The organism is Dyadobacter sediminis (assembly GCF_005860765.1).
GTDB lineage: Bacteria > Bacteroidota > Bacteroidia > Cytophagales > Spirosomataceae > Dyadobacter > Dyadobacter sediminis.
Window position 1 is genome coordinate 807,399 of record NZ_VCEI01000011.1, and the last position, 57,671, is coordinate 865,069.

Annotated in this window: 46 protein-coding genes and 3 tRNA genes (2 of these 49 cut by a window edge); 22 read left to right on the forward strand and 27 right to left on the reverse strand. The window is 44.5% G+C overall.

Annotated features, from left to right (window positions below; translation table 11 throughout):
- Positions 1-243: the 5' portion of a VOC family protein gene (locus FEM55_RS04125; protein ID WP_138280028.1), read on the reverse strand. The gene continues 201 nt to the left of window position 1, outside the view; the window shows 243 of its 444 coding nt (coding positions 1-243); the start codon lies at positions 241-243; the stop codon falls past the left edge of the window.
- A gap of 623 nt (positions 244-866) precedes the next feature.
- On the opposite strand from FEM55_RS04125, the gene FEM55_RS04130 reads away from it, so the two are divergent.
- The 4 genes from FEM55_RS04130 to FEM55_RS04145 all read left to right on the forward strand — a co-directional run bounded on the left by FEM55_RS04130 (position 867) and on the right by FEM55_RS04145 (position 5,381).
- On the forward strand, positions 867-1,202 hold the full coding sequence (locus FEM55_RS04130) for a hypothetical protein (protein WP_138280029.1): 336 nt from the start codon (positions 867-869) through the stop codon (positions 1,200-1,202).
- 163 nt (positions 1,203-1,365) lie between these two features.
- On the forward strand, positions 1,366-1,596 hold the full coding sequence (locus FEM55_RS04135; protein ID WP_138280030.1) for a hypothetical protein: 231 nt from the start codon (positions 1,366-1,368) through the stop codon (positions 1,594-1,596).
- Between the two features lie 250 nt (positions 1,597-1,846).
- Positions 1,847-2,452 (forward strand): hypothetical protein, encoded by a 606-nt coding sequence (locus FEM55_RS04140; protein ID WP_138280031.1) that lies wholly within the window; start codon positions 1,847-1,849, stop codon positions 2,450-2,452.
- A 430-nt stretch (positions 2,453-2,882) separates the two neighbouring features.
- Positions 2,883-5,381, forward strand: a complete 2,499-nt coding sequence (locus tag FEM55_RS04145) for a Kelch repeat-containing protein (protein WP_138280032.1) — start codon at positions 2,883-2,885, stop codon at positions 5,379-5,381.
- A gap of 196 nt (positions 5,382-5,577) precedes the next feature.
- Here FEM55_RS04145 and FEM55_RS04150 read toward each other — a convergent pair whose 3' ends face one another.
- Positions 5,578-11,460: an OmpL47-type beta-barrel domain-containing protein gene (locus FEM55_RS04150; protein ID WP_171036457.1), complete on the reverse strand. Its 5,883-nt coding sequence runs from the start codon at positions 11,458-11,460 to the stop codon at positions 5,578-5,580.
- A 1,779-nt stretch (positions 11,461-13,239) separates the two neighbouring features.
- Between FEM55_RS04150 and FEM55_RS04155 the strand changes: the two genes are divergently transcribed.
- Positions 13,240-13,764: a GNAT family N-acetyltransferase gene (locus FEM55_RS04155; protein ID WP_138280034.1), complete on the forward strand. Its 525-nt coding sequence runs from the start codon at positions 13,240-13,242 to the stop codon at positions 13,762-13,764.
- Positions 13,765-13,842: 78 nt separating this feature from the next.
- Here FEM55_RS04155 and FEM55_RS04160 read toward each other — a convergent pair.
- Together FEM55_RS04160 and FEM55_RS04165 are read right to left on the reverse strand one after the other, a co-directional pair.
- A tRNA-Lys gene (locus FEM55_RS04160) sits at positions 13,843-13,915 on the reverse strand.
- A gap of 104 nt (positions 13,916-14,019) precedes the next feature.
- Positions 14,020-14,092, reverse strand: a tRNA-Lys gene (locus FEM55_RS04165).
- Between the two features lie 441 nt (positions 14,093-14,533).
- Here FEM55_RS04165 and FEM55_RS04170 point away from each other — a divergent pair.
- Positions 14,534-15,121, forward strand: coding sequence for an SH3 domain-containing protein (locus tag FEM55_RS04170; RefSeq protein WP_229209082.1), 588 nt, complete (start codon positions 14,534-14,536; stop codon positions 15,119-15,121).
- Positions 15,122-15,212: 91 nt separating this feature from the next.
- On the forward strand, positions 15,213-15,668 hold the full coding sequence (locus FEM55_RS04175; RefSeq protein WP_171036458.1) for a CHRD domain-containing protein: 456 nt from the start codon (positions 15,213-15,215) through the stop codon (positions 15,666-15,668).
- Positions 15,669-15,732: 64 nt separating this feature from the next.
- On the opposite strand, the gene FEM55_RS04180 is transcribed toward FEM55_RS04175, so the two are convergent.
- The 4 genes from FEM55_RS04180 to FEM55_RS04195 all read right to left on the reverse strand — a co-directional run bounded on the left by FEM55_RS04180 (position 15,733) and on the right by FEM55_RS04195 (position 18,525).
- Positions 15,733-16,968, reverse strand: a complete 1,236-nt coding sequence (locus FEM55_RS04180; RefSeq protein WP_138280037.1) for a DEAD/DEAH box helicase — start codon at positions 16,966-16,968, stop codon at positions 15,733-15,735.
- Positions 16,969-17,055: 87 nt separating this feature from the next.
- Entirely contained in the window at positions 17,056-17,355 is a 300-nt protein-coding gene (locus FEM55_RS04185) for a chaperone modulator CbpM (RefSeq protein ID WP_138280038.1), read from the reverse strand.
- A gap of 11 nt (positions 17,356-17,366) precedes the next feature.
- Positions 17,367-18,251: a DnaJ C-terminal domain-containing protein gene (locus tag FEM55_RS04190; protein WP_138280039.1), complete on the reverse strand. Its 885-nt coding sequence runs from the start codon at positions 18,249-18,251 to the stop codon at positions 17,367-17,369.
- A gap of 52 nt (positions 18,252-18,303) precedes the next feature.
- On the reverse strand, positions 18,304-18,525 hold the full coding sequence (locus FEM55_RS04195; protein ID WP_138280040.1) for a VF530 family protein: 222 nt from the start codon (positions 18,523-18,525) through the stop codon (positions 18,304-18,306).
- Between the two features lie 94 nt (positions 18,526-18,619).
- Between FEM55_RS04195 and FEM55_RS04200 the strand changes: the two genes are divergently transcribed.
- Positions 18,620-19,600 (forward strand): Gfo/Idh/MocA family protein, encoded by a 981-nt coding sequence (locus tag FEM55_RS04200; protein ID WP_138280041.1) that lies wholly within the window; start codon positions 18,620-18,622, stop codon positions 19,598-19,600.
- Between the two features lie 569 nt (positions 19,601-20,169).
- Here the strand turns inward: FEM55_RS04200 and FEM55_RS04205 are convergent.
- Positions 20,170-20,469, reverse strand: coding sequence for a hypothetical protein (locus FEM55_RS04205; RefSeq protein WP_138280042.1), 300 nt, complete (start codon positions 20,467-20,469; stop codon positions 20,170-20,172).
- 144 nt (positions 20,470-20,613) lie between these two features.
- On the opposite strand from FEM55_RS04205, the gene FEM55_RS04210 reads away from it, so the two are divergent.
- The 6 genes from FEM55_RS04210 (at position 20,614) to FEM55_RS04235 (ending at position 26,330) form a co-directional block, all read left to right on the forward strand.
- The gene (locus FEM55_RS04210) at positions 20,614-21,480 is read left to right on the forward strand and encodes a methylated-DNA--[protein]-cysteine S-methyltransferase (protein WP_229209083.1); all 867 of its coding nucleotides are present in this window, start codon (positions 20,614-20,616) and stop codon (positions 21,478-21,480) included.
- 207 nt (positions 21,481-21,687) lie between these two features.
- Positions 21,688-22,293: an OmpW family outer membrane protein gene (locus tag FEM55_RS04215; RefSeq protein WP_138280043.1), complete on the forward strand. Its 606-nt coding sequence runs from the start codon at positions 21,688-21,690 to the stop codon at positions 22,291-22,293.
- A gap of 233 nt (positions 22,294-22,526) precedes the next feature.
- On the forward strand, positions 22,527-23,291 hold the full coding sequence (locus FEM55_RS04220) for a hypothetical protein (protein WP_171036459.1): 765 nt from the start codon (positions 22,527-22,529) through the stop codon (positions 23,289-23,291).
- Positions 23,292-23,296: 5 nt separating this feature from the next.
- A complete protein-coding gene (miaA, locus tag FEM55_RS04225; protein ID WP_138280641.1) occupies positions 23,297-24,241 on the forward strand; it encodes a tRNA (adenosine(37)-N6)-dimethylallyltransferase MiaA in 945 nt (314 codons plus the stop codon).
- A 36-nt stretch (positions 24,242-24,277) separates the two neighbouring features.
- A complete protein-coding gene (locus tag FEM55_RS04230) occupies positions 24,278-24,736 on the forward strand; it encodes a hypothetical protein (protein WP_138280045.1) in 459 nt (152 codons plus the stop codon).
- Positions 24,737-25,043: 307 nt separating this feature from the next.
- Positions 25,044-26,330: a citrate synthase gene (locus tag FEM55_RS04235; protein ID WP_138280046.1), complete on the forward strand. Its 1,287-nt coding sequence runs from the start codon at positions 25,044-25,046 to the stop codon at positions 26,328-26,330.
- Positions 26,331-26,400: 70 nt separating this feature from the next.
- On the opposite strand, the gene pdxH is transcribed toward FEM55_RS04235, so the two are convergent.
- Entirely contained in the window at positions 26,401-27,042 is a 642-nt protein-coding gene (gene pdxH / locus FEM55_RS04240; protein ID WP_138280047.1) for a pyridoxamine 5'-phosphate oxidase, read from the reverse strand.
- Positions 27,043-27,146: 104 nt separating this feature from the next.
- Here pdxH and FEM55_RS04245 point away from each other — a divergent pair, with 104 nt between their 5' ends.
- Together FEM55_RS04245 and FEM55_RS04250 are read left to right on the forward strand one after the other, a co-directional pair.
- Positions 27,147-29,051: a DUF349 domain-containing protein gene (locus FEM55_RS04245; RefSeq protein WP_138280048.1), complete on the forward strand. Its 1,905-nt coding sequence runs from the start codon at positions 27,147-27,149 to the stop codon at positions 29,049-29,051.
- A gap of 107 nt (positions 29,052-29,158) precedes the next feature.
- Positions 29,159-29,231 (forward strand) — tRNA-Thr (locus FEM55_RS04250).
- 214 nt (positions 29,232-29,445) lie between these two features.
- On the opposite strand, the gene FEM55_RS04255 is transcribed toward FEM55_RS04250, so the two are convergent.
- From FEM55_RS04255 to FEM55_RS04290, 8 genes are all read right to left on the reverse strand, one after another.
- The gene (locus tag FEM55_RS04255; RefSeq protein ID WP_138280049.1) at positions 29,446-30,594 is read right to left on the reverse strand and encodes a TlpA disulfide reductase family protein; all 1,149 of its coding nucleotides are present in this window, start codon (positions 30,592-30,594) and stop codon (positions 29,446-29,448) included.
- 348 nt (positions 30,595-30,942) lie between these two features.
- Positions 30,943-31,584 (reverse strand): hypothetical protein, encoded by a 642-nt coding sequence (locus tag FEM55_RS04260; RefSeq protein WP_138280050.1) that lies wholly within the window; start codon positions 31,582-31,584, stop codon positions 30,943-30,945.
- A gap of 694 nt (positions 31,585-32,278) precedes the next feature.
- Positions 32,279-33,358, reverse strand: coding sequence for an alpha/beta hydrolase (locus tag FEM55_RS04265; protein WP_138280051.1), 1,080 nt, complete (start codon positions 33,356-33,358; stop codon positions 32,279-32,281).
- A gap of 14 nt (positions 33,359-33,372) precedes the next feature.
- On the reverse strand, positions 33,373-34,533 hold the full coding sequence (locus tag FEM55_RS04270; protein WP_138280052.1) for an esterase: 1,161 nt from the start codon (positions 34,531-34,533) through the stop codon (positions 33,373-33,375).
- 107 nt (positions 34,534-34,640) lie between these two features.
- Positions 34,641-36,839 (reverse strand): alpha-galactosidase, encoded by a 2,199-nt coding sequence (locus FEM55_RS04275; protein ID WP_308420188.1) that lies wholly within the window; start codon positions 36,837-36,839, stop codon positions 34,641-34,643.
- A gap of 24 nt (positions 36,840-36,863) precedes the next feature.
- Entirely contained in the window at positions 36,864-37,244 is a 381-nt protein-coding gene (locus tag FEM55_RS04280; RefSeq protein ID WP_138280054.1) for a carbohydrate-binding protein, read from the reverse strand.
- Positions 37,241-39,505: a PQQ-dependent sugar dehydrogenase gene (locus FEM55_RS04285; RefSeq protein ID WP_171036460.1), complete on the reverse strand. Its 2,265-nt coding sequence runs from the start codon at positions 39,503-39,505 to the stop codon at positions 37,241-37,243. Before FEM55_RS04285 ends, FEM55_RS04280 begins: the two co-directional genes overlap by 4 nt.
- Before the next feature lie 150 nt (positions 39,506-39,655).
- Positions 39,656-40,960 (reverse strand): serine hydrolase domain-containing protein, encoded by a 1,305-nt coding sequence (locus FEM55_RS04290; RefSeq protein ID WP_138280056.1) that lies wholly within the window; start codon positions 40,958-40,960, stop codon positions 39,656-39,658.
- Positions 40,961-41,485: 525 nt separating this feature from the next.
- On the opposite strand from FEM55_RS04290, the gene FEM55_RS04295 reads away from it, so the two are divergent.
- The 5 genes from FEM55_RS04295 (at position 41,486) to FEM55_RS04315 (ending at position 44,877) form a co-directional block, all read left to right on the forward strand.
- Entirely contained in the window at positions 41,486-42,097 is a 612-nt protein-coding gene (locus FEM55_RS04295; protein WP_138280057.1) for a hypothetical protein, read from the forward strand.
- 280 nt (positions 42,098-42,377) lie between these two features.
- Positions 42,378-42,641: a type II toxin-antitoxin system HigB family toxin gene (locus FEM55_RS25370; protein WP_138280058.1), complete on the forward strand. Its 264-nt coding sequence runs from the start codon at positions 42,378-42,380 to the stop codon at positions 42,639-42,641.
- 450 nt (positions 42,642-43,091) lie between these two features.
- Entirely contained in the window at positions 43,092-43,292 is a 201-nt protein-coding gene (locus FEM55_RS04305; protein WP_138280059.1) for a hypothetical protein, read from the forward strand.
- 105 nt (positions 43,293-43,397) lie between these two features.
- Positions 43,398-43,823: a TetR/AcrR family transcriptional regulator gene (locus FEM55_RS04310; RefSeq protein WP_138280060.1), complete on the forward strand. Its 426-nt coding sequence runs from the start codon at positions 43,398-43,400 to the stop codon at positions 43,821-43,823.
- A 175-nt stretch (positions 43,824-43,998) separates the two neighbouring features.
- Complete coding sequence (locus FEM55_RS04315) at positions 43,999-44,877, forward strand: alpha/beta fold hydrolase (RefSeq protein WP_138280061.1); 879 nt, start codon at positions 43,999-44,001, stop codon at positions 44,875-44,877.
- Between the two features lie 48 nt (positions 44,878-44,925).
- Here FEM55_RS04315 and FEM55_RS04320 read toward each other — a convergent pair whose 3' ends face one another.
- The 5 genes from FEM55_RS04320 to FEM55_RS04335 form a co-directional block, all read right to left on the reverse strand.
- On the reverse strand, positions 44,926-45,918 hold the full coding sequence (locus FEM55_RS04320; protein ID WP_212748289.1) for a DNA/RNA non-specific endonuclease: 993 nt from the start codon (positions 45,916-45,918) through the stop codon (positions 44,926-44,928).
- 316 nt (positions 45,919-46,234) lie between these two features.
- Complete coding sequence (locus tag FEM55_RS25375) at positions 46,235-46,402, reverse strand: T9SS type A sorting domain-containing protein (protein ID WP_374756467.1); 168 nt, start codon at positions 46,400-46,402, stop codon at positions 46,235-46,237.
- Positions 46,403-46,557: 155 nt separating this feature from the next.
- Complete coding sequence (locus FEM55_RS04325) at positions 46,558-48,975, reverse strand: FtsX-like permease family protein (protein ID WP_138280062.1); 2,418 nt, start codon at positions 48,973-48,975, stop codon at positions 46,558-46,560.
- A 230-nt stretch (positions 48,976-49,205) separates the two neighbouring features.
- Positions 49,206-50,264 carry a response regulator gene (locus tag FEM55_RS04330; protein ID WP_138280063.1) on the reverse strand — a complete coding sequence of 353 codons (1,059 nt, stop codon included), beginning with the start codon at positions 50,262-50,264 and terminating at the stop codon, positions 49,206-49,208.
- A gap of 8 nt (positions 50,265-50,272) precedes the next feature.
- Positions 50,273-51,943: a sensor histidine kinase gene (locus tag FEM55_RS04335; protein ID WP_138280064.1), complete on the reverse strand. Its 1,671-nt coding sequence runs from the start codon at positions 51,941-51,943 to the stop codon at positions 50,273-50,275.
- 317 nt (positions 51,944-52,260) lie between these two features.
- On the opposite strand from FEM55_RS04335, the gene FEM55_RS04340 reads away from it, so the two are divergent.
- Positions 52,261-54,009 carry a hypothetical protein gene (locus tag FEM55_RS04340; protein WP_138280065.1) on the forward strand — a complete coding sequence of 583 codons (1,749 nt, stop codon included), beginning with the start codon at positions 52,261-52,263 and terminating at the stop codon, positions 54,007-54,009.
- Positions 54,010-54,130: 121 nt separating this feature from the next.
- Here the strand turns inward: FEM55_RS04340 and hemN are convergent, their stop codons facing one another.
- From hemN to ccoG, 4 genes are all read right to left on the reverse strand, one after another.
- A complete protein-coding gene (gene hemN, locus FEM55_RS04345; RefSeq protein WP_138280066.1) occupies positions 54,131-55,498 on the reverse strand; it encodes an oxygen-independent coproporphyrinogen III oxidase in 1,368 nt (455 codons plus the stop codon).
- A 90-nt stretch (positions 55,499-55,588) separates the two neighbouring features.
- Complete coding sequence (locus FEM55_RS04350; protein ID WP_229209084.1) at positions 55,589-56,296, reverse strand: sulfite exporter TauE/SafE family protein; 708 nt, start codon at positions 56,294-56,296, stop codon at positions 55,589-55,591.
- 7 nt (positions 56,297-56,303) lie between these two features.
- Positions 56,304-56,753, reverse strand: coding sequence for a FixH family protein (locus FEM55_RS04355; RefSeq protein ID WP_138280067.1), 450 nt, complete (start codon positions 56,751-56,753; stop codon positions 56,304-56,306).
- A gap of 2 nt (positions 56,754-56,755) precedes the next feature.
- Positions 56,756-57,671 carry the 3' portion of a cytochrome c oxidase accessory protein CcoG gene (ccoG, locus tag FEM55_RS04360; RefSeq protein ID WP_138280068.1) on the reverse strand. It continues 494 nt past the right edge of the window, so only the last 916 of its 1,410 coding nucleotides appear in the window; the start codon falls outside the window, past its right edge — the gene reads right to left on this strand; its stop codon occupies positions 56,756-56,758.

Consider the following 57,671-nt stretch of genomic DNA (forward strand, 5'->3'; position numbering starts at 1 on the left):
CAAATGAAGCTGCTGCCCGTTTCCTGTATCAAACCAGCCACGGATCGCTTTCAGACTATCCGGAACGCTGATCGGTTTGAGCCCGACGACATTTGTATAAAAATCCTTGCTGGCTTCCATGTCCTTTACCTGCAGTGCAAGGTGGTTAAAGCCCAGATAACCAAATCCGTTGTTGCTTGCAGACTGTGCAGCAAGATTATGGAAACTGACAAATGCCAGAAACAAAAGAATGTAACTTTTCATGTTCTCTGATTTATTTTAATCGTTTTTGCTGCGAATACAACGTACTGCAATGTACATAATTGCTGGAAAAGATGGTTTCAAATTCTTTTGTTGAACTTGTCTAACATTCAAGGAATCTTATGCAGTTTCAGGAAGTGAAGCTGCAACCTACTTTGAATATAAGATAAAATGGTTTGATAATGCCAGCTAGTTACTAAGCTCATTATTAGGAGGTTCCGGTTAACAGCAGGATTCAATTTTTGCTTGAAATATTCATACGGCTGAATTTTGCCGCATCGGTATAAATGCTTCATATGTCCGTCTGACAATATAATTTGTCCGTTTTACAGAACAACAAAAAAGCCTTACAAGATTTAAACTCTAATTTTAAGGTATCGCTGTGTAGACTGATTAAATCATATTTGTAGAAATTATAAACATTTACATTGCATCTTTAACTACTTGTTTAAACAGGATGCTTAAAGAAATTCAACTTGAAATTCGAAGTCACAAGCATACGGTAACAAACCGCAGCATCTTTTCAAATTCATTATCCTGCTTTCTGGTAAGCTATCCATCATCGTAGATTTCCGAAAGACAACAAAGTAACAGCATCATCCTTATTATCGAACTTACCTAAATTTATGAAGAAGTCAAACATTTTCGTTTACATTGAATTATCCAAATTCACGCAGAATCTGACCACAAATCTGTCATTATGCAAGGAACATCTGAAAGCGCAGGCCAGCTACTTTCAGGTTATTCCATCCCGTTATTTTTCAGCACAGCTTAATTCCGAATGGGAAAGTATATGTCAGGCAGTTTCCAGGAAGGGTCCGAGATTCAATGAAAGAGGCCAGGTTATAGGAAACGCCGCCATCAATACCATTGATCAGATGACGTCCATGGAATGTCTGGCGGTTGCCAACCGAATTTTTTTACTGCATGACAAAGTGAAAAAAGAATTTGCGGAATTCTAGAATGCGATGGCTGTAATCCTGAATAAGAAAGGATTGCAGCCAGATTTATTGCAGTAACAAGCGCCGCCCGGTTAGTGAAAGAAAGGTTCAGAATTCTGAACAGGTACAAACAGAACATGTAAATAACGATCCGTTACCTGAACAATTTAACCACAGCTTAGTTATGAATTACGAAATTTCAGACTACTTTTTCCCAGACTTTCGCTATCCGTTCTGTTATCTCACCAGGTTCCTGCAAGCCGATAATTTATTTACCATTTTACTGAAAGACGGCAATGTGACGCATTTCAAACCCGCGAACGTTCCGGATTTCAGAAACTGGCTGACGCATCATGATATTGAAGATATCAAAGAATCCATCCAAAAGGATCATAAGCTGATGCAGAAAAAGTAACTTTTTTCCAGTCAGCGAACAAACTTATCTGCTATTTAATTGAGCTTTTCCGACGCCATTCATTTCAGTGAAATCGGTGCGTGCATTTGCCTTGATTTTACTTGTATAACCATGCCTTTTGTATTTTCAAACGGCCAGGATTGCTTTTTCCCTATTTTATTTCCGTCTCTTTATTTGCAAATATAAGTAGCATCCTATTTTGGGTATAAAAGAAAAAGAGTATCATTGAGGAAACTAATCAGATTGTTAAATGGAAGGCAGTGCTCCTGAAAAACAGAATATTTTCAAGTATATCGTATTTTTTTTACTTGCAGTAGCAGCAGCAGGAATTACCTATTATTACATTTCACCGAAAGAAGCCGACATTGCGGACAATAATAACGTTGTGCTGTTTATTCAAAACAAAATTATCGACATTGATGAAAAGCTAAAAACCGGACAGGTGGATCCCGATCTGGCAACCAGCATTGCATGGCACCAGTCCAATGCAGCACTGTATCAGGAATCCCTTCACCACAAAGACAAGCAGGTTAAAGAGCAAGGCAATATTCTGAAAAACAAAATCATAGAAATACAGACAAAGCAGTTTCCGGAACTCAGAAAATCATATGTGCAATCTAAGGAATCCATTCTGAAGCAGGAAAATATTCAGATTGCAAACGCGGGAAACCGGAATGAAATTCTTGTTTTTACCAGTGAAAAGTTTGAACCCAAAGCAAGTCAGAAGTCTTTTCTGAAAAATATCAATGAAATTGTACACGATCTGAAATTCACCAAAGTCATATTCAAATGGTCGCCTGACGGCAAGGATTCCAGGGAATATAAAATCAGCTCAAAAAATGATTCGGAGATTTAAAGTGGATTTGTTTTTTAATCATTTGTCAAAAAGAAATGGTTTGATACAAGACCCTATTGAGCAACCGCACTGTACAAGTTTCATTGAGTTATGAAACAGCCAAAAAAATGACTAATGACTTCTTCAAAATCCATGTTTTTCCGGCAGTACTTAGCTTGATCCGGAATTCTGTAACCTGTCGGCATGGCAAATAGCCTGGATGCCTTCATACTTTTCACTTTTTCCGTTCTTCTTCTCACCTTTCCTCCTCTTTTCACGCCAACTGCAACAAGAATTCAAAACGCCGATCTGTAATATTAAGTCGTAAAAATATTCGCATTTTATCAGAATTAACTTAATAATGGCTTTATATTAGCATATAGTCTGGCATGTTATTTACTCAAACAGATGCCTGATTATAAATCCTTTTTTGTTCACAAAATCTTTCGTTATGAGAATTTTCTTCTACAACAGTATCTCTATTTTAAGTGCTTATTCTACAAAACATCGTTTAAAGTTCATTTCTTCAAGACACATTGCAAAAACATGGGTAGCACTTTTGCTACATTGCCTTTCTTTCTCTTTGGTTCAGGCTCAGAATTGCGGATCCATAAGTCCTTATCCGTGCAGCAGTCTCAAAGTCGGGTTGCCGTTTGAACTTGAATTTTACAATCCTGTTGCCAATACCGTTCAGGACAGCAACAACCTTGGAACCGGCTTTACAATGATTCAGAATTACTCCGGCACAAGACTGGCTCAGGACGGCTTGCCGACTTTTTCCAACATTCCGGGTTATTCCAAGTACAATCTCAGAATGGCCAATGGCAAATTGCATATAACATCCGGAAAAGGTCTCGGTTATCTGAACAGCAACAATCAGATCAATACGCTGGGTGTTAAGGTGGATACATACAACAAGATCGAGATTATCGCATACATTATCAATCCGTTTAACGGCAATGAAGATCAGCAGGCCGGAATCTGGTTCGGACTGAATGACAAAACATATATCAAACTGAATATCAGTGCCAACAGGATTGAACTGAGAAAAGAGGTAAATGATCTTTCTACCAAAACGCCAGGATCAAAAAACCCGGATCAGCGTGTAACAGCAACCATCAGCGGACTGGAAACACAGAATGTCGGCATCAAACTGATTATTGATCCGGTCAACAATACGGCCAATGCTTTTTACACTGTTGACAAAGGAAGTACGTATACGAATGTGGGTGCCGGCTATCCTGTTCCTGCCTTAAGCATTGCTGACATGGGATTGACCAATACGTCGGTTTACACCGGTGTTTATGCTTCCTACCGCAACGGCACCACACCGGTTGTTTACAGCTTCGACCGTTTTCAGATAAAAAAATCGCTGCAGTTTGATTCCGCAGCCTACAACTTTGAACTGGCTGACAATGCTGCTTTGAATACGTTTGCGGGTTCCATCAAAGCAACTGCTACGGATGCAAGTACAGCTTCTTACAGCATCATTTCCGGAAATTCGAACAACAATCTCAGCATTGATTCCGGTACGGGACAGATCGTGGTCAGCAAAAAACTGAATTATCATACGCAGTCTGTTTACAACCTGAAAGTACTTGCTACCGCCGGCCAGCTGAAAGACACCAGCATTGTAAAGCTGAACATCACACCCGGACAAACCATGGCCGATTTCAACGGCATCAGCTGGGGCACAACGGCATCTCAGCCCTACAAAATCAGCGAAGCGCAGGGTGAAGTGGTCAGTAACAGGCTTTACAGCTTTGGCGGATTTGACAGTCAGAAAACCATCTTTACGCCAACAAAAAGAGCTTACAAATACGATCCGGTAGCCAACAGATGGACAAGTATTGCAGATTTGCCGCATACGCCGAACGGGGAAGGTTTCGGAGGCGTTACACATGCCGGTATTACAAACGACGGAACGGATATTTACCTGGCAGGCGGGTATACTTCCCATTCTTCGGGCACAGGTCAGACCTTTGGCGTACAGCAAGTCTGGAAATACAATGTGGCTGCAAACACCTATTCCAAATTGCCAGACCTGCCAATCCGGATAGCGGCCGGGCAACTTGAATACCTGAACGGAAAACTGTACCATATTGGAGGCACAAACGCGGCCCGTACGCAGGATCTTGGAAACAATTACGAGCTGGATCTGAACAATCTTGCGGCTGGCTGGAAAACGCGTGCTCCGCTTCCGAATCCCAGACAACATGCCGGAACGGCTGTGTTTGAAGGAAAGATTTATTACATCGGTGGTCAGCGCGGGCATGATGACAATCTGGTCACTTCCAAAGACGTTCACCGATACGATCCGGTGACGGATACGTGGACTAAAATGGCAAACTTGCCGGCACCAGGCAACAACGGGCTCGGACACATTTCTTCCAGCGTTGTCGTTGCCGGAAACAGGATTATTGTGCTTGGCGGAGAAGCCGTGCATCATGTTTCTACCAATTTGGTTTCGGCCTATTCGCCGGCTACCAATACGTGGACCAGCCTGTCGCCACTGCCGCAAGCAAGGTTCTCGGGCGTTGCTGCTCTTTTAAACGGGGTATTGTATTATACCGGCGGTTCCAAAACCAACTCTACCTTTAAGGGAATTCCGGTAAGTATGGCCAATACAAGAAGTATGTCGGCCAGCTTTGCTCCGGATGAACTGAATGCATCCGAACAGTTCAGCGTGAAAAAGGTGACCGTTTTTCCAAATCCGGCCACAAACAACGTCATTAATCTTCAGCTGGAAAATTTTGGCTTCCATGAGAAAGTGAACATTACGGTTATGGATTCCTTTGGTAAAATAATTCAGCAGGAAAGTTTTGTTACAAACGACAAAGGAATTGCCGATGTATCGTTTGTACCGAATGTTTTATTATCAAAAAACACGTACATCATCAAGGCTGAAACTGCGACGGGTTCCTGCCTGAACAAGCTGATCGTACCCTGATCGTTCAGCACGCGCTTTCTGACTTAAAGGTCAAATCTGTTTATTAAAAAAATGCTTCTTTGATCTGTACCGTTTACAGGTTTCAAAGAAGCATTTTCTTTGTGGCCGGATCGTAAGAAAGGTTTTGCATTAAAACATTTCTATCCGCTATTTGTCCGGGCTATTGTTTTATATTTTTCCATCCGGAACATTTCCCTTATTTGAAATGGATTACTTTGGCCGATTTGGTTCCTGTGGCGAATACGGCTTTGATAATAAAACTTTTAATATCTGTGTTGGCTGGCAGCATCTGTGTTGTCAGCGTGCCGTCCCTGCCGGTTATTCCGGAGAAAGAGCGAATAATGTTGCCCTGCAAATCGTAAAGGTAAATACTCACCGGTTCACGCGTGTTGAATCCTGAAAGAACCACATGGACGGGCTCACCTGCGCCGGCCGGATTCGGATATACGCTCAGGCTGCGCGCCGATTCCTGCTGACTCTCAACATCCGACTCTTTCAGGAAAACATCGCTGATATCCACTTCGCGTACAGTCTGGTCCATACTGGTAATCACTAGTGTAGCTTTTCTGAGTTGTGTTCCGGACCGGTTTCCCAATACCCTGAAACTGACCGGACTGTTTTTTTGCAAAGCAATAGGCTGACGGCTGTTTGGCAGTTGCAGGTCCGCGACCCGGAACCTTGCAGCATCTTCCCCTGTAATGGTAATATCCCTGATCAGCAGCGTACTGTCGGCATCGTTGCTCATGGTTACCGCATAGCTTTCCTCTTCGCCGGGCTCCTGCTGCCGTGCAGTTGCCACCCGAAGTACAGGTGCCGCCGCAGTGGTTGCCCTTGCACGAAGCAGCGTAATCTGGGAAACCAGGTTCGGGCTGTCGTTCCAGTTGTATTCCACTACGTAAAGGTTGCCATTCGTAACATCTTCGGTTATATCCAGCGGGTTGCCGAATGCCGACATGCCTACGAGGCCATTGTTGCCGGAACCTGTCGTTACCCTTACGATGTCATAAATATTATCTGCAGATGTATCTTTGCTTTTTGTCATAGCTCCCGGCTGCATAACGGCAATGTCACCGCCTCCGGAAAACCTGCAAACCAGCAGCTTGCCTTTTAATGCATTGTTAAAATTGCCGCTTTTGTATTCCAAGACGCCGTTTGGTGAATTGTTCAGTCCGAAGTTATAGCCGGGGCGGTAATTGGCATCCGGTTTGACGGACGGCAGATACAACGGATTATCCAGATAACCGCGATTGAGCACATACTCTCCGCGCAGTGGATTGGGATGTCCGTAAAATCCGACTGTTTTGTTTGGATTAACGCGGAAAAGCCAGTCATTCTGTGCTTTGATCATCCGCGTGGAATCCACTTGCGGGCCGTTGTACAATGAGCCGTCGGACCGCCTTGTGCCGGCTACTGAAACCGGCGAATTCCCTCCGCCGCCGGAGCCGTTAGTAGGCAGATAAAGCTGGCCGTTGCTATGCCATACCAGATCATACGCGTTGCGGACGCCGGATGCATAAATAGTCAGCGGCGAGCTGCTTCCGTAAGGGTTGTAAGTTCCGTCGGACATTTTGGCCGACATGGCAGGCGCGTTGTTGATCAGACTCTGATCTGAGGTGGTTTGTACATTGAGCGGCAGTGTCACCGATTTCATTTTTTCAAGATCAAGCCTTAATACGGTTCCTGACAGCAATGCTTCTTTCCTTTGCCAGTCTGCATCAAAGGAACCTGCAGAGCTCATGCTGCCCTGGCACATGTAAAGTGCCCCGTCTGGTCCGAAGGCAAGTCCGTTAACCAGATGATCTCTGCGGGAACGAGGAAGTTTCGTAATGACAAGCTGCTCTTTCTGCAGACTATCTCCGGAAAGACGTGAAATGTTGCCGTCAAATTCCGGTGCCGAGGTAAGTCCGGGCGAGCTGTGCGAAACCCAGACCGTCAGATTTCGGGAAGTAGATGCAGGATCAAAAGCCAGCCCTATGGCGGAACGGCTTCCATATTTGTTCACCAGTGTATTAATGGTTTTACGTCCGGACAAAGTACCGTTGCTGTGATTTATACTGTAACGCTCAATGGCACCGTCAAGCCTTAATGCATAAAAGCGGTCGTCCGGGCCGATGGCTACAGAAGTATATTTTTTGTTCTGCGTACCGGCAACGGGCACTTTGTCAAACTGCGCCACCAGAATGTTACTGGAATCCACTTTTGCAGCTGCGGTAGTAAAAGTGGATTCAAAAGGCGTAAACCGTGCGCCGGTATAGGATTTTACCCCGGAGGTAACCACAAACCGGTATACCGTATTCGGTTCAAGCCCGCCAGATGGCGAAAAGCTGATCACATCCCCGCCGCCTGTGCCCTGCACCACTCCTTTGACGGGAATAGCATTTGCATCCACCAGTTTATAGAGTAGAACAGTCGAACTGTCAATGGTCTTGTTGTTGACACCGCCCTGAAATCCGTCTACAACCGGCACATGAAGGTTATTGGCTGCAACGCTCACCGTACTCAAGCTGACGTGTGTCTGGCCATTGACGGGATTGGAAGAAATCACATAAGGTCTGAGACTATCCACCACATTGAGCTGAACATCAAATGAAGCTGCGGTAAGTGGTCCCGATGTGGCTTTAACCGTGGCCTTGTAAATACCCGGTGTAAGATTTTTGGCTGCCGAATAATCAAATCTGACCTGCGGCTGCGAACCACTTTGTGCTGAACTGAAGGCTATCCAGTCTTTGGCACCCGTGCCATAAGTAGCGGACAAACTGTATGTGCCTGCGGAATTATCAGAGCTCCCGAGCACGACCGAAAACGTATTGCTTTCCGTACTGCCTTGCTTCATGATGACATTGACATCTTTAGTTGCCCAGAACAAATACGGATCTATGCTTACCGGCACAATGCTTACCGAGCATATCTTTGTGTTGGTACCGCCGTCTGCCTGAATCGTCAGCAGTCCGTCTGCTACTTTGACGCGTGCGGCAACCGTTTTAAATCGACTGATGGTTCCTTTTTTGCCATTGGGTACAAACTGATTGATAAACGAAATTCCCTCTACAATAATGGAATGTGCCTCCGGCGTGGTACTGACGTCCCCATCGCCTACGGATACGCTCACATCATACGTTCCGTCGGGCAGTTTCATTTCCCAGTATGCTTCGGTCCGTACCCCGTTCCAGGTATTCGGAAGGTCGTTGGCCTGCATATGCATCAATGTTGCCAGCAGCACGTCTTCGGGTGTATTGCGGTTGCGTCCATTGGCCGAAATGTCGAGTAAACTGCCGTCTGAACGCTTTTTCCAGCCGTATTCAAGTTCCGCGCCCTGATTCAGTCCGGATCGTGTCCCGAAAGGCTGGCCGGAATCACGGATATACCCCAGCGGAGGAATGGTTTTCGGGTCCTGAAAATTGACATATACCGGCGCAGGCTGCAAGGTTTCCACAACATGAAGGTCGATGAGCAGCGTAGCGGACTCGTAACCCTGAGCAGAACACGTTACAAGCGCCTGATAGTAACCCGGCTCAATATCGGACCGGATCTGCGCAGTCCCGAACTGAACGGTGCCCGTAGCGGCTTTCGGCAGGGTAAGCCAGCCGGCTTCTGTTTTTGACAACTGCAAAGTAGTGGTCGAAGGACTTGCAGTAAGCTGAACAGACTGGGATTTTACCTGCTTGCCTCTCAGGACCGTAAAGCTCAGCCGCTCCGAAGAAAAAGCAAAAGTTTTGACAACGCCGCTCGCAATGCTGAATTTGTAAGTCTTTACGGCAGCCTGATTGCCGTTTGCATCTGTGGCGCGGACTTTAAGACTGTAATCACCGGCTTTATTCAGCAATAATGGCCCGGTATAACTGATATATGCGCCACCGTTGATTGCATACTGAAATGCAGACAAACCTGAACCGCCTGCATCGGAAGCGGTCATATGTATTTTCACCTGTTTATCGTACACACCTGTGGATTTGAGTGTACCTTCCAGCCTTGCACTAACAACAGGAACGGCAGTATCGCTTACTTTTACCGCCGGCACAAAGCGTACATAATTGATCTTGGTGTTGCTTCCGCCATCCGCATCAATGCTCAGTTTGCCGTCGCCAACCTGCACGGTGGCTACTGCTACCCGGAACCTGCTTTTGGAAGTTGGCCTGAAATCACTGATGGCTGCAAGGCCTTCCACGTTAATCTGGTGATTGCTGTCGTAATGATCATTGTCTCCTGCGCTTACAGTAACTGTGTAGGTTCCGTTTTCAACTGCATGCTCCCATCGGCCGGGCGCCGTATTGTTTGTAGCAGACTGGATTTGTACAAATGACAACTGACTTGCATCACCGGAACTGCTCCTGATCCGCATGTTTCCGGTGTAATCGGCAGGTTTTTGGGTTGACAAAGAAAGCCATCCGTATCCACGGCCGGCATCAAAAGGCAGACCGGTTTCAGCCGTGTATCCCGACGGTACTTTACCCGCAGCCGACGCAGGTCGGAAGCTGTAATTGGTCTGCTGATTAGAAACACCAAAAAGGTACGGGCTGCTGACCGTCTGGTTTCCATTGCCGTCCGTTGCCCGGACTTTAAGGCTGTAATCTCCGGATTTTTCGATGGTAAAAGGAGCCGTATATCGGGAGTAAGTTCCGTTATTGATGGCATATTCAAAGGTTTTCAGACCGGAACCGCCTGCGTCCGTCGCAGTCAGAAATATTCTGACTTTTTTATCGTACATTTTCGAGGATACAAGCGTGCCTTCCAGTCTTGCACTCACAACCGGTGCTGTTGCATCGGCTATGGATCCCGCTTTCTGGATGGTGACGTAATTCATTTTGGTATTACTGCCTCCTGCTGCATCAATCGTCAGCTTGCCGTCACTGACCTGAACTGTAGCCGTTGCCTTCCGGAATTTGTTTTGTGATGATGGCCTGAAATCGCTCACAGCAGGAAGCCCTTCAATATTTAACTGATGGTTGCTGTCGTAATAGGCGCCATTGTCACCGGCACTCACTGTCACGCGGTAAGTACCGTTGGCAAGCGCATATTCCCAGATCCCGGCAGCCGTATTGTTGGTTGAAGACTGCATTTGTACGAGCGGTAACTGATTCGCAGCTGCACTTCCGGTACGCAAACGCATATTGGCGCTGTAATCCGAAGGCTTTTTGGTCAGTGACGAAAGCCAGCCGTACTTCCGTGTTGCATCATATGACAAACCGTTATCCGCCTTGTAGCCTGAAGGCGCAGAAGTTCCTTTTGGACGGAAACTGATGTTCACAGGCTGGAAACTGGATGTAGTCGGGTCTTTTATTGAAAAATCGTCGAAATTATAAGTAACGGGAAAAAGGCCATTCCGGTAACTTGCAAATATTCCCGAATGCGTCTGGCTGCTGTTTAATCCCATGCCAGAAATTTTCAGTTTGGGATTGTCGTACAAGGTTCCTGTACTGGTATAATTCGTTCCGTCCGTGGAATAAAAACCTTCCGCGGTACCGGCTGCAAAATCCACAACCATTTTCAGGCGCACTGTTTTTGTATTCAGATCCCGGATTACCGCTGTTGTCCGCTGATCCGGATTGTCCAGGCCAGTTGTTGTGCTGGAAACATCATTTACTTCTCTTCTTAACTCTACTTTGTTACCCGAAACGTATAGTTTAAGATAATTTTTGTCGTTCAGACCAAACCATAATCCGGCCTGCTGCGATCCCAATCCGTTGAGCGGTTTGATAAGGTTTACTTCCAGCTGTATTTTATTGACATCGGGCGTTTTGACACCCAGAACATTAAGCTGGTTATTGCTGGAAATGAAATCGATGCCTTTGTTAGCGACCAGTTGCAGCCTTCCGTTTGTCAATGTGATCCGGGATGGATTGTAGCCCGGAACGGCGGTACTTGCCGGCCGTCCATCTGCGATCAGCCTTTTTCCTGAATAATTATTAACCGTTCTGAAACCTGTTCCTTTGCCATTTTTATCCTTGATCGTACCCGAAACCGCAGCATTGAAATTCAGACTGAATGGTAAATTAACTTTGAGAGATGAACAAGGCAACGTACTTATCGGCGAGCAGCCGTCCGCAAGGATATCCAATGTTTCGGGATGAACTGTTTTCAAAAGCAGCGCTTTATGTTTTTCCTCGATGTGTTTACCAAAGCCGGGGTGAGGAATTTTAAATGCTAACAGCAGAACGAGACAGAGCTTGTAATTAATTTTAAAGGAAGCGAAAAAAGGGCGCATATGAATGTATTTTTTCAAATGGGTTACTTTAACAAACTGGCACATACAGCTGTTTAGTAAGAGATTTTTACAATTGCGGGCAACTGGAATCAAAGCATTATCATTCATGAATTGTTTGGCTTTGAATCACAGCAAGATTTGGATTTTCCTGATCAGTAAAGGAAAATCAGCAATGCGAATTTGGATAATGAAAAGATGTATCCTTTTTTAATCTTAACGATACGGTGCCTTAACCATCAGAAACGTTACATGCATGGTCCAGTTATATGCTGAACATACAACGGGATTTTAGTTATTTTGAAAATGATATCCTGTTTTTGAGTGGATTTGAAACAATATTTAAGATTGAATTTCAGGATTGAGGACTCCCGTCTCCTATTAACAAAGCCGATTTATTGATGAATTACAAAGCAGTTTAAATGAATTAAAATTTCAAAGTTCAGCCTGCTTTAAATACTGATTTTCGCTGATACACCTACGCCAAAATTGCTAAAATAAGCCTGGGAATGGACAATTATTCATTAAAACAGGCAAATTACGGCATAAAGCAGCCCAAAGACCCGACGGATTTATTTGTTGCGTTTGGAATATTTAAGCAACATTAAAGACTTAAATACCTCATTTTATCAGATATTTAATATGATTGCAGCAGAACCAGGTTGCTATTTGTAAGATTCAAATTCCGGTATGCTAACCAGCAACAATAAACTTTTATTTTAATAATGTAAAATATTACTCAGATAGTTATACGAACTAAAAATACTTGCTTAATTGCATGCTTCCGTTGCAAATATGGATTAATTAAAAGCTATTTGGGAAAATCAAAAAGTTGCGGATTTACAATTAGTTAAAGTAAAACAGCAATCATAATACCCAGTCTGGGAATGTTGTTTTGCTTACAGCCGAATTTAGATAAAGAGTAGAAGAATAACCTACTTTACAGCAGAATATTAAATTAATTACGAACTTATTCCATTTTAAATCTCAAATAATTTAGGCAATTTTTATGCAGTTAATTGGATTTGGAAAAATAGTTCTGCTACTTATCACATTCTGAATTTTCCAATTATTGCCAACTAGATTTTAGCATTTCTATTAAGGTAATAACAAGTGCGTACGCGAATATGGCCATTAGAATGGATTCCAGCAGCAATTTCCATTCAGGTTGTTTGCGTGTTTTCATTTCGTTATTTTTGAAATTCCATGAACTGCTTGCATTCACGCAATTAATATGCATCAATCTATTCCTTTTTCCTTTTCAGAAAGGAGTTTCACTAGACCTTTGGGAATGAACGGGAATGAAATTGTAGCATGTTGCAGCTATCAACTTTCGTCAAGTATGCTGATGGGTGCAAAAAAGCGGATCAGATGTTTATGCACAAGCACGGACCAGCGAACGGATGATATGCATTACTTTAAGGTAGTTCTGTATTAAAAATCGAATGATACCTTTGTAAACGCTTTTGATGATCGCGTGCATCAATTATTAGTATTGTAAATTAAACCTGATCGCCTCTGTTACTGATTATCTCTAAAAGGCAAATTCATATGCCTGGAATTGTATAACAATAGCCTTCTGCACATAGAATGGCTTGTGCTTCAATTATTCAATTGAAAGCAGTTTTCTTATTGTTATTCAAATTCACTTAAATCATCATGTTTTTTATAGAATCTCAAAGGTTAAAACTAATTCCTTTAACCAATCAGTTGTTGCAATTATGTCAATCCGATCGTCGTGAAATGGAATTGTTGCTGGGCTTGAACCCTTCCAGCATGGAAATTGATCCCTTGTATGCTACGGAGCTGGAAGATGCACTGCTTCATTTTTGGATTCCCAAGACGCAGGAATTTCCAATGCTTTATTACTGGTATACCAATTGGGAAATCGTACTGAAAAGCACCAATACTTCTATTGGCGGAATTGGTTTTGTTGGATATCCAAATGAAAAGAAAGAGGCAGAGATCGGTTATATGATTGACGCCAATGAACAAGGGAAAGGCTATGCTACGGAAGCACTGAAAACCTTGTCAGCATGGGCATTCCAGCAGAAAGATGTGGATTCGGTTATCGTTCGAACTGCTCACGATAATATTGCTTCAATAAAAATTTTAGACAAGAATGGTTTTCGACTTGTTTCCAAAGTGGATGATCTTTTAACCTACTATTTGCCGAAGCAATAAACGAGTTAGTAAAGTTGCAAAAAAAGCCTGCAAATCGTAAAGATTGCAGGCTTTTTTGCATTTTGTTATTTCTTCAAGTGATCCCGCTGGGATTCGAACCCAGGACCCATACATTAAAAGTGTATTGCTCTACCAGCTGAGCTACGGAATCATATGTTGATATCTTTTTAACTGTTCATCATCAGTTTAATTTTTTGCTCTTTCTTTTTATGTGAGCCTCAGGACCCATCCATTAGAAGGCTTTTTTATTTTTTGTGATCCCGCTGGGATTCGAACCCAGGACCCATACATTAAAAGTGTATTGCTCTACCAGCTGAGCTACGGAATCATATGTTGATATCTTTTTAACTGTTCATCCTCAGTTTCACTTTTTGCTCTTTCTTTTCATGCAGGGCCCAGGACCCATACATTAAAAGCCGGACGCCGCGCGGTATCTTGCTCTACCAGCTGAGCTACGGAATCATGCTTTGTTGACTTTATTTCTAACTGTTCAACTTGCAGTTATTGTAATTCCGAGTGTGATTGGCTTAACGTTGTCTCAGCTCAGGAATTCTGCATTTCATTGGATTAGCCGAGGCATTTTCCGTAATTGCGATGCAAAAGTAGAATTCTAAAAAGTTAAATGCAAGTCCTGAGTAAGAAATACCTGATGTTTTGGCTGATAACGGGATCAATATTGGTACCCGAAACAGCCCTTTTTGCCAATTATAAAGAGTTAAAAACGGCTGATTCTCTGTTTGCTATGGCAAGGTATCCGGAGTCAGCAATCTTGTATAAAAAAAATTTCAGTGAGCAGGAAAAAAATAATGAAGCACTGCTTTTGAAGCTCGCTTTTCTGTCAGAAAAGACAAATAATTATACGGATTGTCTGTTTTACCTGAGCAAACTGGCGCTCATCAATCCTTCAAGAAGGCTGTTTGAAAAAATGGATAAACTCGCCGAGGAACAAAATATAAAGGGTTATGAATTTGACGATTACAACTATTTTATAATATTTTATCGAAGATATGGTGATTACATTCCAATATTGCTTCTAACTTTGGGGACCTATATAGTTGTAATAATGGTGACAAAGTCGCGGCGAAGGGAACCTGTTCTGCAAATCCACAAGATCTCAATTGTTGCTTATCTTCTGGTTTTATTGGGCCTGCTGAACGTTCCGTCTCTTTATCAGACATGCATTATTACCAATGAAAATACCTTTCTAAGGGACGAACCTTCTTCCGCCTCTTCGGTTGTGGAAAGGATCGGAAAAGGGCATAAACTGATTATTTTAGGTTCTGTGGATCACTGGAACCGGGTGATCTGGGATAACGAGATTGTTTACATCCGCAAGAGTGATGCCCTGGATATTTAACGGCCAGTTTGGTATCATTTTTGTAAGGTGACAAGTTAATATGTATATTTAAGGGTTAAATTTTTTAAATTAATGATGTATGAAAAAGCCAATGAAGCATTTTTTACTGTTGATCGCGGGAGTTTTGATGATCGGATTTGTTTCTTCCTGTAAAGAAGAAGGGCCGCACAAAGAAGATATTGTCAAGTTCACAGCTGTTATAAACAGTTCTCCGACTATTCCCAAAGTAACTTCATCCGCACAGGGAACTGGTGTTTTTGAATACAACAAAAACACAATGGAGCTTAAATACAACATTAACTATCAAAACATTACGCCTACTGCAATAACCATTAACAATCCGGGCCCGGCATGGCAGGCTGGCCCTATCCTGTTTGAACTGGCTACCAATCCAACCGGAAACCAGCTCCAGGGAACAAAGAAACTGAATGCAGCTGAACAGACGGTTCTGGTTGCAGGCGCTTTATACGTGAACATCGTTACCAAGGAAAATATCTATGGTGAAATCCGTGGACAAATTTTGCCGGATACGTACGGAGAAGATTAATCACTGCTTTGATCTGACAAAAACGGCTTGCAGAAATTTTTCTGCAAGCCGTTTTTGTGACAGGCTATTTCTTCTTCTTTTTCCTTTTGGCCGTTTCAAAATCTTCCACTTCTTTCATCAGCGATTTGAGATCATCGGAAGTATCTTCGGTAAAATCCAGTGTTTGGGAATACTCGGAAGATGTAATTTTGAGCACGTCGATCGGTTTGTCCAGATATTGCTGTATTTCGTCCAGAACAGGCTTTTCTTCCGGACTACAGAATGAAACGGCCAGTCCCTTTTGCATGCCCCGGCCCGTACGCCCTACCCGGTGAACGTAGTTTTCAGCCTGCTCCGGCAAATCGTAGTTTACTACATAATCCACATTGGCAATATCGATCCCTCTGGCACTTACGTCCGTTGCAATCAGTACTTTGACGTTTCCTTTTTTAAAATCATTCAGCGCAGTAAGCCGGTCGGCCTGATCTTTGTCGCCGTGAATAGTCAGGCTTTGGATGCCCATTCTTTCCAGCGCATTAAAAACCCTTTCCGCACGGACTTTGGTCCTGACAAAAACCAGGATTTTACTTTCCGGATTTTCCCGGATCACCCGTTCCAGAAAAAAACGTTTGTCGTCCATGCCGATGAAAGCAACCGAATGCGAAATGTTTTTTGCAACCGGATTGTTTGGTGAAATCTGAATGCGGATCGCGTTTTTCACCAGCGAATAAGCGAGTTTTTTAATTTTCTCGTTGATCGTAGCCGAAAAAAACAGCGTTTGCCGGCTTTTTGGCAAAAAACGGATCAGGTCCTGAATATCTTTAATAAAACCCAGGTCCAGCATATGGTCCGCTTCGTCCAGAATCAGGATTTCGATCCGGTTCAGTTTGATATAACCCTGACTTACCAGATCAAACATGCGTCCCGGCGTGGAAATCAGCACGTCAATCCCTTTTTCCAGCTGTGCAATCTGCGGCCCCTGCTCTACCCCGCCGAAAACGCTGAATGCCTTGACGCGCGTGTGCTGCCCGATTTTATTAAAGACCTCGTTAATCTGGATCGCCAGCTCCCGCGTAGGAACCATAACAACACATTTTATCCCCTCCGACCTGCTTGAAACCTTTTGCTTGTGCAGCTTGTCGATGACCGGAATGGCGAAAGCGGCCGTCTTACCCGTTCCTGTCTGCGCTATGGCCAGTACATCTTCTCCTTTTATAATCGCCGGAATAGCCTTGAACTGAATATCGGTCGGGCGCTTGAAACCGGCTGTTTCAAGGCTTCTTTTAATTTCCGGGGCAATCTGGTAATCTTCGAATTTCATAAACTGTCATCTATTCAGGCAAATCTTTTTACCTGATTTTCAAAATTCTGTAAAGATACGCCCGTTATCCGGTAACAGCCGGAAATATTACAAACCCGGCTCAAAAAACCGGAGCCTGTTTTTAAGCGCAGTCATTTCTTTTTCCATAACATCGATACGTTCCAAAAGCGTATGGATCGCCTCAATGCCTTCCAGGTTAATATCCAGTTCGTGATGCAAGCGTATCATGCGTTCTATTTTCCGGAGCTGCGGAATATGCAGAAACTGCGTTTCACTTACTACAACCGTTTCGATCATTCCGTTGCGCTGTAAAGATTCTATAAATGAATACTCCACGTTGTAAGAACTGCAGAATGTCTGTATTGCTATCAACTGACTGTTTTCCATAACAAAGCAGTTTAGGATTTGGATAATTCAGTAAACAACATTTTTTGATGTTCAGTAAGGTTGGTCGGAATTTTGACGTTCAGGGTTACGTAAAGATCGCCAAACTGTCCTTCCTGCTTGTACACCGGGAATCCCTTTCCTTTTAACCTCACAACACTTCCGTTTTGCGTTTCCGGCTTGATGTTGAGCTTCACTTTTCCGTTCATCGTGTCTGTAACCAGTTCTCCGCCCAGAACGGCCGTGTAAAGGTCAAGATCTGCTTTCAGGTGAAGGTCGTTTCCGGCCCTGCGGAATCTTTCATCCGTTTCGATTGCAAAGGTGATGTACAAGTCACCGTTCGGACCGCCGTTCGAGCCGGGCCCGCCATGACCGGCGATTTTTATGGTTTGTCCATTTTCAATTCCTGCAGGCACATTGATTCTGATATTTCTGCCATTTACAGTCAGTGTGCGTTTGTGCGTTTCATAGGCTTCCCTTAAGGTCAGACGAACTTCTGCCTGATAATCCTGACCTCTGAACCTTGCCTGTCTGCCGCCTCCGCCAAAACCGCTTCCCGAGCCGAACATGGATTCAAAAAAATCAGAGAAACCGTCCCCACCACCCGAGAACCATTCGCCTTCCTGCCGGCCGGCATTGGCCCGCGACTGTCTGGCTTTTTCAAATTCCTCGCTGTACTGCCAGTCTTTTCCGTACTGATCGTATTTTTTTCTTTTTTCCGGATCGCTCAGCACTTCGTTTGCTTCATTGAGCTCCTGAAATTTCTTCTGCGCTTCCTTATCATTGGGATTAAGGTCCGGATGATACTTGCGGGCCAGTTTCCGGTATGCATTTTTAATCTCTTTTTCGTCCGCTTTTTTATCCACTCCAAGCGTTTGATAATAATCTACAAAGGGCATAGCAAATCAATTTTTAATGTAGAATATTCAATTTAGGCAATCGTAAATATATCTATTTCCGTTCCAGCATTTTCAGATAAAGATCTTCCACTTTCTTGCGCGCCCACGGTGTTTTTCTCAAAAATTTAAGACTGGATTTTACACTTGGCTCAAACTGGAAGCTGTTGATGTTCACATGATATCCCATTTGTTCCCATCCGTAATAATCGACGAGTTCGTTGAGCATGGCTTCCAGCGTTTTTCCGTGAAGCGGATTATTAGGTTGTATTTCCATATCTTCTATCAGATTAGGCAACGGTTTAAAGTAGATTTATCATCCTGAATAATTATTATGCGGAATGATTAGTTCAAACTTATAAAACTTGTTTATGGATCAGATCAAATGGGGAATTCTTGGCTGCGGAAATGTGACGGAGGTAAAAAGCGGGCCCGCTTTCAGCAAAGTTGCAAATTCCAGCCTTGCTGCCGTGATGCGCAGGGATGCAGAAAAAGCAGCCGATTATGCGCAGCGGCATCACGTTCCAAAATGGTATGCCGATGCCGACGCGCTGATCAACGATCCGGAAGTCAATGCCATTTACATTGCTACGCCGCCGGATGCGCATGAAGAGCTCGCGATCAAGGCTATACGTGCAGGAAAACCGGTTTACATAGAAAAACCAATGGCCAGAAATGCAGCAGAATGCGAACGGATCATTGAGGCAGGAAAGAAAGCAGGCGTTCCGGTCTTTGTGGCTTATTACCGGAGAGCGCTGGATTATTTTCTGAAAGTAAAAGAACTTGTGGACTCCGGGATAATCGGGGATGTGCGCTATGTAAGTATTTGCCTGCAATGGCAGCCTTACGAAGAAGAAGTAGGCGAAAACGCCAGACCGCGCTGGCGTGTTACTCCGGAAATCTCCGGCGGAGGCCATTTTCATGACCTTGCCTCGCACCAGTTTGATTTTCTGGAATTTGTATTCGGGCCGGTGAAAACGGCGCAGGGAATTTCCAGAAATCAGGCGGGGTTGTATGAAGCCGACGATATCGTAATGGCCAGTTTTGAATTCGAATCCGGCGTGCTGGGAAACGGAAGCTGGTGTTTTACGATTGACAAAGCGCAGCGCCAGGACGAAGCACGGATTACCGGTTCAAAAGGAAAAATAACATTCTCCTTTTTTGAAAAATTCGATATTATCGTTGAAAATGAAGCCGGTACAAATGTGATGCATATTCCATATCCGGAACATGTGCAGCAGCCTCTTATAGACCTGATTGTAAAAGAACTGCGTGGCGAAGGAAAAAGCCCGAGTAACGGTGACACCGGCATCCGCGCAAGCCGCATTATGGATGAAATCTGCACGAAATAATGAAATGCTTTTAGCTTTTAGCCGTTGGCTTCTGGCTTTTAGCTTTTTGAACAGGAATTGATCAGTAAAGAAAAGCTTGTAAAAACTTTTAACCGAAACTGAATTCAATCATTAATCTGAAAATGAATATTAATATTGCAGCTTTAAGGAAAATTGCATAATTATTTAAGTTGAGGCAATACAAAAAAGTTGCGAAATTCAGTTAATTGAACAATATAAACTCCAAATTCAATAGTCATGGCAAAAGGTAAAAATCTTGATAAGGGAAGCGCAAAAAAAGAGCCCGAGAAGAACCTGAAAGAGAAGCGTGCCGAAAAGAAGGCTAAAAAGGACAGTAAAAAAGATTACTGACCTATTTTCGAAAGGTTGCATGAATAGTTCAAACGAGCGCAGCCGAATGCCAGAAAACGTTCAAAGGCATCCCGGCTGCGCTCCACACAACCATTCAAAATCAGTAATGCAAAAATTATTGTTATAAATATCTACAAATGACTATTTATAACAACAAATGACAAAACATGACTACAAACAACAATTCATAACCTCTTCATTTATAAGCGAATCCATACTCAATAAACTTCCCGGTTCGTCTTGTATTTTGCCAGCCGTTTTTTGGATCTTATGATCCTGGAATTGATGCGGTTCTTTTCATCCGAAGTCATCACGTCATCCGCTTTTGCCTTCTCCAGAGCTGCCTTGATCAGATCCTGCTCGCGCATCAGTTTGCCGTACTCCACCATTGTTACTTTTTTATCCTTGTAAGCGGATTCGATCTGTTCATTCATTTTTTTCAGATCCGACTCAAAATCCTGTGCGTAGACAGCAGCACCGGAAAGCATTAAAACAGAAGCTACAAGAAAGGATTTCATTTTAGATAAGGATTTGCTGAGACCAATATTTTACTGAACGCCGCTAATTTAAAGAAGTGTTCTTTATCCTGAATCAGTTAATTTAGTTTCTGGTCAAATTTAAAGCAAGTTTCGGGTTGAACAGCAAAATTTAAACCGGCACATTTGCAGGAAAGAAGCATCAAAATCATGAGCCGGGAAACTTACAATTACGATAAAATTGCAAAAGCCATTGAGTTTATCGTCGCCAATGCAAAAGCACAGCCTTCCCTTTTCGACGTGGCGGAGGAAGTCTGTATAAGCCAGTTCCATTTTCAGCGCGTATTTACGGAATGGGCCGGTGTAAGTCCGAAAAAATTCCTGCAGTACATTACGGCTGCGTACCTGAAAGAAAAAATCCGGGAAACAGCCAATCTTGCAGAACTGGCGGAATTCGCCGGACTTTCCAGCCAGAGCCGCGTTTACGATCATTTTATTACCATGGAAGCTGTTACGCCGCTGGAATTCAGAAGTAAAGGAAACGGTGTTTTCATCACTTACGGGTTCCACGAAACGCCATTTGGCGAATGTTTTATTGCCGTCACCGAACGCGGCATTTGCGCCATGGCTTTTGTGGATGAAGTCACACGAAATGAGCAGTTGACCTTACTGCTGAAAAAATGGACGAATGCAGCCCTATCGGAAAAACCTTCAGTAACGCAGGAATATATAAACCGGATTTTTGACCCTTCCGGACAAACACCCGCCAGGCTGCCGCTGATCGTGCATGGCACCAACTTTCAGCTAAAAGTCTGGGAAGCATTGCTGAAGATACCAAACGGCTCGGTAACTACTTATCAGCAGATTGCCAGGAGCATAGGCGTTCCCGGCGCTGTTCGGGCAGTCGGAACGGCAGTCGGGGACAATCCTGTGGCTTACCTGATTCCTTGTCACCGCGTGATCCGGAAAGAAGGCATTCTGGGCGAGTACCGCTGGGGAAGTCTGCGCAAAAAAGCCCTGATCGGATGGGAAGCGGCCCGGCTGGAATTGTGAAATTTCCTGGTTCCTTAACCCTGAATTTCCCTGAAATGCGGAATAATTTACACAGGATTCAATTATTTTAAATTGAACAATTGCAATTTTAAAATCACTTAAAAAGCTTGTTAACAACGGTTTAATTCAATTTTAAATACAACTATTTTATTATGGACTGAAAATGGAAATAACAAGTTCAGTTATTAACCAATTATACAGTACAAAATGAAAAATAACATCCTACGTTCGCTAGCCATTGCAGCATTATTCGTTACAAGCAGTCTGACAGGATTTGCTCAGTTTTCTCTGGGCTTGCAGGGAGGTATTGCCAAGTCAGATGTGGAAGATTCCAAAACCGTTGCCGGCGGCGGCGTCAATTTGCGCGTATTCGCATCGCCTAAACTTGCATTCGGGGTGGCCGGAAAAATTTATGCAGACGGAAGCGATTACAGCATAGCAGGACAGACGCTCAGCTCTACCGGAACGCTTATGCCGGTTACAGGAACAGTTGATTATTTCTTTTCGGAAAGTTTTATACGTCCGTACGTTGGTGCTGATGCCGGTGTTTATTTCTCCAAATACGATGCCAAGTTCAACGGCAATACCATTCTGGAATCATCACGCCACAGTAATTTCGGAGCTGCTCCACGCGCAGGTCTGCTATTTGCATTCGGTAACGTTGGAATCCAGCTGGAAGGAATTTATCACTTCATGTTTGGCAATAAAAATCATAGCTCTACAACCGGTACCGCCAGCAACATTGATTTTGAATCTACCAAAAATTTTGGCGGTGTCAATGTCGGCGTAATATTCGGAATCGGCGGAAAGTAATCAATCGTCAAGATATAAATGTATGAAAAACGCGCTGTTCAGCGCGTTTTTTTGTTGCTATCTATTCCTGCATTAACTTGCCTGCTTTCAAGCCAAACCTTTTTTCGGATATGATGCCGACTTTTAAACAACAGCTTTGTACGTGGCTTGCATCTTTGCAATTTCATTGTGAGGAAGAAAAAACAGACGGATTTTTCTGCCGGTTAATGGTTTTCAGCAGAAAAGATCTTTTGATGAAACTTATCCTTGCTGAAACCGTACAATGGCAAAAATCGGGTACGCCGGAAGAATTACATGCTGAAATAAAGCAAATAGAAGAACAGCGGGAAAGCGGATTAAGGTCGGTTATTTTATGGGATGATCTTTGGATGACCAAAACGGAAATTGTAAAATCAAGAATCGGTGCAGCATTGGGCATTTCCCATAAAATCCCGGCAAGACTTACCGTAGTACGTCGGATCGACAAGGCAACGGCTGCGTATTTTATCGAAAAAAATCATCTGAACGGCGATGTAACGTCCAAATACCGCTACGGCCTTTTTCTTCCAGCACGCTATTTCCGCATCTTACATACCGATTTTCCGCATCATTCCGATTCTGACGAATTGCTTGCAGCTGTCGCCACATTCAGCCGTCCGCGCATTTTCAGACGTGAAGAACAGCCGTTCCGGTCGTATGAACTGATCCGGTTTGCAAGTCTGTTGCACAGCAATGTTGTCGGCGGGCTCGATAAATTACTGCGCGCATTCATCCGCGAGCGCAAACCGGATGATATCATGACTTATGCGGATCTGGAATGGTCGGATGGCTCGAACTATGAAAAGCTCGGCTTTCAGAAAATTTCAAGGATCCCGCCGATCCCGTTTTATCTGAACCCTGAATCCATGCAGCGAAATCCGGTAACGAATGATCTGAAAGAAGAAAAAACTGCTTCCGGTACAGTCATAACGGTTTACAATGCCGGAAGCATCAAATACGTAAAAACGGTTGTTAATTGAAAGGTATGGTTCCTCTGCTCGTCATCATCGGCCCTACCGCTTCGGGTAAAACCCGGCTGGCAACAAGGCTTGCAAATGAAATCAACGGCGAAATCATCAGTGCGGATTCCCGTCAGGTTTACAGAAAAATGGACATCGGCACCGGCAAAGACCTGGCTGAATACCGGATTGGCGAAAAGCATATTCCATATCATCTGATCGATATCTGTGACGCAGGCGAGCAATATAACGTCAACGATTTCCAGCATGATTTTGAAAGAATTTATCATGAAATAATAGCGAACGGGCATGTTCCTGTTTTGTGCGGCGGAACCGGTTTTTACATTTTTTCCCTGCTGAAAGGCCATGCGTATGCGTTGGTTCCGGTAAATGAAGCGCTGCGGAAGGAACTGGAAACTTTGTCGACCGAAGCCCTTCTGAGCCGCTTTGAACAACTGGATTCCGCATACAGGAATCTGGCGGACACATCCACCCGCAAACGCCTGATCCGCGCTATTGAAATCTCCGAATTTCTGATCAGGAACTCCAACGCAGACCTATTTGAAGAAAAAGCGCAGAACAAGTACCATCCGCTTGTTTACGGACTTAACCCGGCTGTGGAAACAAGACGGGAAAGAATAAGCACACGGCTGGAAAACAGGCTTCAAAACGGGCTTGTGGAAGAAGTGCAATCGTTGCTGAGCGACGGACTTTCTGCTGAGCAGCTGATTTATTATGGTCTGGAATACAAATACATTACGCTATTCCTGACAGGCACACTTACCTACAACGAAATGAAGCAACGGCTTGAAACGGAAATACACCGCTTTGCCAAACGACAAATGACTTTTTTCCGAAAAATGGAAAAAGACGGCATTCCGGTTCACTGGCTTCCGGAGGATTATTCCGAGAGTGAAAAAATACAGACCGTTATTGAAGGGTACAATACTTACAAAGGCCGTCTTTCCTGAACCGGAAATACAGATTAATCAACGACTGATTCCACAATGAACAAAAAAATAAGCAGCCTTTTACTTTTGCTGATCCTGAGCATTACCGACGCGTATCTGCTTGCACATCCCAATCTGGTCGGGAAACTGGGCATCCTGATTTACAAGCACAGCTATATCAAGGACTTTCCACGCGCACTGGCTACCGTTCTGATCGTAATCTCCATTTCGCTGCTGATCTGCGAAGCTGTTTTTCGCTATGTAAAAAGAAATACGGCACTGGTTATTTACGCAGCGCTTGTGGGGTTTGCGGTTTTCTGGCTGGTTTATGTTTACACCCTGTTTTCCAGCTTTGCGTACCGCATTACGGGCAAGGCCTTTATTTACGGCGCGCATCTTCTGCCGGTAATTCTGGGCGGAATGTACGGGCGTTATCTGATCCGGAAACTGCTGGTGCCGAAAACAGTGCCGGACGCCGGCCCGGAAAAAAGCAATCCGGAAAGCACATCCGTCTGAATCCATGCACGTTGCGACTTTGACCTTTTTTTACATTCGATTGAATTATATCATTGATTCATGCATTGGCAGGATATCATTGCCCTGTCTCTCATTTTTCACAAATAATACACGGATTATAATAGAAAGTACGCAGTTTTTTAAGATATTGCGGCTTGTGTCGGATCAGGAAATGGTTACTCCTGATTTCATTTAACACAAAATTAATTTATTGGATAAGTAAATCAGTAACTAAAAAAATCTTTGCATTGACATGGCCTGACTTACATTATCTTGTCATTAACCTTTTTAATTTTATTCTTATAATATGTCCCAAATAGCCGAATTAACCCTTGATGGTAAAAAGTACGAGTTTCCCGTTACAGAAGGAAGTGAACACGAAAAAGCGATAGATATAGCCAAGTTACGCGACCAGACAGGGTATATAACGATTGATGCAGGTTACAAAAATACAGGCGCCACGAAAAGTGCAATCACGTTTCTGGACGGCGAAGAAGGAATACTGAATTACAGAGGTTACTCGATTGAAGATCTGGCAGAAAAATCATCGTTTCTGGAAGTCGCTTATTTACTGATTTACGGTGAACTTCCGACCGAGAAACAATTCGCTGATTTTGAACATGAAATAAGAACGCATACGCTCGTCAACGAGGACATGCGCAAGATTTTTGAAGGGTTCCCGGTCAATGCCCATCCGATGGGCGTGCTTTCCTCGCTTGTCAGTGCAATGAGCGCCTTTTATCCGGAAACACTGGACGACAATACGGAAGAGGTTACGCAGCTGCATATCATCAGGCTGCTTTCCAAATTGCCGACTATTGCCACGTGGTCCTACAAAAAATCGCAGGGACATCCGGTTAATTATCCGCAGAATGATCTGGATTACTGTTCCAACTTCCTGAACATGATGTTTTCCTTGCCGGTTGCCAAGTATAATGTGGACCCTGTAGTTTCAGCTGCTCTGAACAAATTGCTGATCCTGCATGCGGACCATGAGCAAAACTGCTCTACTTCCACCGTAAGGCTGGTCGGTTCTTCTCAGGCGAACATCTATTCTTCCATTTCTTCGGGCATCAGCGCGCTGTGGGGCCCGCTTCACGGTGGTGCAAACCAGGAAGTAATCGAAATGCTGGAAGCCATCAAGAACGACGGCGGCGATACGCAGAAGTACATCAATATGGCCAAGGACAAAAGCAGCGGATTCCGTCTGTTCGGCTTCGGGCACCGTGTTTACAAGAATTTTGATCCGCGTGCACGTATTATCAAAAAGGCGGCAGATGATGTACTGAACAAACTGGGCATTAACGATCCGATTCTGGAAATTGCCCAGAAACTGGAAAAGGCAGCGCTGGAAGATGAATATTTCGTTTCCCGCAAGCTGTACCCGAACGTTGACTTCTATTCCGGAATCATTTACCGCGCATTGGGCATACCAACCAATATGTTTACTGTAATGTTTGCAATCGGCCGTTTGCCGGGCTGGATCGCGCAATGGAAAGAAATGCGTACAAACAAGGAGCCGATTGGCCGGCCGCGCCAGATTTACGTCGGTGCTCCGAAAAGAGAATTCGTACCGATCAGCGAACGAGGATGATTTTATAAATACATGAAAAGCAAATGCCCGGACCAAAACCCGGGCATTTGCTTTATGACAGAAATAATGATCAGGGCGAAAGGCGTTCAATCAGCCACGAACCTTCCTCCGATCTGACGTAACTCAGCCTGTCGTGCAAACGGCTGGGCCTACCCTGCCAGAATTCGATATAATCCGGAATAACGCGGTAACCGCCCCAATGCGGCGGCCTCGGCACTTCCCTGCCGTTAAATTCCTGTTCGATCTCCTTGGTCCGGTTTTCTAGAAAAGCGCGGTTCTCAATCACTTCACTTTGATACGACGTCCATGCACCGATCTGGCTGCCGCGCGGACGAACTGCAAAATATTCACTGGATTCCTGATCGGACGTTTTTTCAGCTTTTCCTTCAATCCGGACCTGCCTTTCAAATTCTTTCCAGAAAAAGGTAAGGGCAACCTGCGGTTCAGAGGCTATTTCCCTGCCTTTTTTGCTGTTGTAATTTGTAAAGAATGTAAAACCCTCCGTATCCAGATCTTTTAACAGTACAATTCTTGCCGACGGTCGGCCGTTAAATACAGTACTCAGCGTCATGGCGTTTGGCTCTGTAATGCCTGCATTAAGCGCTTCACCAAACCACAATCTGAACTGATTGAGCGGATTAGGCTCCAAATCACTCTCAAGTAATCCTTTTAAATTGTAATCATGACGAATTTTGGCAATTTTATGATCCATGGATGGAATATGTTCAATGTTAAGAAACCAAAAGTAGCCATTTCAGAGGAAAGATTATTAGATTTGTAATCCATAAGATACGTACAGACGAAACCAGAAATACGATGGCACAAGAACAACAAGAAGGGGTCAATAGCGAAGAGCAGGAAGACCTGACACCAAAAACGATTGACACCCTTGAAATTGATCTTAACAACGAGTTGACCGAAGAACATGAGGAAGAGGTGCCGGACGTTGATTATAGTCAGCTGTCTAAGGAGCAGCTGGTGAATTTACTTGAAAATGAACTGGCATCCATTAACGGTGAAGGTTCAAAACCAGCTCAGTTAAAAAAATCGGAAGCAGTGGTGCGAAACATACGCCCTGTTCTTGATCAGATCAAACAGAAAGACAGAGAAGCTGCATTGAGCGCATTCATTGCCGATAATGGCGGTGAAGAAGGCTTTGAATATAAGTATGATGCAGAAACACAAAAAATAGATTCGCTCAGCCGTGAAATAAGAGGCCTTAAAAACGCTTATTACCAAGGGCAGGAACGGGAAAAAGAGAAGAATTTCAATGTCAAAACCTCGTTGCTGCAAAGGCTCCGCACCTTGCTCGAAGATGAAGGCAACCGCGAAACAGATGCTTCGGGGCTTAAATCCAGCTGGGAAGAGTTCAAGAAAATTCAGGATGAATGGAAGCAGGCCGGCAATATCGCTTCGCCGCATAACGGAACGCTCTGGGCTACATACAACGCGCTCATCGACCGATATTTCAGCAACAGGAACATTTACTTTGAATTAAAGGAGCTTGACAGACGCCGCAATGCGGAACTGAAGGCAGAACTTTGCGAGAAAGTGGAAGAACTTGGAAAATCACTGGAAAACCGTCCGATGACCAAGGAAATCCTGGCCGAAGCCAATCACATTTTCGAAGATTACAAGCATTTGGGGCCAGCTCCGAAAGAAGATCAGGAAAAACTTTGGCAACGGTTTAAAGAAGCCATGGATGTACTTTACAACGCACAACGCGGACAGTTTGCGGAGCAGAAGAAATCCATGCAGGAAAATTATGATCAGAAGCTGAAAATATATGAAGCCATTGAACCTTTTACGACTTACAATTCAGGAAGTATAAAGGAATGGAATGCCAAAACAAAGGAAATTATGGCATTTCAGGATCAGTGGGTTGCTTTGAAAGGCATCATGCCTCGTGAGGAAGGAAAGGAACTCAGCAAAAAATTCTGGGCGGCATTAAAGACTTTCTTTAACAACAAAGGTGAATTTTTCCGTCAGCTGGAATCTAAGCGCGAACAAAACCTGGAACTGAAAAACCAGCTTTGCGAAGAAGCAGAAGCCATCCTCGAAAGCGGTGACGACAGCCCGGGTTCCACTCAGAAAATCATTGAACTGCAAAAGAAATGGAAAGGCATCGGCCAGGTTCCTGAAAAGTTCAAAGACACCATTTACGATCGCTTTAAAAAAGCGTGCGACGCATTTTTCAATCAGAAACGTGCGAAGAACAAGGAAGTTGAAGATGAATTTGAAAACAACCTGAAACGTAAAATCGATCTGATCGAAAGAATTGAGGCAGCAGCTAAAAGCAAGGACGAATCGTCCCTTAATCTGCTGAGTGCGTTCAAGAGTGAATGGAATTCCATTGGGTTCGTTCCGAAGAAAGATATGCAGTCGATTCAGAAACGTTACATTGCGGCCATCAATACGTATGTAAGTGCAATCGGACAGTTATCCTCCAAGGAAAAAGAACAGGCTGTGCTTGAAAGTGAAGTGGAGCTGGTCAGGGATGGAGATAACAGCAGAGGGCTTTACCGGAAGGAAAGTGACTTTAAACGCAAGATTACGCAACTGGAAAATGACATTGCATTGTGGCAGAACAACATTGAATTTTTTGCCAAGTCCAAAACTTCTGACCGCCTTAAGGCAGAATTTGAGCGTAAGATCAATAATGCTTTAAATCAGCTGGAAGATTTGAAACACCAACTGTCTATTATTCAGGAGGCTATCTGAAATGTAAAAAAAAGTTTAAAAATATTACCTGAAAGGTTTGCAGGGAATACTCTTTAATACTAGTTTTGCACCATGATAACGGATTAAGAAACGGTATCAAAAAAGAGGCCTCCATAGCTCAGCTGGTAGAGCAACTGACTTGTAATCAGTAGGTCGTTGGTTCGATCCCGACTGGGGGCTCTTGAAAATGCGGTTCGCCGCTCCGAAAGCACTTAGCATTTATTTGCTAAGTGCTTTTTGTTTTTACTGCCAATGTTGCAATGTACTTTGGGGACCAGTCCGAAAAGTTGAGGACTAACAAAAAAGTAGCTTTTTGCGAAGAATCAATTTTTAAGTCTTTTGCAAGAGCTTTACTTATCTCCAGTCCATTTTCTATTTGTAATAAGTAATTGTACTACTTAGGAAGTAATTGACCTAACTTTTCTTTCAAAGATTCCGGTTTTAAATCTATTGCTATGATAACTCCATCCGGCCCGATCAGATAATTCTTGGGAATAAATTGAACATTGTATAATGTTGATGCTTCATTTGACCAACCCTGCAAATCGGAAAGCTGTGTCCAAGTTAATCCGTCTTTAACTATGGCTTTTAACCAGGCGTCTCTGGTCTTTAACTGATCAAGGGAAACACCTATGATGGTAAAATTTTGATTGCTAAATTCATTGAAGGTCTTGACCAAAGCCGGATGCTCTGCACGGCAAGGTCCGCACCAGCTTGCCCAGAAATCAAGAAACACGTATTTACCCCGAAAGTCGGTTAAGGATACAAGTTTCCCGGTGGTGTCTTTTTGGGTGAAATTCGGAGCGAGAGTTCCTATACTGGTTTGAGAAAGTTTACTCAGCACCTTTTGGTATTCTTTACCCGAAGGACTATTTCGGACCGACTCAGTTAAACTCTCAAATAAAGTTGTGAGTTCTTTGAAATCAGGCGTAAACCCGCCACTTGACTGAATTGCTTCAATGCTGACCAGGCTGTTTGGCATTCGGGTAATAAAATCCTGATATATCTTTTTTCTTTCTGACCTTGCCCATTCTTTTTTTTGTTCCCAACTTTCTTCAAACACCTTTTTATCTGCATTTTCCGGTAAAGCTCTCAAGGCTTTACTGTAATCTGTGTAAATTTCCGTACGTTTCTTATTAACCGGAGCAAGCATCTTTTGCAACTTAGCAAAATCCTTGTTCAACGGCCCTGCAGTAACAACTGCATTGGCTAGTGAATCAGAACTCTGAATCAGGATCGTACCAGACTCTATAAAAAGCTCAAGGTCATTATAATCTGGCATGGTATATAAAATGGCTTTTCCAGGAAATTTTATATTACCACGGAATTCAAATTCGCCGTTTTTAACTTCTGCCGAATCTTTTACCCCACTTACATTAGCAGGATCAGGATACCAAAGCATCACTTTACTCTGTTTTTTCTGTGGATTTATCTTAGCCTTAATAATAAATGGATAGCCTTGTGCCAGGACTAATGTGGGCAGTATAGCAGCAATAAACAAGTTCGCCAATAAGATGAGACATTTCAAATGAAGATATTTCATAGCTCGGGTAAGGTGAGAAATATAATTTTATAAACTAGTGAATTTATTTGTACTAAACAAATAATTAATAAAATTATATGATGCAGCCATGTTTCTAGCATTCATTGTAACGCCTTATATGACATTACTTTACATGCATATTCTCGAAATACTCCTGCTTTCTTCTTAGAGGTATGTAAATATTGGATAATCTAAAAGGCTTAAAACCCGAATCTGTGATCTTTCCGTTATGTTAAGTACTCTCAAAAAATCATCGGCTTTGTTGACGCTGAAATTCCATCTTTTAGATAATGGAGATAAAAGTTTCTTGATGTTACAAAAGCATTGAAATGCTCGTCAATACGCCCTCTAATTAGCAAACCGGTATTTTAAAGCAACAATGCCTTGAAAATATCCGATAAACGGATCTGATTGAGCAGAACCTGCACCAGGCTGGTAATTACGTTCTCTTCTTCCAAGATAATTGTTTTCCCGAATAACAAACGACTTCTGGACACCCCAATCCAGTACAAGTAATCTGGATATGGTATGCTGAAATCCGATGATGGCAGCAGGAAATAGAACCGTTCCCTTTTTTAAGACAGGCATATAGGTTTCCAAAAACCCCGAATCTGCTGACAGCTCCTGCTGCAAAGCTGTTTGCCGATACTGTGACAAGACGAGAAAGGCCCCTATGAAGAGTTGGTTTTTTTTCTGCTTACCCGAGATCGATGCCGGATAGAGCCTTGCTCCTGCTTTTAGAAAAGTTCCGGATGTTCTTCTCTGACTAATGCCGTCATATACTTTATAATTTACCAAACCAGTATGACCCGTTTTAAAAGTATGTCCGAAATTAAGGTCCAGTGAATATCCTGAATGACGTCTAAATTCTGAACTGATCTCGGCAGACCTGGCTATGAAAGGAGGAATGTTAATTCCAACGCTCGTTTTCCATTGTGCATGACTTATTGCCGAGGTCAACAAGAACATTGATAAAAAGAAAAGTTTCATGGCAGAAATTTTTTCATAACGACACCAATGAATTCAGTTTAGTTGCCTTTGCATTGAATTACAAAAGATTTTAAAAAGGTTATCAACTGTAAGGGCTGCAAGTAGCCTTGAAAAAAATCTTAAAACCCATAATTGACGATTAAAATAATTAACCCTTCTATTCTCCAGAAAAGACCAATTAAACTCAGAATTGGATTTGTAACTTGATAAACTACAATTAGCCTAACATATCGCAATTACTTTTCAGCTTTACAGAATCTGCTTTAAATGATCAGAATTTTTAATTATTTTATCATACAGGGAAAATTTTCATAGTAGCATTTGTATATACTTTCACAAGCTTGTGAACCGGTCCAATCCTTGAAAAGTAGGAAGTAATCAAGATCAAAGCGCTCAATTTCTCGAAAAAAGTTATTCATACTACTGTACCTGGCAAATCCAATGAGTTATCGGCAGATTTCTTTGCTGGCAGTTAGCTTTTGAATCGTCTCAGGTTAAAGAGCATTTATGACGAATACAATACCGTGGCTACTTGCTTGCATTTAAGATCATGCATGAAGACAACCGATTGACAAAAAATGAGATCAAACAACTGGTTTAAGACTCTATTGAAAGCATAAATTTTCTATACTGAATCAACTCAGACTAAATGTCTGCCAATGTGTTTTTCTGCCCATGTTTTTTTGCAATAAACTCAATTTTTGAAAATCTCCTGCAAAGTCGTAGCAAGATACTGCTTACAATTCATCCAGGTATGTCCGCCGAGGACGATATAACTTTTGACACGGATCTTTTTGTCCTCAAACATCGCAATGTTCTTTTTCACACTTTCATATAAAAAATCATCCGTACCGACACTGATGGTGAACAGCTTCAACTGGCTGTTGATTTTGTTCGCATCGGGGGCGTAATTCGAAAAGTTCTTTTGAAATTCTTCCGTTGCAGTGTACGGTGCGTACGAACAGATGTAAGCAAACTTGTCTGTATTCGTAAGCCCAATGTTCAGCGTTTGTCCGCCGCCAACGGAGAATCCGGCAATGGCCCGATGCTTGCTATCAGTGAGCACCGGGTAATTCGATTCAACAAATGGAATAATATCGCTGACGACGTCTTTGGTAAAATCTGCCATCGGAGCCGGTCTTACATTGCCATAAGGCATGACAATAATCATTTCAATTGCTTTGCCCTGCGAAATCAGGTTGTCTGCAATAAAATTCGCACGCCCTACTTTCGTCCACGTTTCTTCCGTATCCGACCCTCCATGAATGAGATAAAGTACCGGATATTTTTTTGTCCCGTTTGGCTTGAATCCCGGAGGCGTATACACGAGCATTTGCCGGGTTGTGCCGAGCGTTTTGGACTGATAATACCGATAGCTGATTTTTCCATGCGGCACATTCTGTAACGAATGAACCAACGGCGTTTTACCGGGAATCTCTACAATACTGCGCTTAAACCGTTCATTTGTAAAAATTTGCGTGTTACTTGGATCGGCCAGCTGCACACTGTCTACGGTAAAGGCATAGGGATAAATATCGGGCTTAACCGGCCCCACGGTAACGCTCCAGATGCTCGAGGTATCTCTGATCATCGCTTGCGGAGCAGTCAGGAACTCCCCGCTTACCATCACCTTTTGTGCCTTTTTTGAAAAATATTTGAATGTTATCCGATTATCGGCATGCACTTCGGGTGAACTGAGGGATGGTGGCCGCTGGGCCATGGAGGCAACCGGACCGAGCAGAAATGTGATGATAGCAAAAATGACGTATTTCATCGCTGTTTGTTGGTTCATTTGAAGAGTAGCTGAGCAGTTTCCATCAAATAGGTCTTCACGTTGATCCAGGTGTGACCTCCGCCGGTTATCATACTTTTATAGTTGATCTTTTTTACGCTGAGGTAATTCAGGAATGTAGCCACGTCTTTGTACATAAAATCTTCGGTGCCCACTCCTACCCACAGCATTTTCCATTGCTTGTTGGTTTTCTCCGGATTAGAAATAATGGACGCATAAGTGCCTTCCAGCTCGCTGGTGGGTAAGTTGGCGCTGTATGCACAAATCCACGAAAATGTATCCGGGTTCCAGAAGGCAGTGCGCAAGGTTTGTCCGCCGCCGCGTGAAAAACCACCGATCGCCCGGTTGTCCTTATCTGCAAGGGTACGATACGTTTTATCCACGTAAGGAATCACATTTTGGATCAGATCCTGCTCAAATCGCCGCATTCTAACCATTGCGTCCGGACTGTCCCGGACAGGATCAGCTGGTTTTGGGTTGCCTGTCTGCTCGGCTATTCGGGCTTCCATGTTCCCGTAAGGCATGACCACGATCATGGGTTTTGCTTTGCCTTCTGCAATGAGGTTATCCAGAATGAAGTTGGTGCGGCCAGCCTTGAAGAAGGTTTCCTCCGTGTCGGTTGTCCCGCTTATTAGATAGAAAACGGGATACCTTTTACCAGGATTCTGATCATATCCGGGCGGTGTGTAAACCACAACGGTGCCTGTTGTACCTTCCACGGACGGATAATATTCATAATTTACCGAGCCATGAGGCACATCACGAAGTGCATGTATCGTAGGCGTAAAGCCAGGAACCTCGAACAGGCTCGACTTGAAGCGTTCATTCGGAAAAAAATCTTCATTGGCCGGATCCATGACACTGATGCCGTCCACTACAAAATTGTAGGAATACACATCGGGCACGACCGGCCCCACGGTCACGCTCCATATCCCAATGCTATCTTTGGTCATCGGCGCATTGGAAGCACCAAACAATCCTCCTGCCAGCTTTACCTCTTTTGCCGCTGGCGCCAGATATCGGAACGTCACTTTTTTGTCAGGCAATACCTGGGGCGACACGATGAACGGGCCTCTCGGAGGCTGTGCTTTTCCAGCCAGGCATAAGCCCAGCACCATCCATAAAAATAATAGCCGGGAAACCGTGGTAATGTGCATAACAGGTGGTCGTTGAATTTTATATAAAAAAATTTCTGAGCAAAATGACTGGATCGTGTCGTAATTGAACCTTCAACCAATACAGCATTTGAATGAACTGTCTCGCGCTACATGGCTTCAATCTCGATCACCACACTGGTTCTCCGCGCATTTACAACCGGATTAAACCCGGCTGTCATCAGATATTCTCCTGAGTATGTCTGGTCTTCTTTAATCGCGGATTTGGTGTCGGGATAGAGGTTCAATTCTTTCACTTTGTAATTTTTGGAAGGGTCCAGACCTTGCAGGCGGATCGGTGTATCGGAGCCGTCACCGTTTCTGTTTCCTACGAGGTAAGAGAACAGGATCGCTTTGGATTTGTTTTTTGCAGCAAACATCAGCGCGGCGTAATCATTTTTCTTTGGGTCCACCAACCGGAAAAGGTCACCCTGGAAAATAATGTCTTTCACAGCATTATAGGTAGAAACGGCTTGCTGGCTGAATTTAAAATCCTTTTCATTCAAATGTCCCACCACAATGTCATAACCCAAACGCCCCATCATAGCTACGTCCGTACGGAATTTTAAGGGCTGTTTTCCCCAATCCGTTACGTGCGCACTCTGCGTAATGGCCGGAAAGAAATAGGAATATTCCCACTGCATAAACACCCTTTCCAACGGATCGGTATTATCGCTGGGCCAGAATTCTGTGAAATATTTAAGTGCTTCATAGTCTGCACGACCGCCGCCGCCGGAGCAAAGCATCATCGGAACTTTGGGATATTTGGCCCGCAGCTTTTCCAAAACTTTATACAACCCTTTTACATAATCCACATAGAGCCGGGATTGCATTTGTTTGGTTTTTTCGAGATAAGGGGAATAGGCGTTAAAAGTGACTGCATTGCAATCCCATTTGATATAGGCGATATCCGGATTTTCCGTAAAAAGTTTGTCCAGAATCCCGTAAACAAAATCTTGCACTTCGGGATTAGATAAATCCAGCGGAAGCTGATTCCGCATGTAATGTTCGGGGCGTTGCGGCTGTTTGATCACCCAATTCGGATGTTTCTCGTACAATTCGCTCTTCGGGTTAACCATTTCCGGCTCTACCCAAATCCCGAATTTGATGCCTGTCTTTTGTGCTTCTTTGACCAGATAACCAATTCCGTTCGGCAATTTTTTTACGTTTTCCTGCCAGTCTCCCAAACCGGCGCCGTCGCTGTTGCGCGGATATTTATTGGCAAACCAGCCGTCATCAAGCAGGAACAGATCGACCCCTAATTTTTTACCATCTTTGAAAAGCTCAGCAAGCTTGTCCTGGTTGAAATCAAAATAAGTGGCTTCCCAGTTGTTCAAAAGCGTCATTCTTGTGCCTTCCCCATCCAGGATCCTGTATTTTCTGGCCCAGTTGTGCAGGTTGCGGCTGGCATCTCCTTTTCCATTTTCTGAAAAAGTGTAGATAAAAGAAGGCGTTTTGAATTCCTGCTTTGCAGCAAGCGGATATTCCGACGCAAAAGGATTGATCCCGGCAATCAGACGTAAATTATGGTAAGAATCGACTTCAAATTCCATCTTGAAATTGCCCGACCACGCCAATGTTCCCAACAGCACTTTGCCTTCGGTTTCCGTTGCCGGTTTGTCGAAAGACAGCGAAAAACTGGGTGGCTGAAAAAGATTGGCGCGCGTTCCCAGTTTGGAATCCAGAACGCGGATCCCGGCGGTCAGCAATTCTTCTTCCGGGTTCATTTCTTTTGCCCAGGTTCCATTGTAATGTGTTAAGTAATAATCCTTTGCAATGAAATACAGATTGGCCGACGCATATTTTTCAAGCGTAACCGGTTTCTTCTCATCACTCCGGATCACACTCCATTGCTCCACCACATTCTCCTGAATGTATGTTTTGTAAAAAAGGGTTACCTCCACAGCATAAACAGGATCTTTCAAAACAATGCTGGTAACAGCCACATTATCATTCTCTTTCGCCGTTTTATGGCTCACATACACCAGATCCAGTGACTTATTGCCATCGCCATGCGTCAGCTGCAAAGCCGGTTCGGACACGCTCCAAGTTCCGGCTGGCGTGTAGGCGGAGTTATAAATCCCCGCATTGCCATCGTGTTGACGGCTTTGCGATGGAATGAGATTGTATTCGGTTGCCTGGCTTAATTTCTTTCCGAAATAGATGATGCCGAGATGATTTTCTTTGTCCGTTTGCAGCACCAAAGCATTTTGCCTGGTTTCTATCGGGATAATAACAGGCGCATTTTGCGCAATGGAAGCTGCTCCGCCAAGGATCAGAAAGATGGAATAGATAAATTTTTTGTACACTACTAAATGATTTTTATGCATTGATTAATCCCCCTCGCCGAACCGAATCGCCTTGATTCGAATGGGCGCTCCGTTAAATACCAGATATAAGTCTTTTATACCGCTTACTGAACCCGGAGTAATATTAAAAGACATTTTATCCGTGTATTCTCCCGAAAATTTCCCCAAAAGAAATCCATCCGGAGCATTAGCATGCATCTCAATGGTTCCCGAGGGCGGTGTGCCTGCATTTCTGCCGCCAGCACGGATGATTTCAATTTGCTTAATGCCTGTTAAGTCAATTTCTTTCAGCCTGAAAGATGCGCCGGCATTCCGGACGAATGCCATTGTGCTATCATTGTTAAAACCCATTTCTTTGACCTGATCTGCAAGCGATATGGGCACAACCGGATTCCGGAGAATCACATTGGCCTCCGAAGATTGCGGGGATGCTGTTTTTGTGCCGTGGTCCGTGTAGGCGGCGCGGAATATGAAGCTGCCTTCTGTATCGCCTTTCGGAACGGCGGTGGTATAGGTCCTTTTACAGGCAGTGTTTTGGCAGGCTTGGGCGCGTCCGACAAGCTCATGATGTAGCGGACGATTCCTTTCACATCGCTTTCCGCCATGGTCGGGTGTGCGGGCATAAATGCATCGCCCCATACGCCTGATCCGCCATTCAATATCTTCTTGGACAAGGATGTTACCGCAGTTGGATCACCTTTGTATTTTGCCGATACAGCCGTAAATGAGGGGCCGAGCACCATTTCTTTAATCGCATGACAAGCCTTGCAATCGCCATTATTGATCAGTGAAATGGCAGTGGCGTATTGCGCCGAAGCATCGACGCTCATTTGCTTTTGGGCAATCCGCGTCAGGTTAAAGCCCTCCGAAAGATAGTTCGTACTGACAGAAATCTGAGAAGGCAATATTTTCTTGTTTGCAAGGCTGCCATCTTCCTTGTCGCTTACACGCACCTCGTAATCAATGCTTTTTCCCGGAAAATAGAAGGTAGCATTTCCTTTGGTAACCTTAAATTCTACCACCGGAGGCTCATTACCTGCTTTGATTTCAACTGATTTGGTATTTTTTTCGCCGGCTTTGTCCGTCACCGTCAGCGTTGCCTGGTAAGTGCCCGGTGTTGTAAACGTGATGGACGGATCGGCCTCTTTGAGTGTTTTGAAAACGGCATTGTTTTTCCGGATCACCCATTCATATTGCAGCGCATCGTCTTCATCAAAGTCCTTGGTTCCTTTGGAAGACAGCGTAACCTGCAAGGGAAGTGCTCCCGCCGTTTTACTGGCTGAGGCTTCTACCGATGGTTTTCTGTTTCCGCTGTTATACTCGATCCGGATCAGCTCGGCTTCGGGGTTATCTTTGAAATAGCCGTTTCCATATTCAAGTACATACAGATCGCCGTCCGGCCCAAATTTCATGTCGATCGGCCCTTTTAATTTCAGATCAGGAAGAAAGCGCTCCATGGATTTGTAATCGCCATTTTCCTCCATTTCCACCACATTGATCCAGCCGCGTACCCAGTCGGTAATGAACCATTTGCCTTCATAATATCCGGGAAATAACCGCGCTGCGTTTTTGAAATCGTCTTTCCGAAATACCGGCCCGCCTACTGCGCTGTTGCCACCGCTTTCCATCAGCGGAAATTCCTGGCTCTGCGCTTTGGAATACCAGATAAATGCAGGCTGTGCAGCCGGAAGTTCCTTTAAGCCGGTGCTGTTTGGGGAATTGTTAACGGGATGTGCAGGGTCAAAAGGCGCTCCGGAAACTTTGGTGGCGAAGTCGTATTTGACGTAAGCTTTATTATTGGCCACAAAATACGGCCAGCCGTAAAATCCCGGTCCCTTAGCGCGGTTGAATTCGTCATAGGATTGCGGGCCGCGTTTTTCGAGGTCGTCACGGGACCCGTCCGGGCCTACTTCTCCCCAGTAAAGCCATCCGGTTTTCGAGTCGATTGTCGGGCGCCAGGGATTTCTGTTGCCCATCGTGTAAATCTCGGGTTTGGTCTGCGGCGTTCCCGGAGGAAAAAGATTGCCTTTTGGAATGGTGTATGATCCATCATTTTCAGGATGGATACGCAGGATTTTTCCTCTCAAATCATTGGTGTTCGGGGACGATTTCTGAGAGTCGCGGGGCGACTCTCCCGGTCTTTCGTCAAGAGGGGCAAAACCATCCGAAGCACGGGAAAATGTGTTGTCTCCCGTAGTCAGATACAGATTTTTGTCTTTGTCAAAAAGCATTCCTCCGCCTACATGGCAGCATTCTTCACGCTGAACCGGCACTTCCAGGATCACTTTGCGCGAGCTTTCCAGCAGCTCTTTTCCATGCCATTCGTAACGCACAAGCACGTTTTTGGCCTCGTCGCCGGCCAGGGAATAGTAAATGTAAATCCAGTGGTTTTGATCATAATCAGGATCCAAGATCACGCCCTGCATGCCATCTTCGCCTTCCGTTACTTCGCCTGCTTTGTTAACGTATTTGGTGCTGACGGCAAACTCCGCCACCGTTTCCATGGCTTGCGACTTTGGATCGTACACCTTCAACTTCCCTTTCCGCTCGGCATAGAGCACCCTGCCGTCTTTCAAAACCTGAAACTGCATAGGCTCTTCAAGCCTTTGAGCAAGAACCACTTTGGTAAACCGGTTGCTTTCGGGCTTTTTAGGTGTTTGGGCCAAAGAAATTTCCGCATTTGTAAAGAAGCCAAATAATGCGGAGACAAATAAGCCGGATTTTATCATTCTATATCCCTTCCGGAAATCACAAGATTTTAACATTCAAATGATGTTTAGATAAAAGTCAATATTATAAATTTTACAGCTGACGGGTTATTTAAAAAGCTGATAGGCTTTGCTTAGAAAACGCGGATAAAGCGGCTCGTGCTTCGGCATGTTCAGGTAGAACAGGACGATCATATTATTCTCAGGATCAATGATATATTCTGTTCCATACAATCCTCCCCAGGCAAAAGCCGTGTTGGAAACCTCAGGAGCCGGTTTCTTCTCCGCATTGTAAAGCTCAAACCCAAGTCCAAACTGAAAACCCTTGCCGCCCGAATTCTCCGCAGGCAACCGGTTGACTTTGGTCATCAGCTCAATGGTTTCCGGTTTCAGAATCCGCTTGCCATTGAACTCGCCTTTATTCAGAAGCATCTGACAGAATTTTGCATAATCTCCGATCGGTCCGTTGAGCCCGATCGCGCCCTCGGCGTAGGTTTGATCCGTGCTGATCGTCGTCTCGCTGTATTTGTTGGATTGGGGAACGAGCTTGCCGTCGATGTCGCTGTACGCTTTGACAAACCGGTTCATTTTTGATGGTTCGTAATACCAGTCGGTTTCGGTCATGCCCAGTGGATTCAAAATCGTTGTTTTGACATACTCACGCAGACTTTTTCCGGATATCAGCTCCACCATATAAGCCAGCATGTTGGTGCTGATGTGGTAATTCCACTCACTGCCCGGATCGAAACCCAGTGGATACTTTGCAAGCGCGATCATTTCTTCTTTCAGATATTTGGCCGTGCCAACGCCGCCGGTTCGTTGTCCGGGGCCTGCCGGCGCGTTACTTCCTGCCGCAGCATTACGTTTTTCCATTTCAGCACGCCGTGCCTTTCCCACCACTCCGGCACCAATTCCGGAAGAATGCGACATCAGATGGGCAAACGTCATGGGCGTTTTCACAGGCCTGGTTTCAAATGTCCCGTCTTCTTTCACAGCCGTTGCGACCTTGTCGGATATTTCTGGAAAATATTTGGAAACCGGATCGTCAACCGAAACCAAACCCTTCTCCACCAGCGTCATAAAGGCTACGGTTGTTACGGCTTTGGTTTGTGAAAAGAGAATGTAATAATCGTCCACAGAAGCAGGAACATTGTTTTCAACGTCCTTATATCCAAATGCTTTGTTGTAAACCACATTTCCACCTTTGGCTACAAAACCGACGATGCTGCTCGCTTTTTTCTGATCGATAAAGCTTTGCAGGAGTGAATCAATGCGCTTCGTTTTTGCATCGCTGGTGCCAGCTGCTTTCAGGTCAGCATTGTAATGTAATTCCTGCGGAACTGCGGATTTCTGCTGCGCTACTGTGCAGTTGAATGCAGCTAAAAGCGCAATGCTTAAATAAATTTTTTTCATTGGGTTAAGGCTAGATGATCACGGTCTATTTTTCACCAACAAATTTCAGCATATCTACCGATTCTATTGACACTCCGGAGTATGCAATCAAACTTATTTTTCCGCGCGCAGCTGCTTTTGGAATATTAACAACCAGCTGACCAGGCGCTTTGCTCACGAACTGTGTGATTGGCTCAGTCACTCCCGTAAACAGCACGCCCATTGTCAGGTCCAGATTGGTGCCTGTTATAGTCAGGTTTTTCCCGAAATGAAAGACCTACCTGACGGTACTACTGTTCGGATAAAAACTTTATAGATATTTGCTTTAACTATTTTCAGCTTGGTGCTTTGACTATCCTGTGCGAGTTGTGCAACAGCTACGGACGTTTTGTGATTTTGTAAAATAGGCCACACAAGTAATTTTCCAACCTACTTGCTCTACAACAATACAAAATACGTATTTTGTATTGCAAGTGCGTTAACCGGCGAGTTGGTGGCAAGGCTAAGCGACACACCTACGGACAGACAAATTCAGGTATTACAAAAATGAAAATAGTTTTTACAATAATCGGACTGATCATCTTAGCAATTGTGATTTTTGCAGTTTATAGACTTGTGACTGTTAGACGACAAAACAGCAAACTCAATGCCGAACGTTTTAATAGAATCAAAGACCTCTACGAAAAACTTGAAAGTGGACAAGAATTGATAGACAATGACGTCTTCCCTTTTGCAAAAAACATATTGACAAGACAAACAACATTTGAACTTTTAGCTGACCACAACAAAACATATCTTTTTCCGAAGGAGTATAATACGTTAATAAAAGGGGCTGAAAGTAATCTTGCTAATTGGTTGGAATTCCCAACTGAACTGGATGCTTGCCCTGATGAAATTCAACATATCAAGCGAGTGACTTTTGACTTTGACGGACAGAATAACTTTGTTCACTATGAAGTTTTTAAGTATAGAGTGAACGAACCTCACTGGGCAGCAAAAGAGGGCTGGATTTTAGGTGTTGTTGGTCCATATTTTGACGACAGCAAACCTTTTGACTTTCCACAAGCAACGTTTAGCAGAGTAAGTAGCACACTGGACAAAGTAACGCCAGATGAAGAAGCAAAATGGGTACACAAGAACATTGCAAACAAACAGTAGTGAGAAGCCCCGCCACCAACAAGGGGTTTGAAATCATCAGGACGGAAGTATAAAGGCTCAGGTTTAGTTTTTCAATTTATCTTTAGCATATCGCTGGGCTGACGTTCCCTGATCTTCTACAACGCCAAGCCCTGAAACGTACGCCGCCATGCTGGCAGAAAAGTAGCCATGAGACTTAATTGGTGACAGGTTTTTGTTTCGGTGTTTCATCCATTGGTACGAAACCAAGAACTTCGCCAAAACCGCTGCTGCTCTCTTGTTCCCTTAATAATCACTTAACTTGAAAGGAAATAAGAATAGAAGCATCACTTTTGTTTTGGTGCATCGACCAATAGTTTATACCAGGTGGATCGGTACACATGCTGAGTACGACAAAATTGATGCACATACCATAAAAATTATCCTTGTCGTTCAAAAAAAGATACATCAGAATTGCCTCACAAGGAGCACAGAAACTCCTGTAAAAACGTCCCGGAATTATCAAAATGCACTTAATCGCATTATGAGTTGCTTACTCCAAGTGCTGCTCCTTATTCCGGATTAGACGATCAATCAGACGTCATTAGTACCTTAGGTGCACGCTCAGGAACAAACGCACAATGCTATACCTCATCCAGATCCAGTTGATGCCATCAAACATTTGATGGAAGACAACGGGTAAAAGAATAAAGATCTGGAGCAATACATTAGGCCTGAGTCAAAAATATCTGAAATACTCAATCGAAATCGGTACCTTACTTTTCAGCAAATTCATAATCTACACAAACACTCAGGATTACCTTTAGAAATATTAAATAATGAAAAAATGCTACAGGCAGCATAGGTATGCAATCCTAAATGTGTTTTCAAGATTGTGTCTTATTATGAAATTAAAAATTGGACTACCCATTATCCTTGCAGCATTTTTTATTGGCTGCAGGGATGGTTATGATGTTAAGCCTCTTCCCCCTTATGAATGGTCGAAACCTGTCTGTGACACTACTTTAAAGGTGGTATGGCAGAAAATAATATCGAAGGACTCAAGGGAAAAACACTCTCTAAGTTTTTAGCCAAAGTTGTCCACTTTCTGCTGACGATTTACACAATCCATGACTTTGCAATAAAGCAATCTTTTACTCTTTTTTTATCAGAATATGCCGGTATTACCAAACAAATTGCTGCAAAGAAGCACTGTTGGATTTTGTATATCAAATGACATCTCTGAGGAAAGCGAATCAGTGGTTTACTGCATACCATAACTACTTCTTTTAATAATTATCCGCATTTCACATAAATGTGAAATATATCTTGTATTTGTGCTATGAAAGATACAAAGGCACAGATAGTCGAGTCTGCCATTATTGTTTTTAATACAGATTTTTCAGCTTCACTGGATATGGTCGCGGAAAAAGCTGGTGTACACCGGCGAACGCTGCACATTTACTTTGGTAGTCGGCAAGCGTTGATTGAATGTTGCAAAACTGAAATGATGACGACTTGCCAACATGCTATGACAATGGCCTATGAAGCTTCAGTTGATCCTGTAAAACAACTTGAATTGATGCTGTACGCTGGCATTGAGTGTGGTGCCAAATATGCATTTTTGGATAAATTTACGGGCATACTGCATATGGCGGTATCGCACAGGATGAGAAAAACGGCACATACGACACCATCAAGTCCAAATGGTTCAACGTGGTTGCTTCCCTTCAGCAAATGGGCCTGGTCAGCCAGCAGCTCACAATAGCATGGATCTTTGCCTTATTTGGCAGCATGATCACCAATACGATCAATGTAAGCCATTCAGGCGATGTTGCTCAAAACGATATCAAACGTTTTGCATGGTATTCGTTCAGCAAAAGCATTGGTTTGTAAAAATGCTGTTGACTGAAATATAATGTCTTCTAACAAATAAAAACTAAATGAGTGATCAAGAACTGCTCCGGGCACTTCCGGGCTTTGAGAATAAATATTTCGACGTGAATGGTACAACCTTGCATATTGTCGAAGGCGGTTCGGGGTACCCTTTGCTGCTACTTCCAGGTTGGCCGCAGACCTGGTGGGCTTACAGCAAGGTCATGTCCATCCTGGCGAAGTATTTTCAGGTTATTGCTGTTGATGTGCGGGGTATGGGCAGTTCATCCAAGCCGGAAACAGGTTATGACAAGAAAAATATGGCCCTTGATATCTATGAATTGGTACAGCAATACGAATTCGAAAAGGTATATATAGCCGGCCATGATATAAGTACCACCATTGTCCACAGTTTTTCTTCTCAATTTCCTGGCATAACAGCCAAAGCAATATTTTTAGACACGATTCCCATCGACGAGAACATACATCGTGTTCCCATGCTTGCGCCGGCAGGTTACCCGGCGGGCGCGGTTTATCCCTGGTGGCTTGCATTTAATCAGGTTCAGGGTTTACCAGAAAAGCTGCTTGAAAATCGCAGCCGTATTCTACTGGATTACATGTTTGATATTCTCAGCTTTGACAAGAGTACGATAACAGAATACGACCGTTTGGTGTATGCGGCATCTTACAACCAGAACAGTAACATCCGGGCAGCCAACGGGTGGTACCAAGCCTTTGCGCAAGATGCCATTGACAGTAAAAGTTATCAGAAGTTATCAATGCCGGTCCTGGGTATCGCAGGTGAAGGAAATAACATGCTCGAAACCGGACTACAAATCATTGCCGGACACTACCAATGGCATACCATACCTGAAACCGGACATTTCCTTATGGAAGAAAGACCTCGTGAAGTAGCTGAACTGATGATCAGATTTCTTAATGAGTAAACAGATGGAAATGACTATTTTGCTGTGGCCAACAGTATGTAACCTTTTTTACAATATCACATTTGAGTAATCAGGTTTTACTGCAACTTGCTCAGAGGCCGAACGTTTTAATTGATTTTCGGACAGAGGTGTTTCGTATGTTTTCAAATAGGCAAAATCCAGATTGGTTCTTTCCATTAAATTGTCAATGGTTACCCTGTAAGTGCCTGGTTCGAACATTGCTTTTACTGCGGGAAGTGTTTCGATTAACTTGCCTTGCTCAAGCACGAATGCGGCAGCTCCCAGATTCCCGGATTTTCTGGTAAAAACTACTATTTTCCAGAATGCCAGAGGCAGGCGAACTCCCTTATACAAAGGGTCTGCGCTGTTCAGTATCGGGCCGGTAAATACAGTCAGTTTTTTGCTTTCCCGGTTCGCAAAATGAAGAATGTAATTTTCCAGACCCAGCCAGGTTTCCTCATTTTGATTAAACCGTTCGTGCTGCGGTGAACAATTGGTAAAATGAAAAGTATCCTCATTGGCCCGGGCTGCATTTGCACCCCAGACAGGGTCCAGCCGTCGGACAAGGTGTCCGCGATCCAGCGCATTTCGCTTGTATAACTCCTCCCCGATTTGTTCAGAATCTGCAATCCGCGCATCCAGATACCACTTGTCTCCGCCTCTTGCCAGTTCAACAGCACTTTCTCCGTTAATGTTGACTACCGTATAATATGCCAATTGCCGTTGCCGGTTCATCACAATACTGAAATTGGTATATGGCAGTACGGATGGATCTTCGCCATCTTTGGCATAGCTGTTCATGGCGGCGTTGTTTCTTTGCTCCTCTGTCAACGTGGGCAACGGTACCTTAAAGTCCAGAAAATCAGCATTGTACCCTGTATAATTTTCATAGTAGGAAATCGGCCTGGTAACCTCCGTAGCAGGCATAAGCTGATTTACAGTTATGGTCTTTTCAGCTTCTGAGGAGTAACTTACTTTTATCGAAATAGTTAATGGAATGGTCAGCATTCCTTCTGTCAGTGCAATATTCACAGATTCCATAGTTCATCTTGGTTAGTTTCCAGTTTAAAGCTATGAATTTCCGGGATGTGCAGGGTTTCCAAATTGTTAAATTAAATCCTGTTTGTTACCTGCAATAATGGTTTAACGAGATAAAACATGTTATTAGAATACGCGTCCATCAGCTTTGACTTGCTTACCTCCATTGGAATATAAAAGTATCAATCAATTCGCTATTGCTCGCAAGTACAGGCACTTAACCCATTTTGAAGGATAAAATAGTTAGAGAATATATGGATACTGAGGCAGTAACAAGCAAGACTGCCTGAATCTACACTTCATGGCAGCCTTGCTTTATTTACATGATAACATCCACCTGCTTTACGGATGTTGTGGATTGGTAAACGGATTTGCCTTCATTAGATAACAACTGTATACTTTTGATCCTGTTCATACTTTCAGATACAATATGGAGTTTGTCAGTTGCCGGATTTGGATAAACACTGATTGCATCTGCAAGTGTCACTGCAAAAAACCAGTGTTTATTTTCGCAACTATAACTTTAACAGCATTTTACCCGGATTTTAAACAGCAGTAAATAAATTGTAATAAGGATCCGTTCGGCTTGCAACCAGCAGTAATTTTATCAAACCACAAAAATTCAGATGATCTGTTCCTAAGCTATTCATTGCGGAGCGATTGTACCGGGTTCATCATGGCTGCTTTTATGCTTTGCAAACCTACCGTCAGCGATGCCACGACGATGGTCACCAGAAGTGCCAGCACAAAAAAGGCAGGACTGATTTCAATTTTGTATTCGAAGTTCTGCAGCCAGTCCCGGAGTACCCACCAGGCAACAGGCGTGGAAAGTAAAAATGCAATTCCGATCAGCTGTATGAATTCTTTTCCGAACAGCCACAAAATACTGCCTGTGCCGGCACCCAATACTTTGCGCACACCTACTTCCTTGATTCGTTGTACCACCATAAACAAGACAAGCCCGTACAATCCCATACAACCAATAAGCAACGCAATCCCGGCAAAAAAGTTGATCAGCTTGCCCATCGTCTGCTCCTCCCGGTAAGTTTCCTGAAGCTGGTCATCCACAAATGCTGATTCAAAAAAGCTGTTGCTGTAAACCTGATCGTAAGCCTTTTTCAACTGGCTCAGTGCCCGGCTGTAGTTGGCGGTACGGAGCTGAATGTTGGCCGAATGATAGCCAGCGGCCAGCGTACTTAGAAACATCGGACCAATTCGTTCTTTTAGATTATGCTGATTGAAATCTTTCAGCACACCTACAATTTCCAAGGGCATAGTCCTGCCATCCTGCACCCGCTTGTGCAGGAACTTGCCAATAACTTCCGCCGGCTGTCTGAAACCCAGCCGCTGCATGAATGTCTCGTTAACCAGTACTTCCCTTAAAGTGTCCGAAGGATGCAGATTGCGGCCTGCTAGCAGTTTCAGCTCATACAGGTTGATGTAATTTGCATCGATCCAGGTTTGCTGCGTTCCGTATGGTTCGTCCTCAGGTCTGGTGTCAAAGCGAACCGTTGTCTGGCTTGTCCAGCCGGACTGCGGCGGTCCGCCCATGGAATAGCTGAACTGACTTACATCAGGCAGCGCAGTTGCGAGGTTCCGGAACGCATTCATTTTACCAAGGTCCTGCACGGGCAGGTTCGGCAGGCTCACTGTCACAATAGCATCCTTACGGAAGCCCAGGTCTTTTTCCTGTACGTAGCTTAACTGGTTAGCAACTACGATCAGACCAATAACCAGCATTTGTGAAATAGCGAACTGCATGACGACCAGCCCGCGACGCAGGGAAAAGCCGCCGGCCTGCTGTGTGGTAAGTCGGCCGGCCAATGCTGCCACCGGACGGAAACCGGATACGATCAGAGCAGGATATACTCCTGCCAGAACAATGACAAACGCAACCAGAAGCGCCAGCCATCCTGTAACCGAAGGTGAAAAGTAAAATGTAAACCGGAAAGGGCCATGCAGGTAAATGTGCGCCATTGTCTGGCCGTACTGAAACAAGCTTATTGCCAAAGCAAGGGCCACCAGTACAATAAATGCCGTCTCGCCTATGAACTGCCAGAACAGCTGCATTTTTGTACTGCCCAGTACCTTTCGCACACCTATTTCCCTTGCCCGGCTGAGCGCCTGGGCAGTAGCCAGATTCACAAAATTGATACAGGCCGTACCAATCAACAGCATGCCGATCAACGTCAAGGCAAGCAACAAACCCTGACTGACGCCTCCATATTCAGGCAACAGATGCATCTTGCCAAAAGGCATGGCCGGATACGAGGTCTCTTTGATTTTTTCCGCATTGTATTTCCGGATAAATGCCGGCAGTTGCCGGTTCCAGTCCGTAAGAGTAAAGCGGTCATTGAACAAAGCAAAACAATGTGTGCTGCCGTTGGTATTGTCAAAAGCTTCATTTTCCGGACGAATGCCGGTCAGATCATGAAGTGAACCCCACGAGACCATAACCGAATAGGCCAGATCCGTATCATCCCTGTAATCAGCAAAAACCCCGACGACGCGGGCCGGAACCCGGGCATCGAGTTTGACGATCCGGTTCAGGACGTTATCCGTTGTACCGAAACATTTACGTGCCATTCCGGCGCTCATCACCACGGTGCCAGGCTGGCCGAGATCTTCCGGGCCGCCTGCCAGCCAGGTGTAGTCGAAAATTCGGAAGTAGGCCGGTTCTACAAATGCACCTCTGCTGCTGTTGTCCTTGATTTTCTTGTCCGCTTTTTTCCCCTCCGGTACGGATAGGATCGGCGAATACCACTCATCCAGCATGGCGACGGTTTCCAGCTCCGGATAATCGTTGCGTACGGCCTGTCCAAACCGGTACGGAATCCCCTGAATGTTGAACGGATCAGCGGACGTATTGAACCGGGAAGTAAATTGATAAATCCGGTCGTAATGACGGTGATGACGATCTGTTTGGTAATGGAAACGGACCAGGGCGAAAACAAGCATGGCGCAACCCATGCCCAGTGCCAACCCGGTGATATTAATCAAAGCGTAAGCCTGATTCTTGCGCAAATTACGCCAGGCGATTTTCAGGTAATTATGCAGCATATCGATTGATTGGAATAATCCGGCACAAGCATTTATATGCTGTATGTGTAATTATCATACCATATTCCAAAACCCGGATTGCTGCACATCAACGGCTGTTTGTTCCGGTAATCTGTGCGAATTCGGACAATCTGTGTCCGTTAATAAAGCAGTTTGACAGCAGTATGAATCTTACTATGCAGTATGAATCTTTTTATGCTGACTAAAATCCGGATGCATCGAATACAAGTCTAATTATACATGTTTTCCAGTCTCGAATAATCAAGAATCTGAATTTGCCCGGCGGTAATCGCAATCAGATTCTCATCTTTGAAATCACTGAGGGTACGGATCAGGGACTCTTTTGCAACTCCTGCAATTGCTGCCAGATTGTCTCTCGACAAATCGATGCTGAAACTTTCTTCTTTCAGCGGGTTGTACTTATTGTAATATTCAATCAGCGTATCGGCTACCTTTTTCCGGAGGGAATTGTAAGCGATGGCCAGCAGCTTGTCCTCCTTTTCGTTTACATTGTTTGCCAGAAGGGTAATAAAACGCTTCATGACAACCGGGTTGGACCCGATCATTTCCTCAAATTCTGCAACCGGTATAAGCGCCAGTTCCGAATCTTCCAGTGCCTCGGCCGTTTCACGGTACGTTACATTTTCAAGCAATGCCATATAGCCCAGAAAATCTCCTTCCTTGTAGAGGCCGGTAATGAGTTCCTTGCCTTCTTCATTTTTGCGAAAAGTCTTTATTTTGCCTTTATTGACATAGAAAAGCCGCGCGGGATGGTTTCCTTCGGTGTAGACCTTCTGTTTCTTTTTATAAAGATTGATGCTTCTGTTTTCTTTCAGCTTTTCCAGATAGCTTTCTCCCGCAGAAATACTGATCAGATCATTGAAGCCGGTCAGATTACCCTGAAATTCTCTTTTCAGCTGAGCCGTTTTTTTAAGCCTTCTGTCGATGGCATTCAGCAGTTCGGCTCCTTCAAAGGGCTTGGTAATGTAATCATCCGCTCCCAGATCCATACCTTTTCTGACATCTGCTCGTTCCGACTTTGCGGTCAGAAATATAAATGGGATATTCTGCAGGAATTTGTTTTTCTGAACCACATGAAGTACTCCGTAACCGTCCAGTACCGGCATCATGATGTCGCAAAGGATCAGGTCGGGCCTGTGCTGAAGCGCGAGATTCAAACCCTCTTTTCCGTTGTCTGCACTAAAAACCTGATAATTGGCCATTTCAAGTATTTCGGCCATGTTTTCCCGGATTTCCGTATTGTCTTCTATTAATAAAATCGTAATCATTATATTGGTTATTCTTGTGGCTGCAAAGGAAACACTACTTCAAAAGTGGTTCCTTCACCGATTGTACTTTCGCAACGGACGCTTCCGTTCATCAGCTCGGCATAGTTGCGGATGATGTGCAGGCCCAGGCCGGTTCCCTGAATATGGTTAACGTTGCTTCCCCGGAAAAAACGCTCGAACAGGTGCGCCTGATCTTTCGTGGAAATTCCGATGCCCTGATCGGTAATGGAAATTTTTAAAATATTTTCAAGATTGCTGCTTTTGATTTCTATTATTGAACCTTCGTTTGAAAACTTGATTGCGTTGGAAATCAGGTTTGTCACAATGTGGTTCAGCAATTTCGGGTCCAGCATCACTGCCTTTTCTCCCTGATGGGCATACGTAATTTCCTGTCCTTTTTTCAGGATGTCACTGAGCTGTATCATCTGATTCCGGATCGTTTCTTCCAGATCAAATTCACTGTTGCAAACCTGGATTTTTCCTTCTTCAATTTTACCGACCGATAAAAAATCGTCCAGGATGCTGTTCAGCATCTTAACAGCTGTCACAATGCGCTGCACATGCTTTTCTTTTTTGGCACTGTCGTCATGCTGGCTGTATTGTGAAAGGATAAAAGCGGAGGTAAGTACCGTACTCAGCGGCGTCCTGAACTCGTGCGATGCCATCGAGACAAATCTGGATTTAAGCTCACTCAGCTCCCTCTCCCTTTTCAAAGCCATTCTCAGATCCGTTTCTGCTTTCTTGCGCTCCGAAATATCAATGGCAATGCCCAGATAACCGTTGATCTGTCCGGTAACATCCCGCATGACATTGAAGGTTAACGAAACCAGAAACGAGGAATGATCTTTTCGTATAAAAGCAAGTTCACTTTCATTGGAAAGGCCTTGTACCGCCTTGGCAGCCAGAACAGAAAAGTCGGGATTCACTTCTTTTTTCAGCAGATGACTTTGTTCTTTCGCCCGTTTGGCTATTTCCAGCGGATCATAGAAAAGCAGCGGCGAAGCACGATCAATCACCTCCTGCGCTTTATAGCCCAGCTGCTTTTCAGCAGTAGGATTAAACATTTTGATGATTCCGTTTTCGTCTGTCACAAAAATAATCGGCTCGGCGTGGTGCCATATATTTTTCAGAAAACTGTTGGCCCGGCCGAGCTCCAGATCTTTTGCCTGCGTCTCTGCCACTACTTTCGCAAGGTGTTTTACCGTATTGCTCAGCGATTCCGTTCGCTGATGCACTTTTGTTTCCAGTTCGTCATTTAACTGGATCAGCGCATTTTCGGCCTCTTTTCTCTTGGATATGTCACTGACAAATGCAATTGTAAACTTGCCATTTTCATCTTCAATATTTCCGAGACTGACTTCAACCGGAAATTCGCTGCCATCTTTTTTGTTACCGAACAAATCCAGCCCCAAACCCATAGGTCTTTTTTTGGGATGCTCGTTATAGCCGGCAATATGCTGGTGATGCCGGTGATGAAAACGCGAAGGAATAAGCTTATCCACCGATTCTCCGATCAGTTCATGTTCCGAGTAGCCGAACTGCTGTAACAGAAAGGGATTGGCAAGTACGATTTTTCCTTGTTCGTTGGTAACAATAATACCTAGGGAAGCGCTTTCAAAGATGGTATTAAAGCTGATACGGACGTCATAATTCATAGTGGCTATTACTGAAGATAACATAGTCAAAGTTAGGAATAATTCTGATTTCGCCTGTACTGCCGGGTACCTTCATCCCCATACCAGCCTGTAACTGATTTATAATCTGCCAGTTTGTTCTAACATGCATGCCAATCCATTTTAATCAACCGTCTTTGATTTCTGCATAAAAATGCAGACGAGCGTCAGATACCTGCATCCATAAGGACTCAGCAGCTTTCACGCTTGCACCGGAATGACTTTAATCATCAGGTCTGCGAACCAATATCACCCGTTCTGCAAAATTTGCCGCCTAGTTTTGATTTCAAGATCAGTACGTCCAAACTTTAACCAGCCGCTGCATGCATACTTTTCATATTCCTGTTTTAGGATTGGGATACTCCGTAGATACCCCGATCAAAGTTGCCCATCTGGGTATATCTTCCGTCGCTTCGATTGTAGACGACGAAATGATCGAGCGGATGAGAAAACACCATACCCTTGAAAACGGGGAAATTTACACACCCATTCGCAGCAATGAAACCGATTTCAGAAGCCGCCGGATCACCGCTTATCTTGACCTGGTGGCGCGTAGGGTCGAACGGAATTTTCAGCACCTGAAACAACAGCCTTTTACCGCAGACACACTCATCACCCGCTATTTTGAACTGCTGCCCGACACTTCCACCCTCAAAAAAAAGTACAACAAAATGCTCCTGACCGAGTCCATGGAAGAACGTGTCCGGATCCAGGAGGAACTCAGGAACCAGCTGGTCAAAGGACCTATCGATGTCAATATCATGTCCAAGGTTGACAAGCTCAACAAGGATGTGCACGGAGTACTGCTTGACGACGCGTTTTCGGACGCATCAGCAGCCTTGCGCGGTTTTGCAAAAAGCAGCCTGCAGTCATCGGTTGTGCTCTCGGCAGGCATGAACCCTCGTCTGTATAATTATCTGGAAAGCTTTACTGAATTTTATCCGGATCAGTACGGGCGTTTTATGAAGAAGGTTATTTTGAAAGTCAGTGACTTCCGCTCCGCATTTATCCAGGCCAAATACCTTGCAAAAAAAGGAATCTGGGTTTCTGAATTCCGGATCGAATCGGGCCTGAATTGTGGCGGACATGCTTTTGCAACCGACGGCTATCTGCTTGGGCCGATACTGGAGGAATTCAAAACAAAAAGAAGGGAAATGCTGGCCGATCTGTTTGCACTGTACCATCCGGCGCTGAATTCAAAAAATATATGCATTCATTCCGTTCCTGATCAGATCATTACGGTGCAGGGCGGAATCGGTACTGCCGAGGAACACCACTTTCTGATGGAGCATTATGAAGTGGATGGCACAGGCTGGGGAAGTCCGTTTTTGCTGGTACCTGAAGTGACGAATGTGGATGAAGAAACATTGCGTAATCTGGTGGATGCGGATCAGTTGGATTATTACGTCAGCAATTCGTCGCCGCTCGGTGTTTTGTTCAATAACTTTCGCAAAAGCAGTGCTGAAAAGCAGCGGCTTAAAAGAATTGCAAAAGGAAGGCCGGGCAGTCCCTGCAACAAAAAATACCTCGTTTCCAATACCGAATTCACCACAGAGCCGATTTGCACGGCTTCCAGACAGTATCAGCAGCTGAAAATCGGACAACTCCAGTCGCTTGATCTTCCGGATGATGAGTACCGGCGGCAATTCCATGCGATTACTGAAAAACTCTGCCTTTGCGATGGATTGAGCACGGCCACTTTGATCCGGAACCATGAAATGAAAACAAGGGAAAACCGGGCGGTAGCGATTTGCCCGGGGCCTAATCTGGCCTGGTTCTCAGCTGTTTATTCGCTGGATCAAATGGTGCAGCATATTTACGGAAAGACCAACCTGCTTTCAGGCGTGGACCGTCCCCATATGTTTATCAATGAGCTGAACCTTTATACTGAGTATTATCAGAAAGAGCTGGAAACACTGGCGGTACAATTCAGTGAAAAACGGCAGAAGTATCTTGCCCGGTTCCGCGAACAGTTACTGGCGGGCATACAATATTACATGGATTTGTTTCCGCAGATGATCGGGCAGCTTGATGCGGCAAAGGCGGCCTTATTGCAGTACGAGCCGGCTTAGATACGCAAATACCTGAAAAAAGGAAATGCCTTGTTTGCAAGATGCGCAAACAAGGCATTTCCTTTTCCTGCTTCCAGATGAGAATTACTTGTCAACAGTCATTGTGACAGGCTGAACAGGATTATACCGTTTGGCTGAATAACTGCGTCTCGGGCTGACTTTCCCAAAGGCGGGCATCAAAAGCCATGCAGATATTGCGGACAAATGGCTTCCCTTTTTCGGTAATTTTCACGCCGTACGGTTCCAGCTCAACCAGCTCATCGAATTCCATTTCAGCAAGCCGCTCCACGGACCTGTAAACATCCGCACACACTTCACCGGGATTTTTCCATGAGGTCTCAAATTCCGTCATCAGCCTTAAAATATGTTTGCGGAGGATCAGATCGTCTTTTGTAAGCAGGTGCCCGCGGAAAACCGGAAGTTCGTTTGCATGGATTCTTGCATAGTAATCTTCTACTTTTTTCTCGTTCTGCACATATCCCCGCCAGCTGTCACTGATCGCCGAAGCGCCCAGGCCAATCAGTAACTGCGTCCGTGTGTCGGTATAACCCATAAAATTACGGTGCAGCCGTTTTTCCTGCTGTGCTTTGTACAGTTCGTCGGTTGCAAGCGCAAAGTGGTCCATGCCGATATCCTGATAACCTGACATTTCCAGTACATTCCGGCCGGTTTCGTAAATCGCCATTTTTTTATCGGGATCGGGCAGGTCTTTTTCAGTAAAACTCCGCTGGCCCGGTTTGATCCAGGGCACATGCGCGTAGCTGTAGAACGCAATGCGGTCGGGTTTGAGCCGGACCACACGTTGCATGGTTTCCATCATATAGCAAACTTTCTGATGCGGCAGCCCGTACACAATATCATAATTGACCGAAGTATAACCGATTTCGCGTGCCCTCAGCGTAAGTGCCTTAACCTGTTCGTACGTTTGCTGGCGGTTGATGATGGCCAGCACGACAGGATTAAAATCCTGCACGCCGATGCTGATTCTCCTGAAACCCAGATCAAACAAAATCTGCAGATGTGCTTCGGTTGTATTCCCGGGATGCGCTTCAAATCCAAACTGCGCTTTCTCATGCACGACGGAACCTTCCAGCAATCCCAGGATCAGTCTCTGCAGGTTTTCAGGACTAAAAAAAGTGGGCGTGCCTCCGCCAAGATGAATTTCCCTGATCACCGGTCTGGTATCGCCGAAAGCGGTTAAATACATGGCCCATTCAGCGAGTAAAGCCTCGATGTATTTTTTTTCTACAGCATGGTTAACCGTAATCCGGGTGTTGCAGCCGCAATACGTGCACAGGCTTTCGCAAAAAGGCAGGTGTATATACAGGCTGATGCCTTCCCCGGATAACCGGGATGCTGTGTATGTATGCTGTACCTGATCCAGCCATTGACGTTGGTCAGGAGGCGTTTTTTGCCAGTATGGTACAGTGGGATAGCTGGTATACCGGGGGCCCGGCGTATTGTATTTGAATAGCAGTTCTTTGTGCATGGCAATCGTATTTTGTTTGTTACTATAATTGATATCTAAATAGCCGGCGATCTGGAAAGCCAAACTTCTGTATACTTGGTAGTCAATGCTTTACTTTCCATGACATATGGTAATCTGGGCAGCGTGCGAACGGTCATTTTGAGGATACCGGATCAAAACACCGCGTAGGACAAGCCAGCAGCCGGCTATGGCAATGACTACCGGCGTGAACCGGTGAAAGCGGGATCGAAGCGATGGCGTGAACCTGTTTTTGAATAATCCAATCGCCAGCATCATGGGCAATGTGCCTAACCCGAATATAAACATGTACATTGCGGCACCGGGTACATTGCCGGTGGCGGCGGAACTTGCCAGCGCAAGGTAAACCAACCCGCAAGGCAGCAGTCCATTCAAAATTCCCAGAAAAAACCTTCCGCGCATTTTACGGCTTTGCAACACACCCGACATCTTTTTTTTCAGACAGGTGATTACGGCAGACCAGATTGCAGGCGGATGCAGCCACAAGCCAAGGTTTTTTGGCCAGAGCACATAACCCAGCATTCCCATCCCGGCGATGACCGACAAATAATTGAGATAACCCATCCATGCCACCACATTTCCTAAAAGGCCGACGACAGCCCCGAGCATTGCATAAGACAGCGCCCGGCCGGTGTTATAAAGCAGTAACCCATTCACTTTCCGCCAGCGGTTTCCTGCCTGATCCGGCAGGGCCAGCGCAATGGGGCCACACATGCCGATGCAATGAAAACTGCTCAGCAATCCCATCGATACTGCGAGATAAAGTAATGCACCGTTCACAAATCCGCTATTTTACATGGCTAATGGTTACAACATCTTCATTCCAGAAAGTCTGATCGCCGCTTTTCCAGTCAATTTGCAGACGGTAAGTGCCGTCCGGAATATCCGCAGCAGAAATAAACTGTACGCCGCCGGCTGCCGAAACGGCATATTGCCGGTCGTTCCTGTCATTGGACGGACAGTAAAGTCGTATCTGGCCCGACAAAGATTTCTGTTCCAGATTCGCCGGATAATTGACAGTAATTCCATGGCCGTCTACTTTCCAGACCAGCGGCTCGCTTAAAGCCCTGGCCCGTTTTACCTTATCGATCTTGTCCTGGAATTGAAGTTCTTCTTCATAGTAATGTTCGGTCGCCAGGTCGATTTTCTGCCCGACGCTCATGGTAACCAATAACAGGATCATGGCCACAAATCCCAGATAAAGCGTTACAATTCCGACTCCCCAATTGATTTTCATAATTACTCTCCGGCTAAAAACAGCGTTTCAAATTCTTCCAGCAGCTTATTTTCTTCGTACACGGCAAGCTTCAGAACCGTCTTTCTTTTCTTCAGATCTGCTCTGGGAACGTTGATGAACAAAGTCCCTTCCGACATTCCCGCCGCTTCCAGTGTGAGGTCCGGACTGCCTGCAAAGATCAGTTTACCCTCCGCATCTTTCAGCCGGATGTCAGGCTTTACGACATGATTGGTTTTGTTGAAAATCTTGAATGTATACAGGTTGCTGACCGTGCCGTCGCCATTTTCTATAAACTGGCTTCCCGGTGCGCGGAGCAGTAAAGTCTGCGTATCCGTCCTCGACACAATGGCAAATCCCAGCACCGACCAGAGCAATACAAGCACAGCCGCATAGCTGATTACACGCGCGGTGACGAGCTTGCCGGTTTTATTTACGATTGCATTTTCCGAAGTATAGCGGATCAGGCCGGTTTCAAGACCGACTTTATCCATGATCGTGTCGCAGGCATCCATGCAGGCTGTGCAGTTCACGCATTCCATCTGGAGGCCGTTCCGGATATCAATCCCCACCGGACATACCGCCACGCATTGGTGACAGTTAATGCAATCGCCTTCCGTTCTTTTCTGTCCTTTGTGCATTTTTCCACGCGGCTCGCCACGCCCGTAATCGTAGCCGACCACGATTGTATTGCGATCCATAAATACACTCTGCAAGCGGCCGTACGGGCATACTACCGTACAGGCCTGATCCCGGAGCCAAGCAAAATTGAAATAAAACAATGCGGTAAAACCAATGATCCCGGAGAACAGGACCAGGTGATTTTCTATGGGTTCGCGAATGATTTTTACCAACTCGTCCGTTCCGATCACATAAGCCAGCAACAGGTTGGCGATTGCAAAAGAGATCAGCAGGAAAAGG

Coding starts and splice junctions, on each gene's coding strand:
- FEM55_RS04235 (WP_138280046.1), top strand. CDS start 25,044: ATGTCCCAAATAGCCGAATTAACCCTTGATGGTAAAAAGTACGAGTTT.
- FEM55_RS04190 (WP_138280039.1), bottom strand. CDS start 18,251: ATGCCCTTTGTAGATTATTATCAAACGCTTGGAGTGGATAAAAAAGCG.
- FEM55_RS04215 (WP_138280043.1), top strand. CDS start 21,688: ATGAAAAATAACATCCTACGTTCGCTAGCCATTGCAGCATTATTCGTT.
- miaA (WP_138280641.1), top strand. CDS start 23,297: ATGGTTCCTCTGCTCGTCATCATCGGCCCTACCGCTTCGGGTAAAACC.
- FEM55_RS04330 (WP_138280063.1), bottom strand. CDS start 50,264: ATGATTACGATTTTATTAATAGAAGACAATACGGAAATCCGGGAAAAC.
- FEM55_RS04200 (WP_138280041.1), top strand. CDS start 18,620: ATGGATCAGATCAAATGGGGAATTCTTGGCTGCGGAAATGTGACGGAG.
- FEM55_RS04335 (WP_138280064.1), bottom strand. CDS start 51,943: ATGTTATCTTCAGTAATAGCCACTATGAATTATGACGTCCGTATCAGC.
- FEM55_RS04135 (WP_138280030.1), top strand. CDS start 1,366: ATGAATTACGAAATTTCAGACTACTTTTTCCCAGACTTTCGCTATCCG.
- FEM55_RS04245 (WP_138280048.1), top strand. CDS start 27,147: ATGGCACAAGAACAACAAGAAGGGGTCAATAGCGAAGAGCAGGAAGAC.
- FEM55_RS04265 (WP_138280051.1), bottom strand. CDS start 33,358: ATGAAATACGTCATTTTTGCTATCATCACATTTCTGCTCGGTCCGGTT.
- FEM55_RS04320 (WP_212748289.1), bottom strand. CDS start 45,918: ATGGAATCTGTGAATATTGCACTGACAGAAGGAATGCTGACCATTCCA.
- FEM55_RS04340 (WP_138280065.1), top strand. CDS start 52,261: ATGCATACTTTTCATATTCCTGTTTTAGGATTGGGATACTCCGTAGAT.
- FEM55_RS04315 (WP_138280061.1), top strand. CDS start 43,999: ATGAGTGATCAAGAACTGCTCCGGGCACTTCCGGGCTTTGAGAATAAA.
- FEM55_RS04175 (WP_171036458.1), top strand. CDS start 15,213: ATGAAGCATTTTTTACTGTTGATCGCGGGAGTTTTGATGATCGGATTT.
- FEM55_RS04230 (WP_138280045.1), top strand. CDS start 24,278: ATGAACAAAAAAATAAGCAGCCTTTTACTTTTGCTGATCCTGAGCATT.
- FEM55_RS04355 (WP_138280067.1), bottom strand. CDS start 56,753: ATGAAAATCAATTGGGGAGTCGGAATTGTAACGCTTTATCTGGGATTT.
- FEM55_RS04325 (WP_138280062.1), bottom strand. CDS start 48,975: ATGCTGCATAATTACCTGAAAATCGCCTGGCGTAATTTGCGCAAGAAT.
- FEM55_RS04270 (WP_138280052.1), bottom strand. CDS start 34,533: ATGCACATTACCACGGTTTCCCGGCTATTATTTTTATGGATGGTGCTG.
- FEM55_RS04255 (WP_138280049.1), bottom strand. CDS start 30,594: ATGAAATATCTTCATTTGAAATGTCTCATCTTATTGGCGAACTTGTTT.
- FEM55_RS04180 (WP_138280037.1), bottom strand. CDS start 16,968: ATGAAATTCGAAGATTACCAGATTGCCCCGGAAATTAAAAGAAGCCTT.
- FEM55_RS04155 (WP_138280034.1), top strand. CDS start 13,240: ATGTTTTTTATAGAATCTCAAAGGTTAAAACTAATTCCTTTAACCAAT.
- FEM55_RS04220 (WP_171036459.1), top strand. CDS start 22,527: ATGAAACTTATCCTTGCTGAAACCGTACAATGGCAAAAATCGGGTACG.
- FEM55_RS04310 (WP_138280060.1), top strand. CDS start 43,398: ATGAAAGATACAAAGGCACAGATAGTCGAGTCTGCCATTATTGTTTTT.
- FEM55_RS04130 (WP_138280029.1), top strand. CDS start 867: ATGAAGAAGTCAAACATTTTCGTTTACATTGAATTATCCAAATTCACG.
- FEM55_RS04195 (WP_138280040.1), bottom strand. CDS start 18,525: ATGGAAATACAACCTAATAATCCGCTTCACGGAAAAACGCTGGAAGCC.
- FEM55_RS04260 (WP_138280050.1), bottom strand. CDS start 31,584: ATGAAACTTTTCTTTTTATCAATGTTCTTGTTGACCTCGGCAATAAGT.
- pdxH (WP_138280047.1), bottom strand. CDS start 27,042: ATGGATCATAAAATTGCCAAAATTCGTCATGATTACAATTTAAAAGGA.
- FEM55_RS04140 (WP_138280031.1), top strand. CDS start 1,847: ATGGAAGGCAGTGCTCCTGAAAAACAGAATATTTTCAAGTATATCGTA.
- FEM55_RS04295 (WP_138280057.1), top strand. CDS start 41,486: ATGAAAATAGTTTTTACAATAATCGGACTGATCATCTTAGCAATTGTG.
- FEM55_RS04305 (WP_138280059.1), top strand. CDS start 43,092: ATGGCAGAAAATAATATCGAAGGACTCAAGGGAAAAACACTCTCTAAG.
- FEM55_RS04185 (WP_138280038.1), bottom strand. CDS start 17,355: ATGGAAAACAGTCAGTTGATAGCAATACAGACATTCTGCAGTTCTTAC.
- FEM55_RS04290 (WP_138280056.1), bottom strand. CDS start 40,960: ATGAAAAAAATTTATTTAAGCATTGCGCTTTTAGCTGCATTCAACTGC.
- FEM55_RS04205 (WP_138280042.1), bottom strand. CDS start 20,469: ATGAAATCCTTTCTTGTAGCTTCTGTTTTAATGCTTTCCGGTGCTGCT.
- hemN (WP_138280066.1), bottom strand. CDS start 55,498: ATGCACAAAGAACTGCTATTCAAATACAATACGCCGGGCCCCCGGTAT.
- FEM55_RS04145 (WP_138280032.1), top strand. CDS start 2,883: ATGAGAATTTTCTTCTACAACAGTATCTCTATTTTAAGTGCTTATTCT.